Here is a 57671-nt window from a genome sequence, read left to right as displayed (position 1 = left end):
GCCGCCGTGGAGGCGGCACTGGCGCAGATCGTCACAGAAGCGAAAGCCGCGGCGCTGACCGGTCAGAAGACGGGAGAGGCGCTCGAAGCGAAAATCGCCGCCCTCTCCGAAATCGACAAGCGCGTCGGCAATCTCCTGGATCAAGCTCATCGGCAACAGGAGAGGGTTGCCGAGGCCGCGAGACAGGCGGACGCGCTTTCGACGTCGCTCGGCGAGGCTGAAGCCGCAATGCAGCGACTGGCGGGGGGCGGTGAACGGGTCGACGGCATCGCGCACCGCATCGCCTCCATCGAGGCATCGCTGGGGCGAACCGGCCTGTCGGACGAAATCGGAAGGATCATCGACGAAGGGCGGGCGCAACAGGTGGATTCGGCCGTCACACTTGATGCGATCGCTGCGACCTTGGTCGCGACACAGCCCCCCGAACAGCCCAAACCCGGCGGAGTTCCCGCATCGGAGGAGCCTGCGGGCCGCTGGTCGTGGAAAAAGGTCGTGGATTGGTGGCGCCAGTCGTGGACGCACCTTCTGGCGGTGCTCGTCGGCGCGGCTATTGCGGCGGGGACCGCGTTGGGCCTGGACCTCGTCCGGCCCGATATCTACGCGCCGCCTGCGCCTCAGCATGAAGTCTATGACGCGGCTTATGGCGATGCGATAGAATCCGGCTGGACCAAACTTCACGGCCGCCGTCCGAGAGATTTCGCTAGCTTTTGTCCGGAGGAAGGCTGCGGTTCGTTCGATAAGACATGGGACGATGCCGGGCAACGAGAAGACGGACAGGGCGCGCTCTTCAGGGCAATTTTTGCGGGCGTCGGCGAGCGTTTCGAAGCGGGAGAAGTCGATTGCCCGAAGATCGTCGAGGGCCTTGCGGCGAACCAGGACTATGCTCAATTGTCGAGGCCAGAGGTGGAACGTGCCGGACACTGCGTGATATCGCAGAACTTCAAGGCGGGACGGAGCGGTATCAGGGCCGAGGTCGCCAAGGCGCTGACGGCCGGCTATCTGGTCAAACTGAACAGCGAACGGGAGGGCGAGGTCGCCGAGGGCGAGATTGCCTCCGACGAAGCACCCGGCGATGCCGCAATGGCGTCCGAAGCGCGGCCCAAGGGTTCGGCAAAAACGACGCCGACCGCGAAAGCGAGCACGGCGGCTCCGAAGGATACCGCCGCGCCGGAGTCCGCCGCCACGACCCCCGCCTCCGCGGCCAATCCGCAATAGTCCGGGCGAAGCAGCGTGGCCGAGACGATCCAACTTCCACGCCTGATCCTCGGCCCGCTATCGCGCGGGCGGAATTTCGGCGTGGTCGGTCGTTCGCCGGTGCTGCCCATCGACGATGCAGCGGTTGGGGGACTCTCGGGCTTCAACCATAATATGGTGTTCCAGGTCGGTCCCGGCGTCGTCATGCACAGCCTGATGCCGGTTCCGGGCAGTCCCGGCATCTGGTTCCTCTCCACGACCCGTGGCGATGCGCCGATCGACGGCAACCCGGTCGTGACCACCAGCGGCGTTCTGATGAGTGAGGATGCGGTACGGCAGATGCACGGCCGCGCCGACAGACTGGTCGGGCCGTGGCTCGAAGACCGGGCGATGCTGACGCCGAGCGGAATGATTCCCGCCGCGGTCGTCGATATCCCTCAGACGCCGTCGGGCAGGGAGGGCGCCGGCGCCGACGTCGCGGCGTTCCTGCCGCTGCTGGGCATCGTGCCTGTCCGGTTTCACGACGCGGCCCGGCACGCGACCGACGACGAGCGGTCGGCCTATGCATTGCGACTGATCGGCAATCTGCTTGCCGCCGCGCCGTTCGACCGGGCGACGACCATGAGCTGGTCGACGCTGGCGCTGCCCGGGACGGCATGGTCGCTGTCCGTCGCGCCGGGCACGATACCCGAAGAGCCCGATTCGACGGGAACGGTCGATATCGGCTTCGCGCCCGGCGGCGGCCTTGCGATCCGCAGCGGTGCCGACATTCCGGCCATCGAACGGTGCTGGCTCGCGCTGGCCCAGGCGGTTTCGGAAAGCCGGCATGGCAGCGACGACCATGCCCGGGCCCTCGATGGCCTGCGGGGGGTGGGGCATCGCGACGCCACGCCCGCCGATACGCTGCACGACCGCGGCGAAGCGATGCTCGCCAAAATCGCGGCCGGTTTCGGACCCGATGGCGTTGCCAACTGGCTGCGTCTTCTGGTCGATGCTGCCCGGACTGTTCGGGCGGCCGACGATGTAAAGCGGGAGATCGGGGTCGCCGTCGGGCGACTGGTGGAACATTATCTCGTCGACGGCGCGGCCAATCATGCCTCGCTGTCGATGCTGCGCCGCGAACTTCTGTCGCAGGCACCCGCCACGCTGACCACGCTCGGCATCGATCAGGCCAGGCTCGTCAGGGCCGGTTTCACGGACCCCGATCCGCTCCTTCTCTTTTCGTGTCTTGACGAGGCGGGGCGCGATCAGTGGGTCGCGGAGCTTCCGGGAAGCCCGGGCGCGTCGGAGGCGTCGATGGTGGCCTTGTACGACGCCGCCGATCGCGCCGCGGCGCGCGCGCTCGATCGGCCTGCGGAACTGCCCCGCCTCGCGGCGCTCGTCCGCGATCTGCTTCGCGAGGCCCGCGAGCACAGGGCGGAGGAAGCGAGCGGCCCCGCTCTGCAGGGGCTTGCCTCCCGCCTGGCCCGCCTCGGTTATGCGCCGTCGGTCGATCCGGCGCTGCGCGAAGATATTCGCGCCAGCGCGGAAATGCTGTTCGACCATGCCAGCGGGGGCAGCGGCGCCCGGCGCATTTTCCAGGCCGGCTTGCACGAGCCGCTGCTCGCGCGATTGCGCGAAGCTCACCCACGGCCCGGCGCTCCCGGCGGAGCAATGGATGCGATGGCGCGCACCGATGCGATGATCGCCTATCTTCGGCACCTGCGGCGGATGCCTCCGGTCGCCGTTTCCGCGGCAGGAGGGAGAAGGTCGTGAAGATCTGCAAATGCGGCGAAAAGCTTCCGGACGATGCGGTCGATTGTCCCCGCGGTCACAAATATCAGCCGATGGTCGCCTTCAATGTCGCGCCGATCCCTCAGCCTGAAGCGGCGCTTCCTGCACCGGCGGCGCCGGTTCCCGACCAGGCCGCGGCGGCCGCGGCGGCCGCAGCGCCTGCCCTGCCGATCCTGGTTCCGCCGTTCGTGGCTCCCACCGATGACGATTACGAAAAACTGCGCACCAAGCTGGAGAATATCGAGACGCGCGGCGCGCCGATCCTCATCACCGGGTTCAGCAACGCCGGCAAATCCTTCTGCGTGTTGCAGGCGGCCAAGATGGCCGACGGCTTCGGCTATGTGGCCGGAGTCTCGAAGGAGTTGATCGGGCAGGATTTCGTCGAACCCAACGGCACGCTGAGTACGAAGCGCGTCCAGGCCATGCCGATGAGTCCGGCCGGCGAAGGCGCCGAGGCGGGACGTTCGGACTGGACCTTCATCGACGTTCCCGGCGAATTCTTCGCGCAGCTGATCAGTCCCAGAAGCGCGGGCTTTGCGGGCACCGACGAGCCGCGAATACGCCAGCTTTGTGCAGCGATCGCGATCGCCAAGGGGATAATCCTCGTTCTTCCCGGGCCGGCAGCGGTCGGTGTTCGTGACCGGAAGGCCCCCGAATATGTCGAGCGCGACGGCACGTCGCCGGCACTCTCGCCCTATGATGCCAAGGATTGGGACGACCTCAACCAGGTTGTGACCGATTCGATGCGCATGCTGGGGCCGCTCGCGCAGTTCCTCGACGTCATCGATCAGGACGTCCAAAAGGGGACGCGGCTCGAAGCGTTTGAACGCTACCGCGCGCTTGGTCCCGACGAACGCGAGGGTCGGCTCAAGGCCGCACGGCGATCGCATATCCCATTGTCGGTCATGCTGACCAAGGCGGACCAGATATTCGGGACCGATCCGGCACCCGAACCCGTCGTTGTCGGCGAAGATCAGCAGCGGATCGACGGCAATGACCCGTGGCTGTCGCTTATCGCCGCCAACCGGGACAAGGGCGACCGCGCGCCTTATCGCGTGATGACCGACAATTTCCGGTCGGTAAATCTGGATTTCTCTTCCGCGTGCGTCGGCGGACCGCTTCGCTGGGAGGAACAGATCGTCGATCCCAAGGACAATAGTCTGAAGACGGTCGAAAAGCGGGAAATCCCGCCGAGCCAATATGGAAAGGGCCGGGGGATATGGGAGCCGCTGCTGTGGCTTCTGCGCCGCATAGAGGAGAATGGCGGACGCAGGGACTGGCTGGAGCGGCAGGCCGAACGGCACCCGGTGCTTCGCACGATGCGCACGCTGTTTACGCGAAAGGGGCTGGCCGAATGGGTCCGCCACCATGACCGCGCGGCGAAATCGCCGTTCGACGTGCGGCGCGAAACCGATCGCGAATTTGCGAAGCTGACCGAAAAGCGTTCGCGATAGCGCCGCGCCGGCGGGGACCAGCGGGCGACGGCAAGAAGGGGCTGTGGGGGCAATGACGAAGGACGGGGGCAAGCTGCCGCAGGGACGGCAACTCGCGGGGTTGGCCAAGGCGTTCCGGAAGCGGCGTATCTATTTGAATCTGCGCGGCGCGCTCGTCGCCCATGGCGCGACGACCATATTGCTGGTGATCGCGCTCGCGACGGTCGCCTACAGCGCCTTCCCCTGGACCACCCGGGTCGTCACGGAAGAAGATTGGGCGAAGCGCCCCGACCAGGTGTGGACCGCCGCCGAGGCGCGCGAACTCGATCGCCAGCTGCGCGCCGGCGACCTCGGTATCGACGCGGCACTGCTCGGTGCGGGGCCGATGGCGACCGACCTGTCGGAATCGACGATTGACCGGACGTCGGCGGCGCGCGAGACGCTCAACCGCGTTTCGGCGCAACTGGGCGAGGATTATGAACGCCAATTGGCCCGCGGCGGCCGTTTCGAAGCGGGCAGCGATTACCAACTCGCGACGCTCGAGCGGTTGGGCAAGAGCGGTGGACGATCGACCAACCCCGGATTCGATCCCGCCTATCTAAAGGCGGTCGTGGCGTTTCGCAGCGGCGACACGGTCGGTGCCCGCACCTTCCTGACCGAAGCGGGCTGCGATCGCACCCCGCCGGCCAACAGCGAGGGGGCCGAGGATGTCGGCGCGCCGCAGGCAAGCCTTGCCATCCCGTGCCACTGGATGGACGGGCGGCTGCTCTTTGCCGAGGCCGAGGGACGCACCGGGGCTGCGCTGTCCGATGCGACGACGGCGGTCCGCGCGGCGCTGCGGACCGCGATCAAGAGCGCGACGGCCGATCGCAACGCGGGCGGCGCGGGGCAGGCCACGGCGACCGGCGCGACGTTGCTGCCCATCCTTCGCCCCTCGCAATATATGATGAACCTGACCGAGGGCGCGGGCGCCGCGCTGTGGCAGGACTATCTCTCGCTGCTGCTGCTGTCGGATCGCCGGCTGTGCGAAGACCGTTGCACCAGTCCGCTGCGCGGCAAGTTGACGGACGACGGCCGGTTGGTCCTGCAACTCGCACGGCAGGGGCAGGGAACGGAGCTGTGGGAAACCTATCCCGAGCTTGCCGTGCTCACGCGGCTGCTGCTGGCGCGCGAGGGGTGGATCACCGAAGCGCGCCGGATCACCGTCGCGGCCGAAGACGACAGCGAAAAGGCCGGTTTCCAGATCGCCCGCGGCGACGGCCGGGAAGTGACGCTTCATCCCGGCTATGAACAGCTGGCCGCGCTCGCGGAAATCGCGACCGCGACGACCTTCGACGTAAAGGACATGGGCGCTCCGGCCCGCCAGTTCTGGGCGGCGCATGCGAAGGCGCGCAATGCTTTCCTGTCCCAGTCCGGCGAAGCCGTTGCCAACCCCTTTTCGACGGGAAATGCCGCGCACAAGAGTTATGAGACCTTCGATGCCGCGTGGCACACCGAAATCTCGGGCAGCAAGAGCGATCTGCGCAAGATCGTTTATGTCGTGGGTCTCGGCCTCGGGTTTCTCCTGCTCATCTGGTATGTGTTCATCGCCTATTTGCCGGTCCGGCAACTCGTGAAGATGCATCGGCGCGAATATGACGATGTGATGGAGAGCCGCTATTTCTCCGCACCCCACCCCATGGCGGGCGACATGGTCGAGGGGCGCGGATAGCGATGCCCGACCCGACGTCCGGATATATACTGACGACGGGCTCGGTCGCGCTCATCGCGCTGTTGCTGATCGCCCTGTGGCGCGGCGCGGTGGCGCGGTGGATGGTTTTCGCCGCCGCCGCCTCGCAGCTCGCCCTTGTTTCGCTGGTCATTTTCGAAGCCGGGGGGCGAATGGGCGACCTGCGGCTCGAGTTGCAGGAAGTGCGCTTTGCGGCGGGGACGCCCGGCGAACGGCCGTCGGCGCGAAGCCTGACGCTGGGCGACGACCGGCAATCGGACGACCTCGTCGTGCAGCGGCGGCCCTACGACCAGGCCGCGCTGGGCGGCGCCTTTCTGACGATCTTCTTCGGCGCGGGGGCGTCGCCCTGTTCGGAGGCGGCGCCGCTTTGCATCGTGCAGGCGGCCGCGGCGCGCGCCAACGGCGCGGTGACGGTCACGCCGCCCGGCGGCCCCACGCGCTGGATCGGCGCCCAGCCGCTCGGACGCCGGACCATTTGCGTTGCGGGACACCGCATCCGCCATGACGCTGCGGCCAACCGTCTGGAGCTGGACGGCGTGGCCGCGACGACGGCCTTGCCGTCCGCGGTCGAGCGCCGCGTCATGTTGCTGCGCGACTTTGCGCTTACCGCGCGCCGTTCGTCTGTGGCGCGCGTGAAAACCTATCTCGTCTGGAGCGACGGCGCGCTTCAGGTGGTCCTCGCCGACCCCGATGCCCACCTGGGCGATGGGCGATGTACGACGGCGCCGAAGGCGCCATCGGCCGCCCGAGCCGGCTCGGGAGACCGGATCGCCATATACAGCCTGGAAAGGCCCGCGCCCGAACATTTCCTCGAAGCGCTGCGCGACGGCGATCCCGTCGACGAACTGCCCCGCGCGCGGCTCGTCGAGCGGCGATCGATGATCCTGTCGCTGGCCGCTCCGACGGCGGCGGGGAGGCGCGCGCCTTCGCTGACGGTGCGTTTCGATACGCCCGATACGCTGCGCATCGGCTATGACGAAGCGGCGCGGAAACGGAAGGCTACCCGCAACGAGCGGCTCGTTTCGCTGGGCAATCTGGGATCGATCCTGGAAGGAAGCGGCATCGAAGAACTGCGCTTCCCGGTCCTGGGCGACAAGGTGGCGGGACAGGTGCGGCAACTCGTCACGCTGAAGGGCGGCGACTGCACGGGCGACGCCTGCCGCCCGGAAATCGCCGGAAAGGCCGTGGCCGATGCCCCCCGCACGGCCGATCCCGGGCAAACGCGCCTCGGCTATTATGTGGACCGCTTTTTCGCCGGGCTTCCGGTCGACGCCCCCGCCGAGCGAGTGCGGATGGGCAGCGATGCCGGCGACACGATCCTCGTCCAGTTCGGCATGCTCGATCGGGCCTATTACCCCTTTCGTTTCGCGATCTGGCTCGGCATCCTGGGGATTGGCGCCTCGGTGCTGGCGACGTGGACGCTGCGGCGCCGGAATCTGGCGATGTTCGCGGTGCTGACGACGCTCGACTACATGCTCGCGCTGCGCCTGCTGGTCGCGTTCGAGGCGGCCTATGTCGACCCTCGTTCGGCGACGATAATCGCGCTGCTGGCGGCACCCGTCGCGATCTGGACTATCCCGCAGGCGGCCGCCCTGTTCGCTCGCCACTATGCGGCTGCCCCGGGCGGCCGGACGGCGCGGACCTGGCTGCTCCCGGTGCTCGCCGCACTGGTGTCCTGCATCCTGACCGGCGTGGCGTGGAGGTGGGTCGGGGGCCGAGGCTGGGCCGATTATAGCCTGCTCTTCCTTGTGCCGATCGTGCTTCTCCTCCTTTCCATGATGCTGCCCATGGCGGCCGCGGTCTGGCGTGGGCTTGTCCATCGTCGGCCGGGCCTGGCGTCGTGGAACTTCGCGCGGCTTCGCGATCGCTTCGATCCCGACGATGCTTCGCTGGCCGCGACGCTCGCGGCGGGGCGAGGCCGCGTCCTGATTTTCTGCGGCGCAATCTTCGGGGCGTGCTGGTTGGCGACCGTCGCCGTCTTTGGACTCGTCGGGCGGCCGATCGGTCTGGCCACGCTGGCCTTGGTGCTCGCCGTGGCTTTTGCGTGCCGGCTGGTCGTCGGCGCCCCGCCGCCCCGCGCGCGCTGGGGCGCGCTGCTCGGATTTGCGATGCTTCTGTGGGCGCCCGCCGCCGTGCTGCTGGGGATCGCCGCGCTTGTGGGCGGAGATCCGGGGTTTGCCGTTGTCGGCCTGCCTGCCGCGACGCTGGCGTTGGCGGGACTATGGACGGGCCATGCCTTGGCCGGCGTAGCCGAGGCGGTGCGCCGGATTCGGACGGCCGTCCTGCTGTCGGTGGGGGGAATTGCGCTGTTGTTCGTCTATCTGGCGGCAGATGCGCCCGTTCAATATGACGCCGCCGAACAGGCGCGCCAAATGGCGAGCCACGAGATCGAAACCATCGATGCGATCATCAAGACGCGCGAGGAGGGCCATTTTCACGATCGCGCCATCGCCTTCGCGGCGCCCGAGGCGCTGGGTACCCGCGGCACCCGCGACAGCGAAGGCGCGCGCGCCGCCTTCTACGCGATGACGGTCTATGCGAACCAGGGATTGTGGGGGCGCGGTTTCCTCAACCAGCCGGTTCCGTTCGAGCTGAAAGCCGCCCATTTCAGCGACTATTCGGTGTCGGTGCACATGATGGCGCCCTTTGGACGCGCGGGTACGGCGGCGATGCTGCTCCTCCTTCTGGTCGGCGCGATCCTGATCCTGCGCGACATGATGCCGCCGGCGAGTGGCCCGGCGCGGGCCATGCCGCTCTCGGCCGTGTCGGGGGCTTTCATCCTGTTCGCCGGCAGCCTCTACATGGCGCTCGCCAACATGCTCGCGGTCCCGTTCACGGGCCGCAATGTCTATTTTCTGTCGCCCATTTCGATCAGCGATCTCGCCGACGGGCTGGCGCTGCTGCTCGCGGCCTTCGTCTGCGCGCTGGCGACACGGGAGGAGGCCGCATGAGCGCATCCAAGTTCGTCGCAACGGGGTTCGCGGCCGCGCTGCTGACCGTGCTTCCGGTGATCGGCATCACGGCGCCCGAACGGCAGCTCCGCGACGCCGACGAGGGCTATCGCCTGATCGTCGACCATGTGCTCATCCCGCGCAACATCCTCGTTGCGACCGACGCGCTCGACACCGCGCGGCAGGACGCGGACACATTGCGGCGTTCGGCGGTGGTCCGGCTGGACGAGGCACGGCTCGACGCTGCCAATCGCGAGATTCCCGGACTTCGCGGCTATGTCGAGCGATCCTATCTGCGCCAGGATATCGCGCGCAACGATCCGGCGCTGTGGATCGACGACAATGTGCTCGTCGGCATCGCGCCGGGAGCGCACGCGATCATTTCTCCGCTCGCGCAGGCCAATTGGAACGGCGATCTTCTCTACCGGGGCTCGGAACGCAACAGCGCCGCTTTCGTGCGGCTCAATGGCACGGGTGGCGACGGAGTCTGGCGGCCACTCTACCGTGCGGGGGTCGCCGGAGGCGGCTGGGACGACGGCTTTTACGTCGCGGCGGGGTCGCGCGGGGCTATCGAGTTGCGCAAGGGTTCGGACGCCGACCGCGACGGAGACATGGTTCTCGCCTATCGGCGCAAGGGGCGGCAGTTGACGCTGCCGGCTGCGGCAGAGGCGCATTATTGCAACAGCGAAGACGCGGCGGCGGTCGATCCCGTGACCAACCGGTTGACGGTCGAACCGGGCACCTGCCTTCGCATCGCGGGCGCGCTGCCCGACGGCGCGCGGCTCGACTTCATCGAGGTGCCGCGCAGCCGGGTCGTCGGCGCGGAAACCATCGACGGGAACGAGCGCTACGCGCGATTGAGCCGCAGCGCCCGGTCGTCGATGTCGGCGTGGGCGCAGTGGAATCCTGCGCGCGCCCGGTCGATGGAGCTGGCGATCGAGACCACGCTCGATTTCAACCTTTCGCAATTCGCGCAGCAGGCGCTCGATAGCGTCTACGACGCCCAGGGCCTCAGGCGTCCCGCCGCGATCACCATCATGGATGCGCGCAACGGCGAAATCCTCGGGATGGCCTCGCGCGAAGGGAACGACCTGTTCCGGCCGGTGGGGCCGCTCGGCGACTATGACGTGAATTTCCGCGAAATGCCCGTGGGCTCGGTCGCCAAGCCGCTGGTGGCCGAGGCGATCTTCAGTTCCTTCTACAAGGATGGCCGGATGCTCGAGGTCGCCGATACGCCGGGCGGGGCCGACCAGATCGACCAGGTCCTGGGCGTCGATCTGAACGGCAGCCTCCATGCGCCCGCCGTCCGGAGCGGGGGCTGGATCGACGCGCAGGAGTTTATCGCCTTCTCGTCGAACCAATATGCCGCGGCGTTGATGATGCTCACCAGCTGTGCCGAACCGGCCGAACCGCGGTCCGCGAATCGCGACTACCGCAATGCCGGCGCGGCGGCCCCCTGCTTTCGCGGCGGCGGCAGGCGGACGATCGAGCTCCCCTGGAAGCGCGATTTCGAGAGCTATTACATCAGCCCGGATTCGCCCGGTAAGGGCACCGACGATGCCGGGGGGCATCGGGGGCTCGACAAGCTCGCGCTGTGGGGCGAAGACGACTGGGCGGCGGGCCTGCCCAATCCGGCGAACATCCATTGGCCGGCGCTCGAGGGCCTGCAGTCGTTCCGCGCCCAGGTCGTGCCGATCATCCTCGGCGGACAGGATTATGCGTGGAACAACATCGTGCTCGCCCAATCCTATGCCCGGCTCGTCACCGGCCGGCGCGTCAATGCGCGGCTTCGCCCCTGGCCAGCAAGCTATCGCCCGGCCAGAATGGCCTTCGAACGCAACCAGGCGATCTGCCGGGGGCTCGAGGATGTCGCCAATGTGGGGACGGCGGCGGCACCGCGCTTCGGTTTGCGCGACCGGGTGATGCGCTGGCGCCCCGGTGCGCCGGACGATTTCATACTCCTGTCCAAGACGGGGACCCCGACGTCCGAAAGTGCCACCCCGGCCCAACTGCAGACGATCGGGGAGGTCAACCGCGACATCCGCGGCGGCCGGCTTTGCCTGGCGAAGCGCGGCGCGGACTGGGCGGTGGACACCGGCGACCGCTGCCGGGCGCGCGCAGTCCCGGCCGGCCCCGAGGCGCGCGAGCGCCGGACGCTCGGCTACCGCGGGGTCGACGTCCTGTTCGAAGGCGGCCGGCCGATCCGGGCATTGGGTGAACCCGGGATGCGCTACGATACCAAGGCCTATGTGTTCGTCGTCGGCGCCCGCGCCGGCGAGGACGAGCCGGCGCGCATCGGCTGCGCCCAATTGCCGCCCAAGGGGCCGTTGGTGGTCGTCGCGGTCAATTTCCAGGATCCGACCGTGGGAACGGGCGGGGAGGGCGGACAAAGCGATGCCCATCTGCGCGTCGCCAGCGAGTTGCTCGCGCCCGGCGGCGCCCTCGCGCGATGGATTCTCGACGCCGGATAAGAAAAACGCGGCGATACGATAAAGAATATCCGGAAAAGATCGAACGGCCGGGTCGCAAGCGGCAGGAAACAGGAGCCTGCTTCGGGTGAAATTTCTTGCGCTTGCGCGGCATTGTTGATCAGTATCGCGACGGGGTCAGAAGCGATTCTGAAGTACAAAGAGGGTGGGACCGTCATGGCTGAGTCCGTGGAACTGGGAGATTTGCTGAAGCGGTTGGAGAAGCGGGAGGCCACTGAACGCTCGGCTTTCGGCCTGTTCCTGATGACGCTGGCGATGTTCGACATCGCGGCGGCGCTGTTCGGCGAGGGCGTGGGTGTCGCGATCGGCGTCCCCAGCGCCAATATGGCCGAAGCGCCCCAGATGCTGCCGTGGATCGTCATCGGCCTGCACATGCTGCTCCTGTTCTTCGGCTGGTCGCAACTCGGCGGCTCGGGCGTTGCGGGCAATGCGCTGACCGAGCCGAACCCGCTGCATCTGCTGGGCGCACCCGCGCCGCTGACCGCGCGCAACGGACAGATATGGGCCGCGATGGTCGTCGGCTTTTTCCTCCTCTTCGCGCTGCTCGCGATGTCGAGCGACGTGCCGTCATCGCGCGCGGGCGGACTGCTCCACCTCGCGTCGGTGCCGCTGTGCGCCCTGGCGTTCGCTGCGGTGTTCGTGCGCGGATATGCTGCCGCGAAAATGTTGTCGAACCGCTCCGTCCTCCTCGGCGGTGCCTTCGGCGCCCTGACCGTGCTGGTCGTGTCCTTCCTGGTCGAGCGCGGATATCCCAGCATCGAAATGGTCGCGGATCATCGCTTCCTGTTGATCGAAGCGCTGATGCTCTGCGTGGCGCCGGCCTTGCTCGTGGCGATCATGGCGCGCGAACCGACCTCGGTGATCGGGGTCAAGACCAGCAATGCCGCCACCGCGCCGCCTTTCGTCCCCTACGATCCCTTCGACCGCAACGCGCGTGCAACGCGCTATCTGCGTTTCGAGGCGTCGAACGACCAGTTGATCGCCTTCACCCGCGGGCTCAACGCGCGCGAATGGACCTTCGTCTGTACCTGGGATTCGCAGTTTCATCTGCCGATCCATGACCGCACGCTGGAAATATGGAACATCAGCTATCTGGCGCGGCAGATGCCGCAGAGCATCGAGGCGACCGATTCCTACGGGCTGGTCGGCATTTCGTTCGCGACCGACAAGCTGACGATTACGACGCGTTTCAGCGGGCAGAGCTTCGGCGTGGGCCCGATCGCGGCGGCCCGGAACATTCTCTTCCAGAACAGCGATCTTGCGGGCTTGGTCAATTCGGCGGCAGGGCGGGCGCTCAACCAGCGGCTCGACGAGATTTTCGGCAAGTCGGTCCTGCCGGACCAGATCGACGACATCGCGGCCTTCCTCGACGACAAGCCGACCAGCGCGTCGATTTTCCACGGGTTCGACATTCTGAACACGACGCGGGTCGGCGACCTGACGGCCGCCACGCTGCACGTCGGCATCCAAAAGGTGCGCGATTATGAAAAGAAGCTCGCCGAGCGTCGAAAGGATCTGCGCAAGGTCAAACGCCAGGCGTCGGACGTCAAGCAGGGTTTCGGTGACTGTTGGCAGTCGCAGCTCGCCGCCGACATCGAGCGCGAGGACGGCAGCGACGGCCAGTTCGACGCCGTCGATACCGGACATGCCCTGCGCATCATCAAGGTGATCGGGCTTCGCCCGGCGGCGATCAGCATGCGCTTCACCGGCGAGATCGAGGGGCTCGAGGCGCGGTTTGACCTCGCGGAGCAGGAGATCAGGGAATTGCTCCGCACCGCCGAGGAGCGCCATAACGAGGTGCTGCGCACGGACGCCCAGCACGCGATGGACCTCCAGAAACAGCTGATGACGCCGGGCGCGCTCACCGCCGAGCAAAAGCGCGTGCTGGCCGCGCGTGTCATCGGCGGCCAGCTGCCCGGCGGGGCGAATACCGCGCTGTCGGGCCCTCCGGCCACGCCCATGCTGCCTGTCGCCGCGGGGGAAGAAGAGGCGAATGGGCAGCCGATCGCCGACGCCGAGGCGGTCGACGCCGCCGATGACGACGACCCGCAGCACCTTGGACGCGCCGACGACGCGCCGGACGATGCCGGCCGCGACGGCGGCGACCTCAACTGAACGATGGATCTGCTCGCCGAATATCGCATCCTCACGATCCCGCGTGTCGAAGGGAATGAAATCGATGCGCGGCTGTTCGATCTGATCGCGGGCCAGCGCGCTTTCTGGTCGCACGTCGCGCTGCACCTCGTGCGCGATTGCGGCATCGCCGCCGAATATCGCGTGGTCAACCACCGCGAGACCTCGGTCTCGCTGCGGTTCCATGGCGTGATGACCGAGGAGGCCGAACGCCGGCTGGCGCAGGCCGAAGCGATGCTGCCCGCGGGATATGGCTGGCGCAAGATGCAGCCCGACGCGTCGCTCGACGACTGTGCGCTGCGCGTGGCGCGGGTCGTGCGCCGCCTCGAGTTCGTCGATCTGCCGGTCGCTTCGTCCGACCTGCGCCGCGGTGACGACGGAGCAACGACGTTTCTCGGCGTGGCCGCGTCCGACGCGCGGACGCGGCGCCTGCCGAACCTCGACACGCATCCCGACGAGTTGATGAGCGAGCGCTTCTGCCTGCCGCTTCCGGGGCCGGTCGATCCCGTCAAACCGCGGCTGAAGGCGCTGTTCCAGGAATTGCAGCGTGCCGCCCCGCTCGTCATCTCGATCTGCCTGCATCCATTGGCGGCCGGCGAGCGGATCGAAAACCAGACGCTGGCGCTCGGCTTCAAGCGCTTCCTCGATCCCTTTGCCGGGCAACTCGCGAGCGCCGGGTTCGACGACGTCCAGTCGCTTCGTTCGGCCTTCGACCGCTTTTCGCTGCCCCCCGGCTATCTGGCCCATGCCTCGTTGCGCGTGGCGGGGCTGGACGACGGCGCCGTGGTCGGCCTCGCCAATATGCTGGCGGCAAGCTTCGGCGGCTTTCGCGCCTTTCAGGTGCTGCCGCCGTCGCGCGACGTCCCCGGCACCCAGCTGTACCGTCCCGACATGGACGTCCCCGGACTTTGGACGACCACCCAGCGCGAGAGGCAGCGCAATGTCTTGCAGCGGCAATTGGAAGAGGCCGGTATCGCACCGATCGAGGCGATCGAGGAGGTCGATTTCCTCCTCCGCCTGCCGCATCTCTTCACCTTGCAGGAGGCCGAGGAACTCGTCCGGCTGCCGTCGGCCGACGAAGAGGGAATCCCGGGCGTCGAAAGCCAGCTGATCCCGCCCTTCGTCGTTCCCAATCTCGCCTTTCAGCCGGTGGTCGGCCAGGACGGCCAACTCACGCCGCCGCCGGCGAACCGCGTGCGCCTCGGCCTGGTGCGGCGGCCCGGCGCGCTCCACGCCAACGAAGCCGAACCGCTCGAGGGCGCGGCCTGGCACAGCATCGATCCGGGCGATCTTACCAAACACGCCTTCATCGTCGGGGGCACGGGATCGGGCAAGACCAAGAGCACCTTGTTCCTCGCGCGCGAGATGGCGCGGCTGCGCATTCCCTTCATGGTCATCGAGCCGGTCAAAACCGAATATTATCAGGAACTCGCGGGCAAGGTGCCCTATCTCAAGCGCAAGAATTTCGAAGGCGACGCCGACGGCGATCCCGGCGAGGACTTCCTGGGCTTCGATCCGATCCGCGTGCCCGAGGGGATCAGCGTCGCGCGCCACGCCTCCTATCTCAAATCCTGCTTCGAGGCGGCCTTTCCGATGGAGCCCGTGCTGGCGCTGCTGATGGAGAAGGCGCTGGTCGAATATTATACCCTGCCGCCGTCGGCGGGCGGCTGCGGTTATCGCAAGTTCGCGCGCGGCGGGCCCCATCTCGGTCGGGTCGAGGCGACGCGCGGCAGGCCGGCCCGGATATTTCCTTCCTTTGCCACGCTGCAGGATTTCGTGCTCGGCCCATTTGTCGAAAAGGAGTTTTCGGGCGGCGGCGCGGCGGGACAGGGCCGCGCCGGCGAGATGCGCGACATTTTTCGCCGCCGCTTCGAAAATCTTTCGTCGGGCATTCTGGGGTCGAGCTTCGAGCGTGCCGACAGCACCTACCGTCTCTCGGCGGCACGCAATGGCGGGACTGCCAGGCCCGAGCATTATGACCTGCTGCGCACGCAATTGTTTCGCGGCCCCGTGATCGTCGAACTCGACGCTATCCCCGACGCGTCGCAGAAGGCGCTCGCGATGGCTTTCCTGATGAGCTATTTGTTCGAATATCGGCAGGCCGAGGACCTGAAGGCGCGCGAGGCGGGCGGCAAGCTGCCGCCGGGCCTCCGCCATTTCGTGATCGTCGAAGAGGCGCACCGGCTCTTGTCGCAGTCCGCGGGATCGGGCGGGCAGGCGGGCGACGTCGTCGGGCAGAGTTCGCAGGCGAAATCGGTGGGGCTGTTCGTCGACATGCTCGCCGAGATCCGCGCTTTCGGCCAGGGGCTGGCGATCGTCGAACAGATTCCCTCGAAGATCGTGTCGGAGGCGGTCAAGAATACCAATCTGAAGATCATGCTGAGGCTTCCGGCGGCCGATGACCGAAAATATCTGGGCGAGGCGATGAGCTTCAGCGAGGCGCAGCAGCGCTATGTCACGGGGCTCAAGGTCGACAAGCCGAGCGACAGCGCCACGGGCGCGGTCAATTTTGTGCTGTTCGAAGAGGGCGTCGAGCATCCGTTGCTTCTGTCGCTGCCGCTGCCGCGAACGCAGAAGGGGCGTCCTGCCGAACATTGGCTGTACGACGAGTTTTTCGACGAGAGGAGGAAGCCATGACCGAGACGGGCGAGTTTCCCGAAATTCCGCCGCCGCCGCCCGAGAGCGCACCGGAGATCAGCGACGGTTTCAACGAAGCCGCGGAGCCGCCGCCCGAAGCGGTCGAAGCGCCGGCTGAGCCCGTTGAAACATCCGCCGAGCCCTATGTCGAAACCGAGGCCGATGTGAACGCCGATACCGGAACGGAGGCCCTGTTCGACGAGGCGCTCGAGGCACCCGACGACTATTGGGCCGGCGGCGAAACCACCGAGGCCTTCAACGCGGCAGCGGCGCCGCCCGAAGCCCCTGCCGAAACCGCCGCATCGGACGGCGGCGAAGCGTCGCTGACCGAAAGCTTCAACGAAGCCGCACAGCCGGCAACCGAAGAACAAGCGGAGGAAGAAAAGGAAGGCGACCCTTTGGACCTTCAGAACGAGCGGGCGGACTGGAATCCGCCGCCCCACTTGAGGGGGCCGAGCCCCTAGCGCCAGACGCGTCGGGCGAAACCGATGCGGACGAAGGCCGCCGCGCGCTCGAACAATGGCTGGAGGATGAGGAAAGCCGTCGCGGCGCGCACGCCGACGCGGCCGAAATCTTCGCCGATGGCGCGAAAGCCGAGGCCTGTGAGGTCCATGAAATCGCGCATGGGTTCGGCGAGGGCGCACCGCTTACCGCGCAATGGCACGCCATGTCGGAACAGCCCTCGCATCCTTTGACGATGAATTGCCCGGACGGCAGGCTCGAGGCTTCGATGGACAAGATCGGCGCGCTGACGCTGGGGGCCTCGCTCCTGATCGGATATGGCGCGAGCCGCATCTCGCAAGCTTTCGAAAAACAGGGAAAGGAATGAGGTCGACGACTGCAGGCCGCTTCGCGCCGATTGCATAGGAATGCAATGCGACCCGCGTTGACAATGAGAACGTTCTCATTTAGATAACGTTCACATTGAAGAAATGCCGCCGAAAAACGAGCGGTTAAACGGGAGGGAAAGGGATGCAGGCTTCGCATAAGCTTCGGCTCGCCAGGATTCTGGCCGGCACGTCGGCCATGGCGCTGATGGGCATGGCGCAGGTCGCTTTGGCGCAGGACGCGCCGCCGGCGGAAGGCGCCGCCGACGGCGACGAGATCGTCGTCACCGGTATCCGCGCCAGCTTGGCGGCCTCGGCCGACATCAAGCGCGAAGGCCAGGGCGTCGTCGATGCGATCTCGTCCGAAGACATGGGCAAGTTCCCCGACACCAACCTCGCCGAATCGCTCCAGCGCATCACCGGCGTGTCGATCGACCGCTCGAACGGCGAAGGCAGCTTCGTCACCGTTCGCGGCTTCGGTCCCGAATTCAACCTCGTCACGCTGAACGGCCGTGCGATGCCGACCTCGTCGCTCGGCGACGGCGCCAGCGCGCCTTCGTCGCGTTCGTTCGACTTCGCCAACCTCGCGTCCGAAGGCATCGCCTCGGTCGAGGTGTACAAGACCGGCCGCGCCGCCATCCCCTCGGGCGGCATCGGCTCGTCGATCAACATCAAGACCCCGCGCCCGCTCGACAAGCCCGGCCTCTCGGGCAGCATCGCGGTCAAGGGCGTTTACGACACCTCGCGCAACGAGGGCAATCCGATCACCCCCGAAGTGTCGGGCGTCCTCTCGACCACCTTCGCCGACGACCGCGTCGGCATCATGATCGCGGGCTCGTGGCAGAAGCGCAAAGCCAGCGTGAACATCGCCAATGTCGGCTGGCGCGACGGCTATCTGGGCAACGAGAACAACTGGGGTTCGCTGACCCAGAACCCGGCGGATCCGCGCTTCGCGCAGATCACCAACCGCCCCGACGCGACCGACGTCTACCAGGTGCCGCAGAACGCGTCCTACGACCTCAACGACATCAACCGCGAGCGCATCAACGGCCAGGCGGTGCTGCAATTCCGCCCGGTCGACTCGCTCACCGCGACGATCGACTACACCTATTCGCGCAACACCGTCGAAGTGCGGAACAGCAATGTCGGCGTGTGGTTCAACCACAACAATACGTCGAGCAGCTGGACCGACGGCCCCGTCGCGGGCCCGATCTTCTATTCCGAAGCCTTTGGCGCCGGCGAGAACAAGGATCTTTCGTACAGCGGCTCGCTCGTCGCGAACCGCACCGAGAACAAGTCGCTCGGCGGCAACCTCACCTGGGAGGCGCCCGGCGGCATGACGATGGAGCTCGACTTCCATCACTCGACCGCCGAGTCCAAGCCGACGAACAAATATGGCACCAGCGTGTCGGTCGGCAACGCGATCTTCGGCGTCGCCAACCAGCGGATCGACTTCGACTCCGACCTGCCGGTGATCTCCTACAACATGCACCCCGGCATCGACCCGCTGAACGCGGGGCTGATCCGCTCGACGGGCAACGCCTTCCGCAACGCCTATTTCAAGGACACGATCGACCAGGTCCAATTGAAGGGCCGCTACGATCACGACGGCGCCTTCCTCGACAGCATCGATTTCGGCGTCTCGTACATCGAGAACAAGGTGCGCTCGGCCTATGGCTTCATCCAGAACGACACCTGGGGCGGCGCCGGGCCGCCGTCGGACATCCCCGACGACATCTTCCAGCTCCAGACGCTGCCCGACAAGTTCAAGGGCGTGAACGGGGCGTCGGGCATCATCCCCAGCTTCTACACCTTCAACTTCGAACGCATGGCCGACCTGATCGAGGATCTGTACGAAGTGTGCAGCGATCCCGCGACGGGCAGCGCGATGCCGGGCACCTGCCTCGCCAATTACACCGTCGACCGCCGCCTCACCGAAAAGACGCTGTCGCCCTATATCCAGGTCGGCACCAAGTTCGACGTCGGCGCGGGCGAGGCGCATCTGACCGCGGGTGTCCGCTACGAACATACCAGCGTCGACTCTTCGGCGCTGGTGCCGATCCCCACGGGGACCAGCTGGGTCGCGGCGAACGAGTTCAACGTCATCTATGGCCCGGACTCGGACTTCACCCGCTTCAAGGGCGATTACGACCACTGGCTGCCGGCGATCGACTTCGACATCGAGCCGATCGAGGATGTGAAGCTGCGCGCTTCGTACAGCCACACGATCACCCGCGCCGACTATGCCAGCCTTCAGGGCGGGCGCACGATCGACTCGCTGTTCCGCATCGGCGGCGGCGGCGGCAGCCAGGGCAACCCGGGTCTGCTCCCCTACAAGTCGAAGAACATCGACCTGTCGGCGGAGTGGTATTACGGGCGCGAAAGCTACATCTCGGCGGGCTTCTTCCACAAGCGCGTGTCGAACTTCCTGTCGTCGACGCGCATCGACTCCGACGCCTTCGGGCTGCGGACCCCGGCCTTCGGTCCGCGCTACAACGCCGCGCTCGCGTCGCTCGGGGCCAATGCCACCGCGCAGCAGATCCGCGACTTCATCATCCGCAACTATCCGAACACGGTGCAGGTGCGGCTCGATCCGAACACCGGCCTGCCGGTCGAGGATGCCAATGGCCTCCGCGATGGTATCATCTTCAGCACTCCCGACGATCCGCTACTCAATTTCGAGATCGCGACGCCGATCAACAGCGACCAGTCGGCGAAGATCCACGGCTTCGAATTCGCGCTCCAGCACAGCTTCTGGGACACGGGCTTCGGCGTGCTGCTGAACTACACGATCGTCCGCGGCGACGCGAAATACGACAATACCAAGCCGTCGACCGTGCCGCAGTTCGCGCTGACCGGCCTCTCGGACAGCGCCAACGCGGTCGCCTATTACGACAAGAACGGACTTCAGGCGCGCGTCGCGTGGAACTGGCGCGACAAATTCCTCGCAGGAACGGGACCCAACCCCTTCTATGTCGAGGAATATTGGCAGATCGACGCCAGCGCCAGCTACGAGTTCATGCCGGGCCTCACGGGCTTCGTCGAGGCGATCAACCTGACCGGCGAAAGCCGCCGCGGGCACCTGCGCCACAAGAACAATGTCGCCTTCGCGTCGCCGGGCTTCGCCCGCTACGCGGCTGGCGTCCGGTTCAACTTCTAAGGGCGGCGCCGCCCGCCGGGTTCCTGGCGAGAGGGCCGCATCTCCCCGGAGGTGCGGCTCTTTTGCGTGACGGCAGCCGGCGAAACGCGTAGGAACGTTCCCAATGACGAGCGAGATGGAGAGGGTGGTCATCGTCGGCGGCGGCACCGCCGGCTGGCTGGCGGCGGCGCGCATCGCCGCGGCGCGCCCGGCGCTCTCCGTCACATTGATCGAGGCGCCCGACATCCCGACGATCGGGGTCGGCGAGGGGACCTGGCCGACGATGCGCGCGACGCTCGCCGCGATCGGCATCGACGAGGGCGAATTCCTCGCCGCCTGCGACGGCTCGTTCAAGCAGGGCTCGCGCTTCGACCGCTGGGTCAGCGGCGCCGGTGACGACCGCTATCTCCACCCCTTCACCCCGCCGCCGCCGCTGGCGACGCGCGAACTGCTCGCGGCGTGGCAGGCGGGCGAGGCGGGGCAGAGCTTCGCCGCCGCGATGACCGCGCAGGCGGCGGTCTGCGACCTCGACCTCGCGCCGCGCCAGCGCGCGATGCCCGGCTATCAGGGCGCGGCCAATTACGCGTACCATCTCGATGCCGGTAAGTTCGCCGCGCTCCTCATGGCGCACGCGAAGCTGCGCCTCGGCGTCCGCCATGTCGCTGATCACGTCACCGGCGTGCGGCGCGGCGAAGGCGATCACATCGCCGCGGTCGTCACGCGCACGCACGGCGAAATCGAAGGCGACCTCTTCCTCGACTGCACCGGCCACGCCGCGCTGCTGATCGGCGGCGAGCTCGGGGTCGAATGGATCGACCGCAGCGACACGCTTTTCAACGACCGCGCGCTCGCGGCGCAGGTGCCGACCGACCCTGACAGCGCGATCGCTTCGCAGACCGTCTCGACCGCGCACCGCGCCGGCTGGATCTGGGATATCGCGCTGCCGACCCGCCGCGGCATCGGCTGCGTCTACGCCAGCCGCTTCCTTTCCGACGACGAGGCCGAGGCGGAGCTCCGCGCCTATATCGCCGAACAACTCCCGCACGCGCCCGAGGTGCCCGTCCGCCGCCTGAGCTTCCCCACCGGCCACCGCGCGCGCTTCTGGCAGGGCAATTGCCTTGCGGTCGGCCTCTCGGCGGGCTTCATCGAACCGCTCGAGGCCTCGGCGATCGTGATGATCGAACTGTCGCTCAATGCCCTCGTCGACAATTTCCCCGCCAGCGCCGCGGTGCTGCCGATCCATGCGCAGCGCTTCAACGCGCTCTTCCGCTATCGCTGGAACCGCATCGTCGACTTCCTCAAGCTCCACTATGTGCTGAGCCGCCGGACCGAGCCCTATTGGCGCGCGCAGCGCGACCCCGAGCATATCCCCGCGACCCTCGCCGCGATGCTCAGCCTGTGGCAGGACCAGCCGCCCTCGGCCTGGGACTTCCCGCAGGTCGACGAGATTTTCTCGGCCGAGAGCCACCAATATATTCTCTACGGCATGGGCGTCGCTCCGCCTCCGGGCCTCACATCCAGCGACCGTGCCGTGACCGCGCTCGCCGAAGCGCGCCAGCGCGCGCGCGCGCTCACCGCCGCGCTGCCAACCAATCGCGATTATCTGGGCGCGCTCGGCGCGGCCGCGGCGACCGCCGCCGAATGAAGGACCATCGATGACCCAGCACGCCGCCCTCGACACCAATGCCCACCGCGAGCTGCGCATCGATCCGCGCGCGGGCGCGGCGCGCGGCGACGCGGTGATGGCGACGCTGACGGTGCCGAGCGAGTTCCGCCAGGTGCAGGCGCATTATCCGATCCTCTTCCGCCGCGAAAATCCGCAGGACCCGTTCATCGCGGTCGCGCTCTTCGGCTTCGAGAATGGCGAAAATCTCTTCCTCGACGGCGAGCACTGGGACGCGCGTTATCGCCCGCTGTCGATCGCGATCCAGCCCTTCCTCGTCGGCCGCCCGGCGAGCGGCGACGGGCCGGGGCAGGTGCATATCGACCTCGCTCACCCGCGCATCGCGGCGGGCGGCGAGGGCATCCGCCTTTTCGACGCCGACGGACAGGCGACGCCTTACCTCGAAGACATCGCCGAAAAGCTCGGCGCGCTCGACGAGGGCTATCGCGCGAGCCCCGCCTTCTTCGCCGCACTCGCCGACCATGACCTGCTCGAACCCTTCACGCTCGAGGTCACGCTCGACGACGGCTCGGTCAATTCGCTCGTCGGCTTCCACATCATCGACGAAGCCAAGCTTCGCGCGCTCGATCCCGACACGCTCGGCAAGCTCCACGCCGAAGGCCATCTGATGCCGATCTTCATGGCGCTCGCCTCGCTATCGCAGCTCGCCGGGCTCGTCGACCGCCGCAATGCGAAGCTCGGCCATGGCTGAGCGCGACGGCGCCATCTATCCGCGGCTCGCCACGGTGGCCGAGCGCGCATACGATAAGGGGGAAGGGCTCGACGCGTTGCTCTCGGGCGCGCGCGAGCCCTTTATCCTGCGCGGCCTCGTCGCCGACTGGCCGCTGGTGCAGGCGGGCCTGCGCAGCGCGCGCGCGGCGCGGCAGCACCTCCTCGATCACGCGCGCGATCGCCCCTTCACCGTCTCGATCGGCGCGCCGGGGCACGACGGGCGGCTCTTCTACGACGCCGGCATGGCAATGAATTTCCGCACCGGTACCGGCAAGCTGCCCGACATCTTCGCGGGGATCGACACCGCCGAGGAGCGCGGCGAGGACCGCACCGTCTATCTCGCCTCGATCGACATTCCCGCGCATTTCGACGGGCTCGACGCCGCCAACCCGCTCGACCTTGGGCACCGAAATCCGCTCAAGAGCATCTGGATCGGCACGAAGACGCGCATCGCCGCGCACAACGACTTCCCCGACAATCTCGCCTGCTGCGCGGCGGGCCGCCGCCGCTTCACGCTCTTCCCGCCGGGCCAGTACAAGAACCTCTACCTCGGCCCGATCGACAACACCCCCGCGGGGCGCGCGGTGAGCATGGTCGATTTCGACGCCCCCGACCTCGCCGCCTACCCGCGCTTCGCCGAGGCGATGGCGGCGGCGCAGGTCGCCGAGCTCGAACCCGGCGACGCGCTCTTCATCCCGTCGATGTGGTGGCACCATGTCGAGGGGCTCGATCCCTTCAACATCCTCGTCAATTACTGGTGGCGCGACACCCCGGCCTTCCTCGGCCAGCCGCAGGAGGCGCTCAACCACGCGATCCTCGCGATCCGCGACCTGCCCGACGAGGACAAGGCGATCTGGCGCGCCCTCTTCGACCATTATGTGTTCGCGAATGACGCCAGCGTCACCGACCATATCCCCGAGGGTGCCCGCAGCGTCCTCGCCCCGCTCACCCCCGAAAGCGCCGGACGCCTCCGCGCTTTCCTCTTGAGGACGCTCAGCCGATGACCCAGCCCATCCAGCGGATCGTGATCGCGGGCGGCGGCACCGCCGGCTGGATGGCCGCCGCGGCGATCGCGCGCACCATGGGCCGCGCGGTCAGCGTGACGCTGGTGGAATCGGAGGCGATCGGCACGATCGGCGTCGGCGAGAGCACCATTCCGCCGCTCGTCAATTTCAACCGGCTGCTCGGCATCAACGAGGCCGATTTCATGCGCGCGACGCAGGCGACCTTCAAGCTCGGCATCCTCTTCGACAACTGGAAGGAAGAGGGGCACCGCTATTTCCACAGCTTCGGGCTTACCGGCAAGGACCACTGGTCGGCGGGCTTTCAGCATTTCTGGCTGCACGGGCGCACTCGCGGCCATGAGCAGAGCTACGACGATTATTGCATGGAGCTCGTCGCCGCGATGGCGGGCAAGTTCGCCCACCTGCCCAACGACGGCACCAACTACGCCTATCAGCTCGATTCGGGCCTCTACGCGCGCTTCCTGCGCCAGATGGCCGAGGGCGATGGCACCGTCCGGATCGAGGGCAGGATCGGCCATGTCGAGCTCGATCCGGCAAGCGGCGACATCGCCGCGCTGATCCTCGACGGCGAGCGCCGCGTCGAGGGTGACCTCTTCCTCGACTGCACCGGCTTTCGCGCGCTGCTGATCGAGGGCGCGCTCCACGCGGGGTTCGAGGACTGGACGCACTGGCTGCCCTGCGACAGCGCGATCGCGCTCCAGACCCCGAACATCCGCCCGCCCGTCCCCTATACGCGCGCGATGGCGCACGACGCGGGCTGGCAGTGGCGCATCCCGCTCCAGCACCGCACCGGCAACGGCCTCGTCTATTGCAGCCGCTACCTCGGCCGCGACGAAGCGCTCGAACGGCTGCTCGGCAATGTCGAGGGCGAGGTGTTGACCGAGCCCAATTTCCTGCGCTTCACCACCGGCATCCGCCGCCGCCAATGGGTGCGCAACTGCGTCGCGGTCGGCCTCTCCGGGGGGTTCATGGAGCCGCTGGAGTCCACCAGCATCCACCTCATCCAGCGCAGCGTGCTGCGCTTCATCCGCATGCTGCCGCTCGGCCGCCCCAGCGCGCGCGACATCGCCGAATATGAGGAACAGCAGCTGCAGGACAATCTGCAGATCCGCGATTTCCTGATCCTCCACTACAAAGCCACCAATCGCCGCGACAGCGCCTTCTGGCGCCAGTGCGCCGACATGGAAATCCCCGACAGCCTCGCGCAGAAGATCGAATTGTTCCGCGAAACCGGCCGCGTCTTCCGCAAGAATGAGGAGCTTTTCGCCGAGAACAGCTGGGTGCAGGTGATGATGGGGCAGGGGATCGAGCCGCAAAGCTATCACCCCGTCACGACCAAGCTCAGCGACGACGAACTCGACCGCCTGCTCGGCATGATCCGCCAGCAGGTCGCCGATACCGTCGCCAAGCTCCCCGATCACCACGCCTATGTCGCGCGCTATTGCGGCGCCGACGTCCCGCAAGCCGCATGAGGACCGCGCTCGCCCTGCTGCTCGCGGCGGCGGCCGCGACCCCCGCGGCGGCGTCCGACGGCTGGCAGCTCGTCTGGTCCGACGACTTCGACGGAACAGAAATCGACCGGTCGAAATGGGATTTCGACGTCGACTGCTGGGGCGGCGGCAACAACGAACGCCAATGCTACACCGACCGCAAGGCTAATGCCGCGATCAAGGACGGCAAGCTGATCATCACCGCGCGCAAGGAAGCGGCAAGCGGCCCCGCCTTCCCGCTGGCGCAGCGCGGCGACCCCGCCAAGGCCAACGCCCGCGCCACGAAGGAATACAGCTCCGCCCGCCTCGTCACCCGCGGCAAGGCGGCATGGACCTATGGCAAGGTCGAGGTGCGCGCCAGGCTGCCGCAGGGGCAGGGCACCTGGCCCGCGATCTGGATGCTGCCCGAGGACCATCATTACGGCACCTGGGCCGCCTCGGGCGAGATCGACATCCTCGAGGCGGTGAACCTCGGCGCGAAGTGCAAGGAGTGCCCCGGCGGGATCGAGAACCGCATCCTCGGCACGCTCCACTCGGGCGGGCAATGGCCCGCGAACAAGCATAAGGGCGACGAGACGGTGCTGCCCGCGCCGATCGACGATTTCCATGTCTTCGGCATAGTCTGGGAAGCCGGGCGCATCAGCTGGACGATCGACGGCAAGGTCTATGCCGTCCAGAAGGCGGGCGACTGGAGCACAACCGGTTCGAAAGACCCTAACGCGCCCTTCGACCGCCCCTTCCACCTGCTGCTCAACCTCGCGGTCGGTGGCGGGCTCGCCGAAAGCCGCACCGAAAAGGGCGTCGACGGCCGCGGCTATCCCAAAAGCTTCGAGGTCGACTGGGTTCGCGTCTGGCAATGCGGCGAAGATGCGGCTAGCAGGGCCGCCTGTTCGGCGAGTGGGGACCAGGCACGATAATGGGACGTCGGCGGCAGTCGGTGACGATCAAGCATGTGGCGGCCGACGCGGGGGTGTCGCTGCAGACGGTGAGCCGCGTCATCAACGACGAGCCCAATGTCCGCCCCGAGATGAAGGAACGCGTCCAGGCGTCGATCGACAAGCTGGGTTATGTCCCCTCGATCGCGGCGCAGCGGATGAGTGGGTCGCGCTCCTACCTCATCCTCGCGATCAACGACCGCGAACGCACGATCGCCGACTGGAACGCGCGCGAGGGCACCGACTGGGTCGACCAGATGCTGTTCGGCGGCATGCTCAAATGCGCCGAGCTCGGTTACCGCATGATCTTCGAGCTGGTCGACACGCACAACGACCATGTCGAGCGCGAGCTGCGCGCGATCATCGCCGCGCTCCAGCCCGACGGCGTGATCCTGACCCCGCCGCACTCGGACAATCCGCTGATCGTCGATCTGCTGCACGGCCAGCGCATCCCCTTTGCGCGCATCGGCTCGCACGGCGGCGATGCCGGCATCGCGCTGACGATGGACGACGAGGGCTCGGCGGCGCGCGCGACGCGGCACCTGATCGACCTCGGCCACACGCGCATCGGCTTCATCTCGGGCTCGGTCGAATATGACCTCAGCCACTGGCGCATCGACGGCTGGCGCGCCGAGATGGAGGCGGCGGGCCTGCCGACCGACGATTTGCTCGCCGAGGGCGATTTCAGCGCGGCGTCGGGCGCGGTCGCGGCGCAGCAATTGCTGGGGCTCGCCAATCCACCGACCGCGATCATCGCGAGCAACGACCAGATGTCGCTCGCGACCTTGGCGGTCGCGCAGGAGCGCGGGCTCGACGTGCCGCGCGACCTGTCGCTCGTCAGCTTCGACAACACCCCGATCGTCCGCTTCACCCCGCCGGGGCTCACCGCGGTCGACCAGCCGATCGCCGCGACGGTATCGCGCGCGGTCGAGCTCATCATCGCGGCGCAGCGCGGCGCGCCGCGCCCGACCGAGCCGACGGTGGTCGAGGGCAGCCTGATCGAGCGCGGCTCGACCGCGGCGCCCGCGCGTGATGGCTGAGGCGTCCGAGCCCCGCCAGTCGACCCGCTTCCTGCTGCTCTACGCGCTCGCCGCGGCGGGCGGCGCGATCGCCTATGTGCCCTTCCTGACGATCCTGCTCCCCGTGCGGATGACCGCGCTCGCGGGGCACGGCGACATCCAGGCGCTGGGTTACGTGACCTTCTTCGGCGCGATCGCCGCCAGCACCGGCGGGGTGCTCTTCGGCTGGCTCAGCGACCGTACGCAAAACCGGCGCAGCTGGATCGTCGCCGGGCTGATCCTGACGATCGCGCTGCTCCTCGCGGTGCCGCTGGCAGAGGATGTGCCGACCTTGATCGCGATCATCGTCGGTTGGCAGCTCGCGCTCAACATGATGCTCGGGCCGCTCGCCGCCTGGGGCGGCGACCTGGTGCCCGACCATCAGAAGGGGCTGCTCGGCGGGCTGCTCGCCTTCTCGCCCGCGCTCGGCGCGATATCGTGCGCCTTCGTCACCATCCCCGGCCTCGCCGACGCCGACGGCCGCCTCGTGCTCGTCGGCCTGCTCGTCGCCGGCGCGGTGCTCCCCGTGCTGCTCTTCGGCCGCCCGCGCCCTTTTCCTGAGCTCTCGGTCCCCAGCAGCCACGAAGCGCCAGCGCGCCCGCCCACGATCGTCGCGCGCATGTGGTTTGCCCGCCTGCTCGTCCAGATCGCCGAAGCCGCGCTTTTCGCTTACCTCTTCTTCTGGTTCCGCTCGATCGAGCCCGCGATCACCGACAGCGAAACCGCCCGGCTTTTCAGCCTCGTCCTGACCGTCGCGGTCCCCCTCGCGCTCCTCGCCGGCCGCTGGGCCGACCGCACCGGGCGCCCGATCCTGCCACTGGTGATCTGCGTGACGATCCTCAGCCTCGGCCTCGCCGCGATGGCCATGTCGGAAACGCTCTTCGCTGCAAAGGCGAGCTATGTCGTCTTCGGCATCGCCGCGACCATCTTCCTCTCGCTCCACAGCGGCCAGACCCTGCGCATCCTGCCGCGTGCCGAGCATCGCGCGCGCGACCTCGGTCTGTTCAACCTCACCAACACCGTGCCGTCGCTGATCATGCCCTGGCTCACCATCTCGCTCGTCCCCGGCTTCGGCTTCGACGCGCTGTTCCTGCTGCTCGCGGGGCTCGCAAGCGTCGCGGTGCTCCTCCTCGCGACGATGCCGCGGCTGCGCTGATGCAATCCGAATAGCGCGCTTGATTTCCTTCGCTTGCTATGCGAGAGCGTCACTTGATAACGTTCACATATAGAGGGATGGGAGAGACGATGCGGCGTTCCGCACTTGCCATGACGACGGCGCTTTTGCTGGCGGGAACTGCGACCAATGTGGCTTCGCAGCCCGCGGACACCGGTGCCGCAAGCGTCCATCCCGACCTCTGGCCCGCCGCGAAGAGCCCCGCGACGATCACCGACGCCGCGACCGAAAAGCGCATCGATGCACTGCTCGCAAAAATGACCGTCGAGCAGAAGGTCGGCCAGCTGATCCAGGGCGATATCAGCACGATCACCCCCAAGGATCTCGAAACCTATCCGCTCGGCTCGATCCTCGCCGGCGGCAACAGCGGCCCGAACGGCAACGAACGTTCGAGCGCCGCCGACTGGGCGAAGCTCGTCGGCGAATTCCGCGCGGTCTCGATGAAACGCCAAGCGAACGGCGTCGCGATCCCGATCATCTTCGGCGTCGACGCCGTCCACGGCCACAACAATGTCCCCGGCGCGACGCTCTTCCCGCACAATATCGGCCTCGGCGCCGCGCACGATCCCGAACTGATCCAGCGTATCGGTGCCGTCACCGCCGCCGAGATCGCGGGCAGCGGAATCGAATGGACCTTCGCCCCGACGCTCGCGGCGCCGCAGGACCTCCGCTGGGGCCGCAGCTACGAAGGCTATGCCGCCGACCCCAAGCTGATCGCCGACTATGCCAAGGCGATGGTGATCGGGCTGCAGGGCCCGCTCGCGTCGGGCAAGAGCGTCGGCCCCGCGCATGTCGCCGCGACCGCCAAGCATTTCCTCGCCGACGGCGGCACCTTCGAAGGCAAGGACCAGGGCGACGCGAAGATCGACGAGAAGGAACTGATCGCGAAGCATGCGATGGGCTATCCCGCCGCAATCGACGCCGGCGCGCTCACCGTGATGGCCAGCTTCTCGGGCTGGCAGGGGGTCAAGCACCATGGCAACAAGGGTTTGCTGACCGACGCGCTCAAAAATAAGATGGGCTTCGAGGGCTTCGTCGTCGGCGACTGGAACGGCCATGGCCAGGTCGCGGGATGCAGCGTCACCGACTGCGCCCAGTCGATCAACGCGGGGCTCGACATGTTCATGGCGCCCGACAGCTGGAAGGGCCTCTACGACACCACGGTCAGACAGGCGAAGGACGGCACCATCTCGCAGGCGCGCCTCGACGATGCGGTGCGCCGCATCCTGCGCGTGAAATACAAGCTCGGCCTGTTCCCCGAGGGCCATGTCGACCGCAGCATAGTCAAGGCGCTCGGCACCCCCGACCATCTCGCCGTCGCGCGCGAAGCGGTCGCCAAGTCACTCGTATTGCTCAAGAACAATGGCAGCCTGCTGCCGATCAAGCCCGGCGCGCGGGTGCTCGTCACGGGCCCCGGCGCCGACAATATGGCGATGCAGTCGGGCGGCTGGACGATCAGCTGGCAGGGCACCGACGTCGTGCGCGGCGATTTCCCCAACGGCCAGACGATCTGGGAAGGCCTCGACAAGGCGGTGCGCGATGCGGGCGGCGTGGCGACGCTGTCCGACGGCGGCGCCTACAAGGAAAAGCCCGACGTCGCGATCGTCGTCTTCGGCGAGGCGCCTTATGCCGAGTTCCAGGGCGACGTGCCGACGCTCGATTATCAGCCCAATGACGCGACCGATCTGGCGACGCTCAAGAAATTGAAGGCCGCGGGCATCCCCGTGGTCGCGCTCTTCCTCTCGGGGCGCCCGATGTTCACCAGCCCCGAGATCAATGCCGCCGACGCCTTTGTCGCGGGCTGGCTGCCCGGCTCGCAGGGCGCGGGCGTCGCCGACGTGCTCGTCGCGGGCAAGGACGGTAAGACCGCGCGCCCCTTCACCGGCACTTTGCCCTTCGCCTGGCCCGCCGACGCGCGCTCGCCGGTCGAAAAGCCGCTTTTCGCCACGGGCTACGGCCTCAAATATGGCGAGAGCAAGCCCGTCGGCCCGCTGTCCGAGGAACTCGGCATCGACATCGCACAGGCGCTCAATGTCGAGACCTATTTCGCCGGCGGACGCGCGCGCGCGCCCTGGGCGCTCACCGTCACCGACGCGGGCGGCGCGCGCCCGGTCGATTCCGCGCCGGTGACCAGCCCCGGCGGGCTGATCGCGGCGCGTTCGGTCGATGTGAAGGCGCAGGAGGACGGCAAGAGCTTCACCTGGACCGGTCCCGCCTCCTTCCACCTCTCGGGGCCTTACGCCGACCTCTCGCGCCAGCTCAACAACAGCTTTGCCCTCCGCGTCGAATGGCGCGTCGACGCGCTCGGCACCGGCCCGGTCACCGTCGCACTCGGCGGGCAGGCGTTCGACGTTTCCGACTGGGTCAAGGCGGCGCCGAAGGGGCAGGTGAGTTCGTTCCGCATCCCGCTGCGCTGCTTCGCCGACGCGGGCGCGAACCTCCAGAAGCTCGACTATGCGCTCAGCGTCAGCGCCGACAAGGGCTTCGCCGCGACGCTGCTGCATACGAATGTTCAGGCGGTCGGCGAGAATCTGCCTTGCCCGCCCAAGGCAAAATGACGACACAACGGCATAAATAACAAAGGTCGGGGAGAGAGACATGGCATTGGCGCCGGATATCACGAGCAGCGATCCGGTGGCGAGCGAGGGCGGCGGCGGGCATGTGGATGCCCCCGAGCTGCGCCTGTTCGTCATGGGGCTCTTCTTCATCTTCGGTGGCATCACCAGCCTCAACGACGTGATCATTCCCAAGCTCAAAGAGCTGTTCACGCTGAACTATACCCAGGCGATGCTGGTGCAATTCTGCTTCTTCGCCGCCTATCTGTTGATCGGCATTCCGGGCGCGAAGCTGGTCAAGAAGATCGGCTATATGCGCGGCGCGGTCGCGGGGCTGCTGACGATGATGGTCGGCTGCCTGCTTTTCATCCCGGCGTCGCAAAATGCCGTCTACGAGCTCTTCCTGCTCGCACTCTTCGTGCTCGCGAGCGGCGTCGTGATCGTCCAGGTCGTCGCGAACCCGCTGATCTCGCTGCTCGGCAAGCCCGAAACCGCGCACAGCCGCCTGACCTTTGCCCAGGCGTTCAATTCGCTCGGCACGACGGTGTTCCCGATCGTCGGCTCGATCCTGATCCTCGGCAGCCTCGCGGCGGTCACCGCCGACCAGCTGTCGGGCGCCGAGCTCGACGCCTATCGGATCGCCGAGAGCAAGGCGATCATGCACGGCTATCTCGGCATCGCCGTCGCGCTGGTCGTCGTGGCGGCGATCGTCTGGGCATTCCGCAATAAATTGCCGCATGACGCGGCGAGCATGGCGGGCGGCGAGCTGGTTCGCGCGCCGCGCTATGCCGCCGGCCTTGCGCTGATTATCGCGGGGGCGGTGGCCGCGACGCAGGGTTATGCGGTCATTGGCGTATTGACGATCCTGCTCGCGCCTGCGGTCTGGCTCTATGACAACGACCTGCTCACCCGCACGCGCTTCAGCTTCGGCGCGCTCTGCATCTTCCTCTACGTCGGGGCAGAGGTGTCGATCGGCTCGCTGATCGTCAATTATCTGATGCAGCCCGGTGTGATGGGGCTCGAGGAACAGGCCGCGGGCAAGCTGATCGGCTTCTATTGGGGCGGCGCGATGGTCGGCCGCTTCATCGGATCGGCGCTGATGCGCGTCGTCAGCCCGGGCAAGCTGCTCGCCCTCGTCGCGCTCGGCGCGATCACGCTGATCCTCGTCTCGACGAACACGACCGGCGTCGTGTCGGGCTACAGCCTGCTGGCGATCGGCCTGATGAACTCGATCATGTTCCCGACGATCTTCAGCCTCGCCTGCGAAAAGCTCGGCACGCGCGCGGCCGACGGGTCGGGGATCATCAACGTCGCGATCTTCGGCGGTGCGGTGGTGCCGGTGGTGACCGGCGCGATCGCCGATGCCAGCGGCAGCCTCGCGACGGCGATGCTGCTCCCCGCCGCCTGTTACGCGGTCATCGCGGGCTTCGGCTATTACGCGCGGCGCCCCGCCGTCTAGGCGGCGGCGCTCCGCGCGATCGATGCATTCCAGCGCGTGAAGAGCAGCGCCGCGAACAGCAGTTCGGCAGCGCCCACCACCAGCGTGACATGCACGGGCAGCAGGTCGGGCCTGATCGCAAAGGCAGTGCCGATCGCGAACAGCACCGCGCCGAGCGCCCAATAGAGCCGCTCGCCATACATGGTCGCGAAGCTCAGGTAGCGCGCGCCGATGACGAGCGCGAACGCGGCAAAGGCGAAGCTTTCCGACACCGGCATCAGCCCCCAGGCGATCAGCAGTCCGGCGAACAGCGGCAGCACCGCCTCGAACCCCAGCAGGGTCAGCGGATTGCCCTTGCTCACCTTGGGCGCGCGGAACAGCCGCGCGATCAGCAGCGCCAGCGGCATGATCAGCATGCCGCCGATAAAGAGCGTGAAAAAGGCATAGAGCCCGCCCCAGACATACCAGGCCGCATCGGCCGCGAGCCACGCCAGCCCCGACGCGAAGACGCCCGGCGCACCGCCCTGATAAGCCGCGCGAAATTCTGCCTGCGCGTGCTGGATATCGATGACCGCCTCCTGTGCCGGGTTCCTTGGCGGCTTGTGCGGGTCCGCCGCGCGCCTGTCCAGCCGGAAATCAGCCGAGCCGCTCGACCAGCATCGCAGCACCAACCCCCATCGCCCCGGTCAGCACGACGAGCCCATGGCGCCCGCCGCAGGCATCGAGCGCATCGAGCAGCGACGAGGTCAGGATCGCCCCGCTCGCGCCCATCGGATGCCCCTTGGCGAGGTGCCCGCCACCGACGTTGACGCGCGCCGGGTCGGCGCTCCGGTCGCGCAGGAATTTGGCGATGGTGACGGCGAAGGCCTCCATGAACTCGATCCGGTCGATTTCGGCGAGCGACAGCCCCGACCGCGCGAGCACTTTGTCCATCGCGGCAAAGCCCGCAGTCAGCGACGCCGTCGGATCGCCGCCGCTCTCGGCAAAGGCGACGACGCGCGCACGCGGCTTCGGCCCGAGCCCTGCACCGCCGACCAGCGCCAGCCCGGCACCGTCGCAGATCGGCGGCGCGTGGGCGACCGCGTGCAAGGGCTCGAACGTCGCGCCCTCGAGCGCGCCCGCATATTGCGCCTGCAATTCGCCGAACGCCGCGGGCGCGGCGGCGAGGGTCTCCGCCGTCGTCTGCGGCCTGATGCATTGCTCGCCGGTCAGCGCGCCGGTGGCGATGCGCGAGGCTTGCAGCAGAGCGTCACCCTCCGCCGCCGCCGCTTTCTGCTGCGAGGCGAGGGCGACGGCGTCGAGTTCGGCGCGGGTGATGCCTTCGGCATGCGCTAGCCGGTCGGCCGCCAGCACCGGCGGCACGAAGCGCGCGCGCGGCGGCAATTCGTCGTTGGCATAGAAGGTCGCGCGGTCGCCGAGGAAGGGCGCCGAGCTCATCGACTCGACCCCGCCCGCCAGCGCGACGCTTATTTCGCCGCTCGCGACCTTCGCGACCGCCGCGCCGATCGCCGACAGCCCCGAGGCGCAATAATTGTTGATACTGTGCGCCGCACATCCGTCGGGCAGCCCCGCGTGCAGCTTCGCCAGCATCGCGATATGCCCGCCCTGCGTCCCGCTCTGCGTGACGCAGCCGAGGATCAGCGCCTCGGGCACAAAGTCGCCGCGGCGCGCCGCCAGCGCCGCGGCCTGCTGGCGCACCAGTTCCTGCGGGCTCAGGCTCGCGAGTCCGCCGTCGGGCCGCGCCTTGCCGCGCGGTGTCCGCACCGCGTCGTAGATATAGACGTCGGTCAAATCAGGTGCCGACGACGAAGCTGACCGCGGTCGTGGCGCTGCCGCCGACGTTGAAGGTCGCGAAATTCTTCGCGCCCTCGACCTGATAGTCGCCGGCGTTGCCCGTCACCTGCCGCCAGCCGTCGAGCAGCATCCGGACCCCGGTCGCGCCGACCGGATGCCCCAGCCCGATCAGCCCGCCCGACGGATTGACCGGCAGTCTGCCGCCCAAGGCAATCGTGCCATCCTCGACCGCGCGCCAGCTTTCGCCGGGCTTGGTGATCCCGAAATGGTCGATCGCCATATATTCGGTGATCGAGAAGCAGTCGTGCACCTCGACCCCGTCGCAGGCGTAGATGTCGGGCATCTCGGCGCGGCGGAGCGCATCCATCATCGCCTTGCGGACGCTCGGGAAGACATAGTCGCCGCCGCGGCTGTCCGCGACCTTCGTCGAATAGAGCAGGGGGGCAGTGGCGTGGCCCCAGCCCTTGATACGCGGAATGCTCTCCAGCGGAATCCCGCGGCGCTTGGCATAAGCTTCGGCGACCTCGCGCGAGGCGAGGAAGATGGCGGCGGCGCCGTCGGTGACCTGCCCGCAATCGGACTTGCGTAGCGAGCCTTCGATCAGCGGATTGACCTCGTCATTCTCGCCGAGATGTTCGTCGGTGATCGCCCACCCGCGCGTCTGCGAGTTCGGATTGCGCTTCGCATTGGCGAAATTATTCGCCGAAATGCCGCGCAGATAAGCGCGGTCGAGCCCGAAGCGCTCCTCATATTCCTCGGCAACGCGCGCGAACATATACGGCCAGAGGTACCGCGCCTCCTGCGCCTCGCGGCCGGCCCAGGCGGCGGCGCCGAGATATTCGGCGGCGCGCTGGCCGGGGACGTTGCGCATCAGCTCGATCCCGAGCACGAGCGCGAGGCCGTAGCGTTCGGCCTCGATCTCGGCGGCCGCGGCGAGGATCGCGATGCTGCCCGACGCGCAGGCCGCTTCGTGCCGCGACGCGGGAATGCCCGCGAGGTCGGGATGGACATGGCCGAAGAAGCCGCCGAGTTGGCCCTGTCCCGCGAACAATTCGCCGACGAAATTGCCGACATGCGCGGTCTCGACCTCTTTGGGTTCGATGCCCGTGGCAACGAACGCGGCTTCGGCCACATCGCGGAACAGCTCGAACAGCCCGCCGCCCTCGCGTTCGAGGTTGCGCGAAAAATCGGTCTGCGCGCCGCCGAGGATGAAGACGTCCTTTGCCATGTCAGGCTTCCTTTTCGAGAGTGGCGAGCGCCCGTTCGCGCACCTCGCTGCGCATCACCTTGTTGGTGACGTTGCGCGGCAGCGCGTCGAAGCGGAACAGGCGCTCGGGCAGTTTGAACACCGCGAGGTCGTGCCCGCGCAGATAGTCGGCGACCTCGCCGATCCCGACATCGTCCGCCCCGCGCGGCACATAGGCCAGGCCGATACGCTCGCCCATCGTCGGATCGGGGAGCGAGAAGGTGCAGGCCTCGGCGAGCAGCGGATGCCCGCCAAGCAACTGGTCGATCTCCTCGGGCGAGATGTTCACCCCGCCGCGGATGATCAGATCCTTGCAGCGCCCGACGAAGCGGTAGAAGTCGCCGCCCTCGGCGATCTCGAACAGGTCGCCGGTGCGGAACCAGCCGTCGCCGGTGAAGGCCTCGGCGGTGCGCTCGGGGGCGTTGTGGTAGCCCTCGAACAGCGTCGGCCCCCGGATTTGCAACTCGCCCGACACGCCGTCGGCCTCGATCGGATCGCCGCCGCCGGGCGCGACGAGCCGGCTTTCGATATTGGGCGCGCGCCCCTCGCCATAGGGGCGCTGGTACGTGCCGCGCCGCGGGAACAGGCTCGCGCGCTTGTCGGGGTCGGGCATGTCGCCCTCGCCGGTGATGAAGCTCATCCCCTCGTTCGACCCGAAGACATTGACGATGATGATGCCCAGCTTTTCCTGGAAACCGCGCACCATCGCGGGCGCGAGCGGCGCCGATCCCGATGCGATGACGCGCAGGCTGGAGAGGTCGACCGACGCAAGCAGCGCCTCATTCTGCAGCAGCATGTTGAGCACCGCGGGCGGCGCGATCGTCAGGCTCGGCCGCTCGGTCGCGATCTGCTTGAGGTAGATGCCGGGGTCGAAGGGGTGGTGCAGCACCATCGTCCCCGCGCTCGTCAGCCAGCACATGGTGATGCCGCCGATGCTCGCCATGTTGATCAGCGGGAAGGGGTTGAGCAGGACATCGCCCGGCCCGACCTTCATCGCCTCGTAACCCGCGCCCGCGACCGCGATCCAGTGATTGTGGCTGCGCGGCACGCCCTTGGGAACGCCGGTGGTGCCCGAGGTCCAGCAGATGGTGAAGATATCGTCGGCGTCGACGGGGCTCGCCGCGACATGGGCGGCGAGCGCATCGGCGTCGCCGGCGGCGGTCGAGAGATCGAGCGCTCCGGCGGGCGTATCGGGGCCGAAGGTCATCAACTGGATGCCATCGAGTAGGGGTGCCGCCACGCCGACATGGTCACAGCCCTTGACCTGCGTCGCGCAGACGAACGCCTTGGGTTCGACGACGCCGATCATGCCCTTCAGCTCATGGCTGCGATATTGCACCGCGGCGGGGCTGACGATCGCGCCGATCTTCGCCGCCGCGAAATAGAGCGCGACGAATTCGCTGATGTTCGGAAGCTGGACGAGCAGCACATCGTCCTTGCCGATCCCCGCCCCGACGAGCGCCCCCGCGAGCCGGTCGATCTCCGCCGCCAGTTCGGCATAGCTGAGCCGCCGCGACTCGCCGAAGGCGAAATCGCCGCGGTTGGGCGCATCGACCAGCGCGAGCCGCGCGGGATGCGCCGCCGCATTGGCTGCAAACAGGCTGGCGAAGGTCTCGTCGCCCCACCAGCCGCTCGCCCGATGTCGCCGCCGCTTTTCCTCGCCCGCGACGATCATCTCAGGCGGCCAGCACGCTGTTTTCGCCCATGCCGATATCGTCGCCGCTCGCCCACACCGTGTGCGTTCCCGAACAGATGCGTTCGGGCAGGATGATCCGGCACACCGGCCCCGCCGCGACATTCTTCGCGTCGATCAGCACGCATTCGGAGCGGTCGGTCTCGAGGTCGGCGATGAACGAGACGAGATAGCCGTCGTCCTCGTCCTTCGCATCGATGCGCGGCGCAAAGGGGGCTTCGCTGCCGAAGCGGCCGGGGCCGAATTCATATTCTTCGCTCGTTCCGGCATTCAGGTCGTGCTTGACGAGACCGCGGAACAGGAACCAGCCCGGCTCGGGGATCGCGCTGTACGCGTAGCGATAGGGCTTGCCCGCATAACGATGGTTGAACATGCCGAATTCGAGGTCGCGTTCGTCGAGCCTTTGCTCGGTCGTCTCGCCGGTCTTGAGGTTGAAGCGCCAGCGGTGGAGCCGCGGCTTGAGCAGTCCCTGGTCGAGATAGGCCATCATCCGCTCGAGCCCCTCGGGCGCGTTCGGATAGGACTTCGGCATCGGCTCTTCCTGATAATAGCCGTCGAGGATGATCTCGTCGCCTTCCTCCCACGCATTCAGCCAATGCAGCGTGTAGGTCGGTTCGGCCTCGAACCAGCGGATATCCTCGGGCTGCCCATGCCGCGGGATGATCGCGAAGCGCGTCTTTTCGTCGGGATGGAATTGCACGACGTGCAGGTTCCGCTCGAGCAGTTCCGCGTTCCAATAGAGCGGCATGTCGTTGAGGATCGTGTAATTCTTCGTGAACGCCATGTCGTGCGGCAGCCGCGGCCCGGCGAGCGGGACGGGGATATAATGCTTGAGCTTGTTGTCCGCTCCGACGACGCCATAATGCATATAGGGCGCGTGCTTCGAATAGTTGAAGAACATCAGCTCGCCGGTCGCGAGGTCGACCTTGCAATGCGCCGAGATGCCGTCGAGCGGCACCCAGCTTTCGGTGCCGAACTGTTCGAGCGTGAAGGGGTCGAGCCGATAGGCCTCGCCGCACTGGTAGAAGGTCGAGATGATCTTCCCCGCATGGATCGCGACGTCGGTCGAGGAGGAATCCTTCAGCCATTCCTGCGCCCCCCAGCCGTGGCGCGTCGACTTGTGCGGCGGCTCCATCAGCCCCGCCCACAGCGAGCGCCCGGCTTCCTTCTCGGCCTCGAACCCCTTGGTCCGCACGAAACGGCTGCGATAGCTCGCGCGGCCGTCCTTGAACGAGATGGCGTGGATGAAGCCGTCGCCGTCGAAGGGGTGATAACGCCCGATCGGCTCGTGGATCTGGTTCTCGCCGGTGCGCACATAAACGCCGTCGATGTCGGTCGGGATCGTCCCGATCACCTCGGCATCGCCATTGGCGAACACCGCGTTCCATTCGTTGTACGTCGGGCGCCATGCGTCCTTCATATAGGGGTGATCGTTGGGCTGGATCGTGGTCCGGATCGTGTCGACGAGTTCGGCGGTCATGCGGGGACTCCTTCGGCGGCAGCAAAGCGCGGCCTTGCCGCGGCGGCATCATATTCTTTCACGAGGCGATCGACGATAGCGGCGACGGGTTCGACGCCGCGCACCGCGCCGACGCCTTGCCCGGCGGACCAGACATTCTTCCATGCCTTGGCGTCGTCCTGCGCGTCCGAGAAGTTCGGGCGCTTGTCCTCGGGCATGTTCGCCGGGTCGTATCCCGCAGCGATCAGGCTCGATTTCAGCCAGTTGGCGGTCACGCCGGTGATGCCCTTGGAAGGAATGATATCCTCGGCGCCCGCGGCGACGACCATCTCCTTGTAGCCGGGCACCGCCATGCTCTCGGCACAGGCGATCAGCGAGGTGCCGAGATAGGCGAGGTCGGCGCCCAAAATCTCCGCCGCGCGCACCGCATGCCCCGTCGAGATCGCGCCGCCGAGCACCAGCGGCCCGTCCCAGAACTGCCGCACTTCCTCGACGAAGGCGAAACCCGCCGTCGCGCCGGTGTGCCCGCCCGCGCCCGCGGCGACGAGCACCAGCCCGTCCACCCCGGCGGCCGCGGCCTTGCGCGCGAAGCCCACCGAATTGACGTCGGCGAACACCAGCCCGCCATAGCTGTGGATTTCCTCAACCACCCGCGCGGGGCTGCCGAGCGCGGTGATCACCAGCGGCACCTTGTGGCGCACGACGCAGGCAAGGTCTTCGGGCAGGCGGCTGTTCGACGGATGCACGACGAGGTTGACCGCCCAGGGCGCAGCGTCGGGATCGTTCGACAGCGCGGCGTCGATCCGGCTCACCCAATCCTCGAGGTCCGCCGACGTCCGCGCATTGGGGGCAGGGAAGCTGCCGATCACGCCCGAACGCGATGCGGCGATCACCATCTCGGGCCCCGAGACGAGGAACATCGGTGCCGCGATCGCGGGCAGCCGCAAATTGCGCGTAAGCGCCGGTGGAAGGCCGTTTTTCGGCACTATCATGCTCTCCCGAATTATCTGACTTGCATAACGATACTTAAACCCGGTATGAGTCGCAAGGCCAGAAAAACATCGCGGGGCGAACCCGACGATGGTGGGAGGGAGAGAATTTCATGAAAAAGCCTATGGTCGCGCTGCTCGCTGCATCGGCGCTCGCCGCACCCGGAATCGCCTTCGCGCAGGACGCCGCGCCCGCCGCGGAAACGACCGAGGACAATGGCGGGCTCGAGGAAATCATCGTCACCGCGCAGAAGCGCGCCGAGGGCCTGTCCGACGTGCCGATCTCGATCTCGGCGGTCAGCGGCAAGCAGATCGAAAATTACGGCCAGACCAACCTCGAACAGATTTCGTCGGCGGTCCCGAACCTCAAGATCACCCAGACCGCGATCGCCAACCGCATCGCGATCCGCGGCATCGCCTCGGGCGACAACAAGGGTTTCGAACAGTCGGTCGCGATGTTCGTCGACGGCGTCTATTACGGCCGCGACCAGCTGTCGCGCCTGCCGCTGATCGACATGGAGCGCGTCGAGGTGCTGCGCGGCCCGCAGCCGACCCTGTTCGGCAAGAATGCCATCGCCGGCGCGGTCAACATCACCACGCGTAGCCCGACCGACGAATTCGAAGGCTCGCTCTCGGGCCTCTACGAATTCAACCACAAGGAATTCCAGCTCAACGGCGTGCTGTCGGGCCCGCTCGCCGACGGCGTCGAGGCGCGCGTCGTCGGCTATTACCGCTCGATGGACGGCTATTTCTACAACACCAAGCTCGACCGCAACGAACCCAATGTCGACGAGAAATATGTCCGCGGCAAGGTCGAGTTCGACCAGGGCGGCCCGCTCGCGGTCGAGCTCAAGCTCGAATATGCCGACTTCGAGGCGAAGGGCCAGCCGCGCGACGTCTTCGGCGCGGTCGGCAATTACAACACCGTCTTCCAGGGGCCGTTCTTCGTCGATACGACACCCGATTATGTCCGCGCCGACAATGGCTATCAGAGCCGCAACAAGGTGTTCGGCGCCACGCTCAACGCCGACCTCGAACTCGGCGATCATACGTTGACCTCGATCTCGTCCTTGCTCGACTACAAGACGCGCGAGATCGTCGACGTCGATTTCTCGGGCATCAGCTTCCTCGACGGCACGAACCTGCGCGAGGATTACCGCCAGTTCAGCCAGGAACTGCGCTTCGCCTCGCCGGGCGGCGAGACCTTCGATTATATCGGCGGCGTCTATTACCAGAATGCCAAGCTCGACGTGCAGGATTTCACCCTGTTCAACCCGACCTTCCTCGCGCTGGGGCCGCCGTTCAACGCGCTCGGCGACACGCGCAACGACCGCGACTACAGCCAGACCTCGGACCTGATCTCGGTCTTCGCGCAGGGCCAGCTCTCGCTCAGCGACCGCTTCCGCATCACCGCGGGCGCGCGCTTCAACCATGAGAAGAAGAAGGGCAGCCGCACCCTCGCGATCGTCCAGGGCCCGCTCAGCACCGCCCCCGCGGCGGTCGTCGCCGCGGTGTTCCGCGCGCTCAACATCGAAGCGCACAGCGTCTCGGGCAAATTGAGCGAGGACAGCTTCAACCCGATGGTCAACGTCCAGTACGACGTGACCGACGACCTGATGTTCTACGCCTCCTACGCCAAGGGGACCAAGGCGGGCGGCTTCGATATCCGCTCGAACTCGCTGCCGGGATCGACCACCGTCGCCAAGCCCGGCGCCTTCGAGTTCCAGGACGAGAGCGCCGACAATTTCGAGGCGGGGCTCAAATACAAGGGCCGCGACTTCGCCTTCAACATCTCGGCCTACCGGACCAAGTACAAGGACCTGCAGGTCAATATCTTCGACGGCACGCTGAACTTCAACGTCCGCAACGCCGCCGCGGCCAGGACGCAGGGGATCGAGGCCGACTTCCGCGCCGCGCTGACCGAGGGGCTGACCCTGAGCGGCGCGATCGCCTATCTCGACTTCGAATTCACCAATTTCACCGACGGCCAGTGCTTCTATCTCCAGACGCCCGGCGCGAACGGTTTCTGCGACTATACCGGCAAGCGCAACGCGCTGACCCCCAAATGGTCGGGCAACCTCAACGTCGATTATTCGACCCCGGTGACGTCGGGCATGAAGGTCGCGTTCAATTTCAACGTCGATTTCTCCTCGGCCTATATCGCCGCGGCGAACCTCGACCCGCGCACGCGGCAGGACAGCTATGCCAAGCTCGGCGCCCGCCTCGCGCTCGCCGAGATCGACAATAAATGGGAAATCGCGCTGATCGGGCGCAACCTCACCAACCAGCGTATCCTGCAGACCGCGAGCTCGATGCCGCTCGCGACGACGATCACGCGCAACGCCGGCAACGCGTACAACGGCATCGTCGACCGCCCGCGGACGATCGCGGTCCAGCTGACGGGGCGCTTTTGAGGGGGCTCTCCCCAGGGAAGAGGGGGCGCGGGCACCGCTCCCTCTCCCGACCCATGCGCCTTGTCGTTGCCGGACCGCCGGGTTAGGGGCGGGGCGGGGCAAGGAATGGCAAGCGTTTGAAACACGACCGCACGATCAGGGCCTGTTCGATCTGGCGCGCGCTCGACGTGGTCGGCGACGTGCCGGTGCTGCTGATCATGGAACAGGCCTTCCTCGGCACGCACAGCTTCGACGAATTCGTGAGCCGCACCGGCCTCGCGCGATCGGTGGTCAACGGCCGGCTCAAGAAGCTCGTCGACGAGGATTGCCTCGCCAAGAAGCCCAGGACGGGCGGCCGCGGCTTCCATTATGTCCTGACCCAAAAGGGCCGCGATCAATTCCCCAACGCGCTGATGATGCTGCGCTGGCAGCATAAGTGGGAGGCCGCCGAGCGCGATTTCCAGGTCCGCCTGCACCACGCGACCTGCGGCCACGCGACCGAGCCGGTGCCCGTCTGCGGCCATTGCCATGCCGAGATCGACCCGCGCGACGTCGCCTGGCGCGAAGGCCCTGGGCTCGCGCAGGTGATCCCGCATTACGAGCGCCGCCGCTTCAACGGCGACGTCCGCCGCCCCGGCGGGCGCCCGCTGGTCGATACGATGATCGAGCTGTTCGGCGATCGCTGGGCGACGCTCGTCGTCCGCGCGATGTTCACGAGCATCAACCGCTTCGACGATATCCAGCGCGACACGCTGATGGCGACCAACATCCTGACCGGCCGGCTCGAGCGGCTGGTGCGGCAGGGGATTTTGAAGACCGTCCCCTATTCGTCGCACGCCGACCGCGTCGAATATCGCCTGACCGCCAAGGGCCGCGACCTCTATCCGGTGCTGCTCGCATTGCTGCAATGGGGCGACCGCTGGTTCGCCGACGAACGCGGCCCGCCGCTACTGCTGACGCATCGCCCGTGCGGCCACGACCTCCACATGGTCGCCACGTGCAGCCATTGCGGCGACGAGCTGCAACTGGCGAACAGCCGGTTCACGATCGAGGAGACCGGCGCCGAACCGGCGCCCTAGTTGGTCCAGTAGATATAATCCTGCCCGTCCTGCCACGGCGCGTTCAGCGGCACGTCGATGCGCACCGGACCCTCGATCAGCCCCGGCCAGATCGGTTTCGCCATGTCCTTGTTCTGCGCCTCGAGCATCGCCTTCATCGCCGCGACGCGCGCGGGCTCGGCGGCGGCGAGGTCGTATTGCTCGGTCGGGTCGGCTGCGAGATTGTAGAGCCACGCCTTTTCGGGCCGCTTGGTCACCTGCAACTTCCAGTCGCCCGCGCGCACCGCGCGATAATCGCCCGAGCGCCAGAAGAGGGCGGGGCGCTTCGCCGGCCCTGCGAGGATATCCTCGCTGTCGACCGTCCGCCCCGTCGGCAGCGCCGCCCCCGCCGCTGCCGCGATCGTCGAAAAGATGTCGATATGTCCCGTCATGTCGGCGCGCGTCGATCCGGCTGCGATCTTCGCCGGCCAGCGCATGAAGAAGGGCGTGCGGATGCCGCCCTCGAAGAAGGTCGCCTTCCACCCGCGGTACGGCTTGTTGTGATCGGCGATGCCCGTGTACCAGGCGCCGCCATTGTCGCTTGTGAAGATGACCAGCGTATTGTCGTCGATCCCCGCGGCCTTCAGCTTCGCCATGATGTCGCCGATCCGCCGGTCGAGCTGCGCGATCATCGCGCCATAGACGCGCGTCTTGTGATCCTTGATTTGGGGCAGCTTCGCATAATCCTCCTTGGTCGCCTGCAACGGCGTGTGCGGCGCGTTGAAGGCGAGATACATAAAGAAGGGTCGGTTCTTGTTCGCCTCGATCGCCGCGATCGCCTCGTCGGCGAAATAGTCGGTCATATGCCCCTTGGGGTGGAAGCGTTCGCCGCCGTTGAAGGTCACCGCGTGACGGAGGTTCGCCCACAGGAAGCGGTCGATCGGGTCCCACGGCAGCTTGGCGTTGACCGTGTCCGGATCGTCCTCGGGCAGGAACATCGCCGCGCCGCCCAGCACCGCCAGGCTCTCGTCGAAACCCTGCGCGTGCGGCTGCAGCTTGGGCGCCTCGCCCAGATGCCATTTGCCGATGTGCAGCGTGTGGTATCCCGCGGCCTTCACCGCCTCGGCGATGGTCACCTCGCTCGCCGGCACCCCCATGTCGGGATAGTCGGGGATGTCGGGGGTGATCAGCTCCTTGTGGAACACCGCCTTCAGCGGCCCGACGCCGTCGCCATGCGCCATATTCTCGGAGAATTGCACCGGCACCGCGGTATATTCGAAGCCGAAGCGCGTCGCATAGCGCCCCGTCATCATCGCCGCGCGCGACGGCGAGCAGGTCGCGTTGGCGGCATAGGCGGTGGTGAAGTTCATGCCCTGCCGCGCCAGCGCGTCGATGTTCGGCGTCTTGACGATGCCGCCGGCGACCCCGCCGCCGTTCAGGCTGATGTCGTTGATGCCCAGGTCGTCGGCGACGATCAGGATGATGTTCGGCCGCCGCTCGCCGGTCGGCGCGGATGCAGGACCGGCAGCCCAAGCCACCGGCCGGTTCGGCTGCACCGGGTCGCGCCAGTCCTGCAGCACCCCCGGCAGGCGGAACTTGTTCGCCTCGAACGTCCAATATCCTCCGGCCCCGAGCAGGGCGACCACGCCCAATGCGATCCAGCGCTTCTTCATGCGAACCCCTCCGCCCTATCCGACCGTCAGTATCAAAATGTGCCCGAGCGCCGCCACAAGCGCGAGCGTCAGCCCCATCGTCACGCGCGGGCTCGCATAGAAGGCGATCTGGCGCTGCGTCGGAAAGGAGAATGTGCTCGCGATCCCCAGCGACTTCGCCGGATGCGCCGCGCGGAACCTGGGATCGCTCGCCATGCGCACCAGGTCGCGCCGGCTGCGATAACGCATCGTGCCGACCAGCGACCAGCCGGGATCGGCCTCGGTGTTCCACGCGTCGATATAGCCGCCGACCTTGCGCCCGACGAACAGCGGATGCCCGCCGCGCGCGATCAGCCCGCGGACGAACGGATCCGAATAGCGCCGCAGCCATTCGCTGCCCTCTTGCGTCTCGCCGCTCGCTGGATCGGTCACCGGCCCCGGCCTTGTGCGCACGAGGTTGAGCATCACGAATTCGCGCCCGTCGTCGGCCTCGAGGAAGGCGCGCAACCGCTCGCCGTCGTTGCCCGTCTCGGCCATCCGGGGGCCCAGCGTCGCCAGAAACGCGTCGATCTCGCCGCGCCGCAGCGGGCGGCGCAGGCCGTCGTAGAAGAGCAGGAAGGCGAGCCACAGCAGCAGCGCGCCCGCCCAGATCGCCGCGATCACCAGCCCCCGATCCTCCATCGCCCCACCGACTTTCGATTGTTTCGCATGTTATGGCACTATATGTGTCATTATGTGCCGCGCGATGCAAGATCGTTCGGCGCGCCATTGACCCCGGCGCCAAGCTGGGCCAGCGGAGGCATATGGGAACGCGAGTGGAACCGAAGAAGGAAAAGCCGACGCCGCCGCGCGTCGACGGTCGCCGCGAGCGCAGCCGGTCGAGCCGCGCGCGCATCGTCGCGGCGATGCTCGACCTCATCGACCGCGGCGACCTGACCCCCAGCGCGGCGCGCGTCGCCGAGGAGGCGGGGGTCGGCCTGCGCACCGTCTTCCGCCAGTTCGACGACATGGACACGCTCTACCGCGAAATGTCCGAGACGATTGCGAAGCGCGTGCTGCCGATCGCCAATGCGCCTTATGCGGGCACCGACTGGCGCGACGATGTGCGCGACCTCGTCGGGCGCCGCATCCGCGTGTTCGAGACGATGCTGCCCTTTCGCCTCGCCGCGAACATCAAGCGCTACCAGTCGCCCTTCCTGATGGGGCAATATGGCCAGGTCGTCGCGCTCGAGCGCGACTATGCGCTGCGCCTGCTCCCCGATGCGGTGCGCCGCGACAAGCTCAGCGTCGAGGCGCTGTGCGCCGCGCTCTCCTTCCAGACCTGGCGCGCGCTCCGCCACGACCAGGGCCTCACCGCCGAGGAAGCGGGCGCGGTCACCGCGCATATGGTCGAAACGCTGATGGCGGCGGTCTCAGACGGCTGATGCCGCACGCCGCGCGCGCCGCCGACGCCGCCAGCCCCAGATCAAAGCGGTGAGCGCTACGATCCCGCCGCCCAGCCAAAGCCCCGCCTTGATCGCGCGCTTCTTCCCCTGCTGCTCCCACGCATATTGGTTGATCTGCGCGTCGGCGGTGTAGCCCGCGGGCATGTCGAGTACGCCGTTCGCCTTCGCATAGGCGCGGTAGTCGGTCATCATCGCGTCGAAGCGCGCGGGCTCCGCCGCGGACAGATCCTTCGTCTCCCCCGGATCGTTCTTCAGGTCGTAGAGTCGCCACTTGCCGTCGCCGGTCGGCGCTAGGTTGCGCACCAGCTTGTAATCGCCGCGGAACAGCGCGCTGTTGCCCGACAGCTCATAACCCAGCGGATCGTTGCCATGCACGCTGCCCGCCGCGCCGCCCAGCATCGGCACCAGGCTGCGCCCGGTCACCGGCTCGACCGCCTTGCCCTTCCAGCTGCCGCCATGATCGGCGACCCCCGCCAGCTCGGTGAGCGTCGGCAAGATGTCGGTGACATGCGCCAGCCCGCCGTTGACCGCCCCGGCGCGGATGGTCTTGTTCCCCGGCCACGTCACGATCAGCGGCACGCGCAGCCCGCCCTCGGCGGCGCTGAACTTGTAGCCCGACAGCGGCGACGCCCCCGCGCTCGCCCAGCCCGGCCCGATCGCGCTGAAACTGCCGCGCCGGCCGATATTGGCGGTCGACAGGTCGTACTGCATGTCGAGGAACAGCCGGTTGCGCAGGCTGCCAAAGGGATTGGTCGGCTCGGCGCCATTGTCCGACAGGAAGACGAAGATCGTATTCTCATACTGCCCCGTGGCTTTCAGGTGCGCGACCAGCCGTCCGATCTCGCGGTCCATCGCGGTCGCCATGCCGGCATAGGCCTGCATCACGCGCACCGCGGCGGCGCGCTCCTCTGCGCTCTGCTTCGCCCAGTCGGGGGTCGTCGCCATCGTGACCATCGGCGCGCCCGCGGGCACGATGCCCAGCGCCGCCGCGCGCTTGGCGCGGGCTTCGCGCAGCTTCGTCCAGCCCTCCTTGTACATCGCCGCATAGCGCGCGATGTCGCTGTCGGGCGCCTGGATGGGGATATGGTTCGCGAGGAAATTGATCGACGCGAGGAACGGTTTCCCGCTCGCGCGGTCGGCGTCGATATAGTCGATCATCTTCTGGACGACGAAGGTCGAGGAATAATAATCCTTGGGCAGCGTCGCGGGCTTGCCATTCTCGGTCCACGCCGCGGTGTCGTAGAGCCCCTCGATCGGCCGCTGCTCGAAATTGTCGGCCCCCGCATCGGCGAGGCTGAAGGCGCGGTCGTAGCCGCGCGCCTCGGGCAGCCGCGTCGCATCGCTCCCCAGATGCCATTTGCCGGTGAGGTAGGTGTTGTACCCCGCCGCGCCGAACAGCTCGGCGATCGTCACCACGCGGTGGTTCAGCACCGTGTCGTAGCCCGGCTTGCCGCGGTGCGCGTCGGGGATCGTCTCGGGCATGTTGCCCAGCCCGTTGCGATGGTTCATGACCCCCGTCTGCAGCATCGCGCGCGACGGCGAGCACGACCCCGCGACATGGAAGTTCGAAAAGCGCATCCCGGCATAGGCCAGCGCGTCGAGATTGGGGGTCGCATATTCGGCGCCGAACGCCCCGACGTCGCTGAACCCCCAGTCGTCGGCGAGCAGGATGACAATATTCGGCCGCTTGACCGCCGCCGCGGGGGCAGGGGGCGCCGCCTGCACGGGCGCCAGCAACAGCGCCGCCGCCAGCGCGCTCGTTCCAAGCCTCTTCATCGCGCGAATCTCCCCCATCTATTGGCACATGCTATGCCAATAGATGGGGTTGCGCAACGCTTAGCCCACGCAGCGCATCGCAAAGGCCCAGAACAGCGCATATTCGCGATATTCGCTCTTGAGGTCGCCGCTGCCCTGGTGCCCGCTGTCCATGTCGGTCAGCAGCAGCGCCGGGTTGCCGCTCGTCGACTTGTGCCGCACTTCGGCGACCAGCTTCGCGGGCTCCCAATAGGGCACCCGGTCGTCCTTCAGCCCCGCGGTGCACAGCAGGGGCGGGTAGGGCGCCGCGCGGACATTCTCATAGGGCGAGATCGACGCGATATAGTCATACGCGCGCTCCTCGGCGAGCGGATCGCCCCAGTCGGGCCGGAACAAGGGCACCAGGGGATGCGCGGCGTCGCTCATCGTGTTGAGCATGTCGACGAAAGGAACCTTGGCGATCACCCCGCCCCACAGGCTCGGCGCGATATTCATGCTCGCCCCGACGAGCAGGCCCCCCGCGGACAGCCCGTAGGCCACGACCTTGCCCTTCGCGGTATAGCCTCCGGCCGCCAGATATTCGGCGCAGGCCACAAAATCGGTGAAGCTGTTGCGCTTGGTGAACTTGCGCCCGCCGAGGAACCAGCGCCGGCCTTTTTCGGACCCGCCGCGCACATGCGCGATCGCAAAGCGCCACCCCTTGTCGACCAGCGCCAGCGCGGGGATCGAGAAGAGCGGATCGCTGTTTATGCCGTACGCGCCATAGCCATATTGCAGCAGCGGCGCCTTGCCGTCCGTCGCCATGCCACGCCGCGAGAGCAGGGTGATCGGCACCGTCTCGCCGTCGGGCGCGGGCGCCATCAGCCGCTCGACGACATAATCGTCGGGATCGAAGCCCGCGACCGCCTGCTGCTGCACCACCGTCTGCGTGCCGCTCTTCAGATCGACCGAGATCCAGCGCCGCGGCGACTTGGGCGATTCATGGACGATCAGCACCGCGGGCGCGGCATAATCCTGCTCGGCGGGCAGCTCGATCGCATAAGCGGGATCGTCGAACGCGACCTTGTCCTCGCTCCCGTCGGTGCGCTGGACCACGAGCTGGTGCAATCCCTCGACCCGCTCGAGCCGCACCAGCGCCGCCGCGAAGGGCTGGAGCTGCAATATCGGCACCCCCGGCCGGTGCGGCACCAAAGTCGCCACGGTCTCGAAACTCTTCGCGTCGAGCTTCAGCAATTTCATGTCGAACGCATCGCCCGCGTCGGTCGCCGCGATCAGGCCGCCGTCCCACTCGTCGATCTCGTAGCGCACGCCGCTCTGGCGCGCCCACACGATGCGCGGCTCGCCGGTCTCGTCGCCCGCCGCGACCAGCCGCACCTCGGCGGTCTCGGGTCCCGACAGCGTCAGCGCGACGAAGCCGTCGGCCGCGGTGCGCTTGACCCCCATGAAGATCGCGGGGTCCTTCTCTTCATAGACCAGCGCGGTGGCCTGGCCGTCGAGCGAAGTCCGGTACAATCGCACCGGCCGGTTAAGCGCGTCGCGCCAGATCCAGAACAGCCAGCGCGACGAGGGCGCAAAGACCAGCCCGCCATAGCCATAGGCGTCCTTGTCGACGAGCGTGCGGATTTCGCCGCTCTGGTTGTCGCGGATGCAGATGCGGTGGCGGTCGTTGCCGATGACGTCCTCGGCCCAGGCGAACCAGCGCTGGTCGGGGCTCGGCTGGTGCCCGGTGCTGCGATAATAGGGCTGCCCCTCAGCGCGAACGGCCTCGTCGACCAAAGTCTCGACCGGGCCGTTCCCTTTTTGCCGGCTATACACCGCATGCACCGCCCCCTCGGGCAGCGCCGACGAATAAGCCCAGCCGCCGCGCACCACCGCCGGCGCCGCGACCGCGCCCGCCGACCGCGCGAGCATCGCCGCGACCAGCGCATCCTGCCCGGCGCGCACGGGCTTCAGCACCGCCTCGGCATAGGCGTTTTCGTCGCCCAGCATCTTCGCGACCGGTGCGGGCAGGTTGGTGCGCGTGCGCTCGCCCTCGGCGGGGAGGAACTTCATCCACGAATAGGCGTCGTCGCGCTTGCGCCCCAATTGCTCGATCACATGCGAGATGCGCGGCGACACCGGCGGTTTGACTGCGGGCCAGCGCGCGGCCGTTTTCGCGACGCCTTTGGCCCAGCCGCTGCTCGCAACAAACGCCAGCGCCGCGGCGCCGCCCATGAAACTCCGCCGTGCCGCATTGTCCAGCTTCGCCATTTCGACCGCTCCCTCGGGTTTGTCCTAATGGTCCCAGCCTATGGAACAAGCGCTGGCATACTGCGCCGATCAGGCCCGCCGTTCCACCGATCGGGCAAATTGGGTGTGATTGGGCCGGCTGGTGATGCTCCGCGGGATGACCGGTTTCGGGCGTTAGCTGCCATAATAATCCTCCCTGTCGCGAAGCGATGGGGAGGGGGACCATGCGAAGCATGGTGGAGGGGCGGCTGCCTCGCACCGACGTTTATGGCCTCGACCCCTCCACCACCCTGCGGGTGGTCCCCCTCCCCACGGCTTCGCCGCAGGGAGGATTAAGAACGTCCGCTCTCCACCCCGAAACCGCCGTCGCTAACCAACACCCACCCCCAACCCGCTGGCCCGATAAGACGCGATTATGGCCCAACCCTCGCCGACACGCCGCTTGAACCTGATAGCTTCAATGTCGGAATTGCATCGCAGTCGCAATCAGGGAGGCAAGCATGTCCATTGCATCGGTAAAGCGGGTCGTTGTGTGGGGTATTTCGGCGCTGGCGCTCGGCCAGGCATCGTCGGCGATGGCGCAGGAGGCGGCCGCCGCGCCGACCGACGACAGCGAGATCGTCGTCACCGCCGCCAAGCGCGAACAGTCGGTGCGCGACGTCTCCGGCTCGGTCTCGGCGGTCAGCGAGGCGACGCTGCAGAAATTGAACGCGCAGAGCCTCTCCGACTATATCACCCGCGTCCCCGGCGTCGTGTTCAACGACTACCAGCCGGGCGTGTCCGAAGTCGTGATCCGCGGTATCGCGTCGACCACCTATCATGAGGCCAACCAGGCGACGACGGGTTATTACCTCAACCAGGTTCCGCTGATCGAACCCGGCTTCCCGCTCGTCATCCCCGACGTCGACAGCTTCGACGTCAACCGCGTCGAGGTGCTGCGCGGACCGCAGGGCACGCTCTTCGGCTCCTCGTCGCTCGGCGGTGCGGTCAACTATGTCGTGAACGAGGCCGATCCCGGCGGCTTCGACGCGGGTTTCGAGGGCAATCTCTCGTCGACCAAGCGCGCGGGCGAGGTCAACTACGGCGTCAAGGCGATGGTCAATCTGCCGATCGCCACCGACAAGCTCGCGGTGCGCCTCGTCGCGCTCCAGCGCGTCGACGCCGGCTATCTCGACAACACCCTGCTCGGCGAGGACGGCAGCAACGATCTGCGCGTCCGCGGCCTGCGCGGCTCGATCGTCTTCACCCCGACCGAGACCACGACGCTCTCGGCGCTCAGCATGTACCAGGAATATGATCTCGACGATCAGACCTATGTGATCTTCGGCCCGCCGAAAACCTTCGCGCGCGCCACCAACGTCGCCGAATTCCAGGACACCAGCTTCATGCTGCACAGCCTGAAGCTCGAACAGGACCTCGGCTTCGCGACGCTGACCGCGATCGGCAGCTATACCGAGAAAAAGGCCAATCTGGCGTTCGACAATTCGATCTTCGGCGGCAACGACCCGCGCACCGGCACCCCCGAACTCGCGAGCAGCAACGGCAAGTCGAAGACCGAATATGGCGAACTGCGGCTCGCCTCGCCCGACACCGGCCGCTTCCGCTGGCTGATCGGCGCCAATTACACCCGCCTGCGCTCGGCCAACACCGACGGCACCTTCATCGAGGGGATCGGCGACTATATCGACGCCAATCCGGGGATGTTCGGCGGTCAGTCGGGCGACACGCTCGCGCCGGGCGATCTCGCGACGCGCACCGTCAGCAGCAACCGCGTCACCGAAAAGGCGGTGTTCGGCGAAGCCTCGTTCGACATCGTCGACGCGCTGACGCTGACCGTCGGCGGGCGCCTGTTCGAATATCGCTCGAGCCCGCGCCTGCAATATCTGCCCAACGCGAACCTGATTCCGCCCTTCGACTTCGCGCCGGGCACCAGCAAGGATTCGGATTTCATTCCGAAGGTCTCGCTGACGTACAAGCCCAACGACGACGTCATGGTCTATGCGCTCTATTCCGAAGGTTTCCGCATCGGCGGCATCAACGTCTATTCGGCCGCGGTCCCCGGGCTGCCGCTGACCTTCGAGAGCGACACCACCAAGAACTACGAAATCGGCACGCGCTTCGACCTGATCGACAAGACGCTCAGCGTCGACGTCACCGCCTTCCACATCGACTGGGGCAATGTCCAGGCGCGGCTGTTCACCCCGGTGACCTTCAACGCCTACACCGTGAACGGCGGCGGCGCCGACGTTGACGGGGTCGAAATCAGCCTGACGCTGCGTCCGACGCGCAACCTGACCTTCGCCTCGAACGTCACCTACAACGACGCGCGGTTGTCGTCGCTGCTGCCCGACAGCTTCGCGCCGGGCGGCGGCTATGCCAAGGGCACCCAGCTGCCGGGGGCGTCGGACTGGATCCTCGCGAACAGCATCGACCTCGCTTTCCCCGACGCGCCGATGAAGCCGCGCTTCGGCATTGCGCACCGCTATATGTCGGCCGCGCCGGTCGCCTTCGGCGCGGCGCTCGAAAAGGGCGATTATCACATCGTCGACCTTAACGCCTCGGTGACCGTGGCGGATCGCGTCGAGCTCGGCCTCTTCGCGAAGAACCTGTTCAACCAGTACGGCATCCTGAACGCGCCCTTCTCCTTCGCGGGCTCGGTGACGCGCCCGCGCACCTTGGGCGCAACGCTGCGGTTCAGTTTGAATTGACGCTAATCCTCCCTGCGGCGAAGCCGTGGGGAGGGGGACCGCCGCGAAGCGGTGGTGGAGGGGCAGCGAAGTCGCGCTATCGCCCCTCCGTCAGCGCTTCGCGCTGCCACCTCCCCATCGCTTCGCGACAGGGAGGATTATTCTCTCAAAACCCCGACAGAAACGCCGCGACATTCGCGCCCAGGTCGCCGACGGCATAACCGCCCTCCATCACGACCAAAGTCGGCAGCCCCAGCCCCGATATCGCTCCGGCAATCTCGACATAATCGGGCCGTTCGAGCAGGAAGTTCGAGATCGGATCGCTGCTGTGCGTATCCGCCCCGAACGAGACGATCAGGCATTTCGCGCCCCAATCCGAAATCGCCGCCAGCGCGGTCTCCAGCGCCGGCCGATACGCCGCCCCGTCAGTCCCGCGCGGCAGCGGCAGGTTCAGCGTCGACCCTTCGCCCGCACCCTCGCCGCGCTCGTCGGCGTGGCCCCAGTAGAAGGGGTAATCGGTCACCGGATCGGCGTGGATCGACGCGAAAAAGACCGACGCATCGTCGTAGAAGATATCCTGCGTCCCGTTGCCGTGATGATAGTCGATATCGAGGATCGCCACCGGCCCCAGTCCGAGCGCCTGCGCCCGGCGCGCCGCGATCGCGGCGTTGTTGAGGTAGCAATAGCCGCCCATATAGTCGCGTCCGGCATGATGCCCCGGCGGCCGGCACAGCGCGAAGCTATGCCTGTCCCCCGCGGCCAGCCGGTCGAGCGCGGTCAGCGCGCATTGCGCCGACCAATAGGCCGAGGTCCAGGTTCCCGCCGCGATCGGCGTCGAGGCGTCGAAGCTGTAGAGCCCGATATCGGCATCGATCCGCCCGAACTTGAGCGCGCGCCGCCGCACCACCGGAAAGCTGTAGCCGATCGCATCGCCCGACCGTCCCGCCGCGACCCAGCCGTCATAGGCGCGCTCGAGGAAGGCCAGATAGTCGGCGTCATGCGCCGCGCGCAGCGGCTCCATCCCGAAATCGCGCACCGGCTGCCAGTCGTCGAGCGCGCCCACGATCGAGCGCGGCCGCTCGATATTCTCGGCATAGGGCACGAATTCGCCGTTGTGCAGCTCGCGCTCGGGGGCATGCTCGGCCTGCCGCTCGTCGAAGAAAAGCTTCACCTCTGTCCCTCCATCCACGCGGCGAGCGTCCGGTCGGGATGCCCTTGGGCGATCTCGGCAAAGCTCGCCGCGCTCTCGTCCTGCCCCAGCTTATACGCCGGCTCGGCCGACCGGACGTGCGCCCGAAACGCGACGATATGCGTCAGCATCGTCTCATAGCGCGGCCCGACCCGGTCGGTCGACCAATTCCCGCCCTCCATCGCGCCGACCAGCCGCTCGATCGCATCGCGCGTCTCGCCCTCGACCAGCTCGACCTCGACGCGGTAGCGCAACACCGCATAATTCCACGTCGGCGCCCAGTCGGGCTTCGACAGCAGCGACGGCGAGACATAGCCATGCGGCCCGTTGAACAGGATGAGCCCTTTCGGATCGGCCCGAAAATCGGCGACGAGCGGGTTGCTCCGCGCACAATGCCCGAACAGCGACACCACCGCGCCGGCGGCGTCCGTTTCGGCGAGCAGGGGCAGGGGGCTCGCGTTGAATTGGCCCGACACCAGCCAGCCGAGCGGATAGGCCGCGATCAGCCGCGCGGGATCGTCCGCGCGGCGCGGCTCAAAGCGCCCGGCCATGCCCGACCGCCCTGCCGATCCACGCCGCCTGTTCGTCCAGCGCCCGCCGTGCGAGCGAGGAAATCGACATCGCCTCGAGGAAGCTGTGCGTCGCCCCGGCATAGGTCTCGGCGTGCACCGCCACCCCGGCTTCGGCCAGTTTCGCCGCGAACGCATGGTTGCAGTCGGCCAAAATGTCGCATGCGGCGATCGCGACGAACGCCGGCGGCAGTCCCGCCAGATCGGCGCGCAGCGGCGCGACCAGCGGGTCGTCCAGCTGCGCGGGCCCGTCGACATAATTGTCCCAGAAGATATCCATCTCCCCGACCTCGAGCGAAAAACCCTCGCCGCCATAGCGGGCATAGCTCGGCAGGTGGTCGGGCGCAAAGGCGCCGTAGTTGAGCACCATCCCCGCGGGCAGCGCCTTGCCCTCGTCGCGCCGCAGCAGGCAGGTCGCGACCGACAGGTTCGCTCCCGCCGAATCGCCGCCGATCAGCACGCGCTCCGCATCGACCCCCAGCGTGTCGGCATGCGTCGCGATCCAGTCGAGCGCCGCCGAACATTGCTCCAGCGCCACGGGGAACTTATGCTCGGGCGACAGGCTGTAGTCGATGCCGACCACCGCGATCCCCGCGCGCGCGGCATATTCGCGCATCAGCCGGTCGTGCGTGTCGATGCTGAACAAGGTCCAGCCGCCGCCATGGATGTACAGCATCACCGGCAGCACCCCGTCCGCCACCGGCCGGTGCAGCCGCAGCCTGATGCCATCGAGCGCGATGTCGCGGCTTTCGGCCATGATCGGGCCAGCCTCGCGCCAGGGCCGGCGCACTTCCTCGGCCACCGCGCGCCGCGTCGCCATGTCGGCGCCGGGCACGCCGAGCGCGGCATAGGCGGCGTTGATCGCATCGACGAAACGGCGGATCTCGGGGTCGACGATGGCGTCCTGCACGGCGTCCAAGCCCTTCGACATGCTGCTTTTCCTCCCCGGACGGTCTTTGATCCCTGATAGCCGGTGCCGCGGCCATCCTATCGCCCGTTCGGGCCAATCACCACGCCGCACAGGCCATTGCCCGCTTGATGACTGTTCAGTGACGGCGAAGGCCTGTAAGGTCGCGTTCACTGATATTTGTGGAGTTCGGGCCATGAAGCACAGTGTCGACGTCCTTTCCTTCGATCGCCCCGTGATCGCGCTGCAGGATGAATATCCCGCGGGCTTCGTCGACCCGATGCACAGCCACGAACATGTCCAGATCCTCTACGCCTCGGCCGGCGTGATGTCGGTGCGCACCCCCGAGACCAGCTTCGTCATCCCGCCGCAGCGTGCGGTGTGGCTGCCCGCGGGCATGAAGCACGAGGTTGCGTGCCGCGGTCCCGTCTCGCTGCGCACGCTCTACCTGCCCAGCGAACCCGGCGAGCGCGGCAAGCAGTGCCGCGTGTTCGAGGTCTCGAACCTCCTGAAGGCGCTGATCCTCGAGGCGTGCGATTTCGCGCCGCTCTACGACGTCGCGGGGCGCGAGGGGCGCATCATCGGGCTCTTGCTCGACGAGATCGAGCGGATGCCCAACGCCCCCTATCAGGTGTCGATGCCCGCCGACCCGCGGTTGCTGCGCGTCTGCAACGCGATCCTCGCCGACCCCTCGGACCCGCGCGACATCGACGACTGGGCGGGGCTCGCCGCGATGGGCCGCCGCACCTTCACGCGCAGCTTCAAGCAGGAAACGGGCATGGGCCTCGCGGTCTGGCGCCAGCAGGTGCGGCTGATGGAGGCGCTGTCGATGCTCGCCGCGGGCGCCTCGATCACCCAGGTGACCTACGAGGTCGGCTACGACAGCCCCAGCGGCTTCGCCGCGATGTTCCGCCGCGCCTTCGGCGTGCCGCCGAGCCAGTATCTGAAACCCTGACCCGGCGGCGCGCGCTCAGCGGCCGAAGCGTTCGATCACCTCGGCGAGCTCGACATGGCCGAGGCAATGGCCCGCGCCCGCCGGCCGCTCGCCATTCTCGATCGCCAGCGCATAGGCGAAGGCGGGGTCGCTTTCGACCGTGTCGCGGATCGCCGCGATGCGCGGCCAGCGGCTCGCGGCATCGACTTCGTGGAATTCCAGCCAGCGCGCGACCCCGACGAGCAGCGCGTCGGCAAGGCTGCGCCGCCCGCCGACGAGCCACGGCCCGTCGCCCGCGATCGCTTCCAGCTTGTCATGACGGTTGCGCACCGCGTCGTTGCCGAAGCGCCGCAGCGCCGCCTCATAGGCCGGATCGGCTTCGGGCAGCTCGAGCGCGGTCCACAGCGGCGAAAAGGCGCCGGTGAACCCCGTGTTGATGAACGCCATCAACTGGTGCATCCGGTCGGCCTCCGCCGACAGCGGATCGAAGCTGATCCGCCGTGCGCCGTCGCGCGCTTCCAGATGCGCCGCGATCGCCATCGTCTCGGTCAGCGGCGCGCCCGCCGCGGTGATCAGCACCGGCGTCTCGTGCCGCGCGTTGATCCGCGCATAGGCCGGCTCGCGCATGTCGCCGAGCATGTCGACGCGGCTCAGCCAATAGGGCTGGCCGAGCCATTCGAGCGCGGCAACGAGGCCGAGCGACGAGCCGGCGGGGTGTCCGTAAAGCAGTATCGGTTCCATGACATATCCTCATCAGGGTCGGGCCGCCGAAGCGGTGGAACGCCTAATTAGGATGCCGCCAACCGATAGGAATAACGCACAAATTTGTAACCATCGCGTCACGCGGCCTCGGGCAACCGGCTCCGCTCGTGCGCCGCCCACCAGTCGCCGATCGCGTCGATCAGCGGTACCAGCGTCCGCCCCGCGTCGGTCAGCGCATATTCGACATGCCGCGGATAGCCCGGAAATTCGGTGCGCGCGACGATCCCCGCCTCGACCAGCTTGCGCAGCTCCATCGACAGCATGCGGTGCGACACGCCGGGATTGTCGGCGCGCAGGTCGCGGAACCGTTTGGTCCCGTCCTTCAGATAATAGAGCAGCAACGTGGGCCAGCGCCCGCTGAGCAGCAGCATCGCGCTTTCGATCGGACAGGCGGACAGGGCGGTTTGCATGGCGGCCTCGGCGGGGTTGGGGAGGGAAGGGCATAATTGGGGATGTGGTGGGGTGCTGTCCAGCTTTGGGAGCGCCTTTCGTACGGGAGCGGACATGCGACAGCTTATGCTCTCTCCCCTTCAGGGGAGAGATACGCAGGCTTGGC

General features: G+C 67.4%; 40 protein-coding genes (1 of these 40 running past the window's edge). 24 read left to right on the top strand and 16 right to left on the bottom strand.

All coding sequences use genetic code 11. The annotated features are described in order from the left end of the window. From ATE62_RS13855 to ATE62_RS13815, 9 genes are all read left to right on the top strand, one after another. On the top strand, positions 1–1215 hold the 3' portion of the coding sequence (locus ATE62_RS13855) for a hypothetical protein (RefSeq protein ID WP_058806810.1). The gene continues 96 nt to the left of window position 1, outside the view; the window shows 1215 of its 1311 coding nt (coding positions 97–1311); its start codon lies beyond the left edge, outside the window; it ends in the stop codon at positions 1213–1215. A 15-nt stretch (positions 1216–1230) separates the two neighbouring features. Beyond that, complete coding sequence (locus ATE62_RS13850) at positions 1231–2949, top strand: hypothetical protein (protein WP_058806809.1); 1719 nt, start codon at positions 1231–1233, stop codon at positions 2947–2949. After that, positions 2946–4421, top strand: a complete 1476-nt coding sequence (locus tag ATE62_RS13845) for a hypothetical protein (protein WP_058806808.1) — start codon at positions 2946–2948, stop codon at positions 4419–4421. Before ATE62_RS13850 ends, ATE62_RS13845 begins: the two co-directional genes overlap by 4 nt. Before the next feature lie 52 nt (positions 4422–4473). Continuing rightward, positions 4474–6111, top strand: coding sequence for a hypothetical protein (locus ATE62_RS13840; protein WP_058806807.1), 1638 nt, complete (start codon positions 4474–4476; stop codon positions 6109–6111). Between the two features lie 2 nt (positions 6112–6113). Continuing rightward, on the top strand, positions 6114–9080 hold the full coding sequence (locus ATE62_RS13835) for a DUF3488 domain-containing protein (RefSeq protein ID WP_058806806.1): 2967 nt from the start codon (positions 6114–6116) through the stop codon (positions 9078–9080). Further along, a complete protein-coding gene (locus tag ATE62_RS13830; protein ID WP_058806805.1) occupies positions 9077–11551 on the top strand; it encodes a hypothetical protein in 2475 nt (824 codons plus the stop codon). Before ATE62_RS13835 ends, ATE62_RS13830 begins: the two co-directional genes overlap by 4 nt. Before the next feature lie 174 nt (positions 11552–11725). After that, complete coding sequence (locus tag ATE62_RS13825; RefSeq protein ID WP_156420419.1) at positions 11726–13684, top strand: hypothetical protein; 1959 nt, start codon at positions 11726–11728, stop codon at positions 13682–13684. Between the two features lie 3 nt (positions 13685–13687). Next, positions 13688–16339, top strand: a complete 2652-nt coding sequence (locus ATE62_RS13820) for an ATP-binding protein (RefSeq protein ID WP_058806803.1) — start codon at positions 13688–13690, stop codon at positions 16337–16339. After that, positions 16336–16803: a hypothetical protein gene (locus ATE62_RS13815; protein WP_058806802.1), complete on the top strand. Its 468-nt coding sequence runs from the start codon at positions 16336–16338 to the stop codon at positions 16801–16803. The genes ATE62_RS13820 and ATE62_RS13815 overlap by 4 nt, the downstream gene beginning before the upstream one ends. Here ATE62_RS13815 and ATE62_RS23305 read toward each other — a convergent pair. Beyond that, entirely contained in the window at positions 16800–16964 is a 165-nt protein-coding gene (locus ATE62_RS23305) for a hypothetical protein (RefSeq protein ID WP_156420418.1), read from the bottom strand. The genes ATE62_RS13815 and ATE62_RS23305 overlap by 4 nt on opposite strands. A 347-nt stretch (positions 16965–17311) precedes the next feature. On the opposite strand from ATE62_RS23305, the gene ATE62_RS13810 reads away from it, so the two are divergent. The 10 genes from ATE62_RS13810 to ATE62_RS13765 all read left to right on the top strand — a co-directional run bounded on the left by ATE62_RS13810 (position 17312) and on the right by ATE62_RS13765 (position 32396). Further along, entirely contained in the window at positions 17312–20326 is a 3015-nt protein-coding gene (locus ATE62_RS13810; protein ID WP_058806801.1) for a TonB-dependent receptor, read from the top strand. A 103-nt stretch (positions 20327–20429) separates the two neighbouring features. Continuing rightward, the gene (locus ATE62_RS13805) at positions 20430–21950 is read left to right on the top strand and encodes a tryptophan halogenase family protein (RefSeq protein WP_058806800.1); all 1521 of its coding nucleotides are present in this window, start codon (positions 20430–20432) and stop codon (positions 21948–21950) included. Positions 21951–21960: 10 nt separating this feature from the next. Next, positions 21961–22680, top strand: coding sequence for a SapC family protein (locus ATE62_RS13800; protein ID WP_058806799.1), 720 nt, complete (start codon positions 21961–21963; stop codon positions 22678–22680). Further along, positions 22673–23704: a cupin-like domain-containing protein gene (locus tag ATE62_RS13795; protein ID WP_058806798.1), complete on the top strand. Its 1032-nt coding sequence runs from the start codon at positions 22673–22675 to the stop codon at positions 23702–23704. Before ATE62_RS13800 ends, ATE62_RS13795 begins: the two co-directional genes overlap by 8 nt. Then, positions 23701–25197, top strand: a complete 1497-nt coding sequence (locus tag ATE62_RS13790) for a tryptophan halogenase family protein (RefSeq protein ID WP_058806797.1) — start codon at positions 23701–23703, stop codon at positions 25195–25197. Before ATE62_RS13795 ends, ATE62_RS13790 begins: the two co-directional genes overlap by 4 nt. Next, positions 25194–26132, top strand: coding sequence for a glycoside hydrolase family 16 protein (locus ATE62_RS13785; protein WP_058806796.1), 939 nt, complete (start codon positions 25194–25196; stop codon positions 26130–26132). Before ATE62_RS13790 ends, ATE62_RS13785 begins: the two co-directional genes overlap by 4 nt. Further along, positions 26132–27190, top strand: a complete 1059-nt coding sequence (locus tag ATE62_RS13780; protein ID WP_058806795.1) for a LacI family DNA-binding transcriptional regulator — start codon at positions 26132–26134, stop codon at positions 27188–27190. Before ATE62_RS13785 ends, ATE62_RS13780 begins: the two co-directional genes overlap by 1 nt. Further along, positions 27183–28364, top strand: coding sequence for an MFS transporter (locus ATE62_RS13775; RefSeq protein WP_058806794.1), 1182 nt, complete (start codon positions 27183–27185; stop codon positions 28362–28364). The genes ATE62_RS13780 and ATE62_RS13775 overlap by 8 nt, the downstream gene beginning before the upstream one ends. Before the next feature lie 89 nt (positions 28365–28453). Further along, a complete protein-coding gene (locus tag ATE62_RS13770; protein ID WP_058806793.1) occupies positions 28454–30940 on the top strand; it encodes a glycoside hydrolase family 3 protein in 2487 nt (828 codons plus the stop codon). Positions 30941–30980: 40 nt separating this feature from the next. After that, positions 30981–32396, top strand: coding sequence for a sugar MFS transporter (locus ATE62_RS13765; RefSeq protein WP_058806792.1), 1416 nt, complete (start codon positions 30981–30983; stop codon positions 32394–32396). Here ATE62_RS13765 and ATE62_RS13760 read toward each other — a convergent pair. Genes ATE62_RS13760 through ATE62_RS13735 form a run of 6 tightly spaced genes read right to left on the bottom strand, consistent with a single transcriptional unit; the run spans position 32393 to position 39559 of the window. After that, the gene (locus ATE62_RS13760) at positions 32393–33043 is read right to left on the bottom strand and encodes a DUF7010 family protein (RefSeq protein WP_058806791.1); all 651 of its coding nucleotides are present in this window, start codon (positions 33041–33043) and stop codon (positions 32393–32395) included. The genes ATE62_RS13765 and ATE62_RS13760 overlap by 4 nt on opposite strands. Then, positions 33012–34166, bottom strand: coding sequence for a beta-ketoacyl synthase N-terminal-like domain-containing protein (locus ATE62_RS13755; RefSeq protein WP_058806790.1), 1155 nt, complete (start codon positions 34164–34166; stop codon positions 33012–33014). Before ATE62_RS13755 ends, ATE62_RS13760 begins: the two co-directional genes overlap by 32 nt. A 1-nt stretch (position 34167) precedes the next feature. Beyond that, positions 34168–35397: an acetyl-CoA acetyltransferase gene (locus ATE62_RS13750; RefSeq protein ID WP_058806789.1), complete on the bottom strand. Its 1230-nt coding sequence runs from the start codon at positions 35395–35397 to the stop codon at positions 34168–34170. 1 nt (position 35398) lies between these two features. Further along, positions 35399–37090, bottom strand: coding sequence for a class I adenylate-forming enzyme family protein (locus tag ATE62_RS13745; RefSeq protein ID WP_058806788.1), 1692 nt, complete (start codon positions 37088–37090; stop codon positions 35399–35401). 1 nt (position 37091) lies between these two features. After that, positions 37092–38588 carry a carotenoid oxygenase family protein gene (locus ATE62_RS13740; RefSeq protein WP_058806787.1) on the bottom strand — a complete coding sequence of 499 codons (1497 nt, stop codon included), beginning with the start codon at positions 38586–38588 and terminating at the stop codon, positions 37092–37094. Beyond that, entirely contained in the window at positions 38585–39559 is a 975-nt protein-coding gene (locus ATE62_RS13735; protein ID WP_058806786.1) for an NAD(P)H-dependent flavin oxidoreductase, read from the bottom strand. Before ATE62_RS13735 ends, ATE62_RS13740 begins: the two co-directional genes overlap by 4 nt. 110 nt (positions 39560–39669) lie before the next feature. Here ATE62_RS13735 and ATE62_RS13730 point away from each other — a divergent pair, with 110 nt between their 5' ends. Beyond that, on the top strand, positions 39670–41970 hold the full coding sequence (locus tag ATE62_RS13730) for a TonB-dependent receptor (RefSeq protein ID WP_231736271.1): 2301 nt from the start codon (positions 39670–39672) through the stop codon (positions 41968–41970). Positions 41971–42086: 116 nt separating this feature from the next. Continuing rightward, on the top strand, positions 42087–43028 hold the full coding sequence (locus tag ATE62_RS13725) for a winged helix-turn-helix transcriptional regulator (RefSeq protein ID WP_058806784.1): 942 nt from the start codon (positions 42087–42089) through the stop codon (positions 43026–43028). Here ATE62_RS13725 and ATE62_RS13720 read toward each other — a convergent pair. Together ATE62_RS13720 and ATE62_RS13715 are read right to left on the bottom strand one after the other, a co-directional pair. Continuing rightward, positions 43025–44659 (bottom strand): sulfatase-like hydrolase/transferase, encoded by a 1635-nt coding sequence (locus tag ATE62_RS13720; protein ID WP_058806783.1) that lies wholly within the window; start codon positions 44657–44659, stop codon positions 43025–43027. The two genes, ATE62_RS13725 and ATE62_RS13720, sit on opposite strands and share 4 nt — an antisense overlap. A 15-nt stretch (positions 44660–44674) precedes the next feature. After that, complete coding sequence (locus ATE62_RS13715; protein WP_058806782.1) at positions 44675–45319, bottom strand: hypothetical protein; 645 nt, start codon at positions 45317–45319, stop codon at positions 44675–44677. A 122-nt stretch (positions 45320–45441) separates the two neighbouring features. On the opposite strand from ATE62_RS13715, the gene ATE62_RS13710 reads away from it, so the two are divergent. Further along, positions 45442–46062 carry a TetR/AcrR family transcriptional regulator gene (locus ATE62_RS13710; RefSeq protein WP_058806781.1) on the top strand — a complete coding sequence of 207 codons (621 nt, stop codon included), beginning with the start codon at positions 45442–45444 and terminating at the stop codon, positions 46060–46062. Here ATE62_RS13710 and ATE62_RS13705 read toward each other — a convergent pair. Then, positions 46051–47859, bottom strand: a complete 1809-nt coding sequence (locus tag ATE62_RS13705; protein WP_058806780.1) for an arylsulfatase — start codon at positions 47857–47859, stop codon at positions 46051–46053. The two genes, ATE62_RS13710 and ATE62_RS13705, sit on opposite strands and share 12 nt — an antisense overlap. 60 nt (positions 47860–47919) lie before the next feature. Further along, entirely contained in the window at positions 47920–50088 is a 2169-nt protein-coding gene (locus ATE62_RS13700; protein ID WP_058806779.1) for a S9 family peptidase, read from the bottom strand. A gap of 479 nt (positions 50089–50567) precedes the next feature. Between ATE62_RS13700 and ATE62_RS13695 the strand changes: the two genes are divergently transcribed. Further along, entirely contained in the window at positions 50568–52775 is a 2208-nt protein-coding gene (locus ATE62_RS13695; protein WP_156420417.1) for a TonB-dependent receptor, read from the top strand. A gap of 145 nt (positions 52776–52920) precedes the next feature. Here the strand turns inward: ATE62_RS13695 and ATE62_RS13690 are convergent, their stop codons facing one another. Genes ATE62_RS13690 through ATE62_RS13680 form a run of 3 tightly spaced genes read right to left on the bottom strand, consistent with a single transcriptional unit; the run spans position 52921 to position 55443 of the window. Beyond that, positions 52921–53925 (bottom strand): histone deacetylase family protein, encoded by a 1005-nt coding sequence (locus tag ATE62_RS13690; protein ID WP_058806777.1) that lies wholly within the window; start codon positions 53923–53925, stop codon positions 52921–52923. Beyond that, on the bottom strand, positions 53922–54494 hold the full coding sequence (locus ATE62_RS13685; protein ID WP_058806776.1) for an FMN-binding negative transcriptional regulator: 573 nt from the start codon (positions 54492–54494) through the stop codon (positions 53922–53924). Before ATE62_RS13685 ends, ATE62_RS13690 begins: the two co-directional genes overlap by 4 nt. Then, positions 54478–55443, bottom strand: a complete 966-nt coding sequence (locus ATE62_RS13680; protein WP_058806775.1) for an alpha/beta hydrolase — start codon at positions 55441–55443, stop codon at positions 54478–54480. Before ATE62_RS13680 ends, ATE62_RS13685 begins: the two co-directional genes overlap by 17 nt. A 172-nt stretch (positions 55444–55615) precedes the next feature. Here ATE62_RS13680 and ATE62_RS13675 point away from each other — a divergent pair, with 172 nt between their 5' ends. Beyond that, on the top strand, positions 55616–56374 hold the full coding sequence (locus ATE62_RS13675) for an AraC family transcriptional regulator (RefSeq protein WP_058806774.1): 759 nt from the start codon (positions 55616–55618) through the stop codon (positions 56372–56374). 15 nt (positions 56375–56389) lie between these two features. Here the strand turns inward: ATE62_RS13675 and ATE62_RS13670 are convergent, their stop codons facing one another. Both ATE62_RS13670 and ATE62_RS13665 read right to left on the bottom strand, forming a co-directional pair. Beyond that, a complete protein-coding gene (locus ATE62_RS13670; protein WP_058806773.1) occupies positions 56390–57094 on the bottom strand; it encodes a glutathione S-transferase family protein in 705 nt (234 codons plus the stop codon). Positions 57095–57192: 98 nt separating this feature from the next. Next, positions 57193–57525 (bottom strand): winged helix-turn-helix transcriptional regulator, encoded by a 333-nt coding sequence (locus ATE62_RS13665; protein ID WP_058806772.1) that lies wholly within the window; start codon positions 57523–57525, stop codon positions 57193–57195. Positions 57526–57671: the final 146 nt, after the last annotated feature.

Source organism: Sphingopyxis sp. HIX, assembly GCF_001468285.1.
Taxonomy (GTDB): Bacteria; Pseudomonadota; Alphaproteobacteria; order Sphingomonadales; family Sphingomonadaceae; genus Sphingopyxis.
Note: the sequence above shows the minus strand (reverse complement) of the source record. Positions and strands in the feature narration are given on the sequence as shown.

Coding starts and splice junctions, on each gene's coding strand:
- ATE62_RS13835 (WP_058806806.1), top strand. CDS start 6,114: ATGCCCGACCCGACGTCCGGATATATACTGACGACGGGCTCGGTCGCG.
- ATE62_RS13720 (WP_058806783.1), bottom strand. CDS start 44,659: ATGAAGAAGCGCTGGATCGCATTGGGCGTGGTCGCCCTGCTCGGGGCC.
- ATE62_RS13795 (WP_058806798.1), top strand. CDS start 22,673: ATGGCTGAGCGCGACGGCGCCATCTATCCGCGGCTCGCCACGGTGGCC.
- ATE62_RS13685 (WP_058806776.1), bottom strand. CDS start 54,494: ATGGCCGGGCGCTTTGAGCCGCGCCGCGCGGACGATCCCGCGCGGCTG.
- ATE62_RS13775 (WP_058806794.1), top strand. CDS start 27,183: ATGGCTGAGGCGTCCGAGCCCCGCCAGTCGACCCGCTTCCTGCTGCTC.
- ATE62_RS13840 (WP_058806807.1), top strand. CDS start 4,474: ATGACGAAGGACGGGGGCAAGCTGCCGCAGGGACGGCAACTCGCGGGG.
- ATE62_RS13750 (WP_058806789.1), bottom strand. CDS start 35,397: ATGGCAAAGGACGTCTTCATCCTCGGCGGCGCGCAGACCGATTTTTCG.
- ATE62_RS13800 (WP_058806799.1), top strand. CDS start 21,961: ATGACCCAGCACGCCGCCCTCGACACCAATGCCCACCGCGAGCTGCGC.
- ATE62_RS13740 (WP_058806787.1), bottom strand. CDS start 38,588: ATGACCGCCGAACTCGTCGACACGATCCGGACCACGATCCAGCCCAAC.
- ATE62_RS13710 (WP_058806781.1), top strand. CDS start 45,442: ATGGGAACGCGAGTGGAACCGAAGAAGGAAAAGCCGACGCCGCCGCGC.
- ATE62_RS13790 (WP_058806797.1), top strand. CDS start 23,701: ATGACCCAGCCCATCCAGCGGATCGTGATCGCGGGCGGCGGCACCGCC.
- ATE62_RS13715 (WP_058806782.1), bottom strand. CDS start 45,319: ATGGAGGATCGGGGGCTGGTGATCGCGGCGATCTGGGCGGGCGCGCTG.
- ATE62_RS13665 (WP_058806772.1), bottom strand. CDS start 57,525: ATGCAAACCGCCCTGTCCGCCTGTCCGATCGAAAGCGCGATGCTGCTG.
- ATE62_RS13700 (WP_058806779.1), bottom strand. CDS start 50,088: ATGGCGAAGCTGGACAATGCGGCACGGCGGAGTTTCATGGGCGGCGCC.
- ATE62_RS13745 (WP_058806788.1), bottom strand. CDS start 37,090: ATGATCGTCGCGGGCGAGGAAAAGCGGCGGCGACATCGGGCGAGCGGC.
- ATE62_RS13805 (WP_058806800.1), top strand. CDS start 20,430: ATGACGAGCGAGATGGAGAGGGTGGTCATCGTCGGCGGCGGCACCGCC.
- ATE62_RS13830 (WP_058806805.1), top strand. CDS start 9,077: ATGAGCGCATCCAAGTTCGTCGCAACGGGGTTCGCGGCCGCGCTGCTG.
- ATE62_RS13670 (WP_058806773.1), bottom strand. CDS start 57,094: ATGGAACCGATACTGCTTTACGGACACCCCGCCGGCTCGTCGCTCGGC.
- ATE62_RS13785 (WP_058806796.1), top strand. CDS start 25,194: ATGAGGACCGCGCTCGCCCTGCTGCTCGCGGCGGCGGCCGCGACCCCC.
- ATE62_RS13815 (WP_058806802.1), top strand. CDS start 16,336: ATGACCGAGACGGGCGAGTTTCCCGAAATTCCGCCGCCGCCGCCCGAG.
- ATE62_RS13705 (WP_058806780.1), bottom strand. CDS start 47,859: ATGAAGAGGCTTGGAACGAGCGCGCTGGCGGCGGCGCTGTTGCTGGCG.
- ATE62_RS13820 (WP_058806803.1), top strand. CDS start 13,688: ATGGATCTGCTCGCCGAATATCGCATCCTCACGATCCCGCGTGTCGAA.
- ATE62_RS13810 (WP_058806801.1), top strand. CDS start 17,312: ATGCAGGCTTCGCATAAGCTTCGGCTCGCCAGGATTCTGGCCGGCACG.
- ATE62_RS13675 (WP_058806774.1), top strand. CDS start 55,616: ATGAAGCACAGTGTCGACGTCCTTTCCTTCGATCGCCCCGTGATCGCG.
- ATE62_RS13770 (WP_058806793.1), top strand. CDS start 28,454: ATGCGGCGTTCCGCACTTGCCATGACGACGGCGCTTTTGCTGGCGGGA.
- ATE62_RS23305 (WP_156420418.1), bottom strand. CDS start 16,964: ATGCGCGATTTCATGGACCTCACAGGCCTCGGCTTTCGCGCCATCGGC.
- ATE62_RS13765 (WP_058806792.1), top strand. CDS start 30,981: ATGGCATTGGCGCCGGATATCACGAGCAGCGATCCGGTGGCGAGCGAG.
- ATE62_RS13825 (WP_156420419.1), top strand. CDS start 11,726: ATGGCTGAGTCCGTGGAACTGGGAGATTTGCTGAAGCGGTTGGAGAAG.
- ATE62_RS13780 (WP_058806795.1), top strand. CDS start 26,132: ATGGGACGTCGGCGGCAGTCGGTGACGATCAAGCATGTGGCGGCCGAC.
- ATE62_RS13680 (WP_058806775.1), bottom strand. CDS start 55,443: ATGTCGAAGGGCTTGGACGCCGTGCAGGACGCCATCGTCGACCCCGAG.
- ATE62_RS13730 (WP_231736271.1), top strand. CDS start 39,670: ATGAAAAAGCCTATGGTCGCGCTGCTCGCTGCATCGGCGCTCGCCGCA.
- ATE62_RS13735 (WP_058806786.1), bottom strand. CDS start 39,559: ATGATAGTGCCGAAAAACGGCCTTCCACCGGCGCTTACGCGCAATTTG.
- ATE62_RS13695 (WP_156420417.1), top strand. CDS start 50,568: ATGTCCATTGCATCGGTAAAGCGGGTCGTTGTGTGGGGTATTTCGGCG.